The organism is Xanthomonas sp. CFBP 8445 (genome assembly GCF_025666235.1).
Taxonomy (GTDB): Bacteria; Pseudomonadota; Gammaproteobacteria; order Xanthomonadales; family Xanthomonadaceae; genus Xanthomonas_A; species Xanthomonas_A indica.
This window is the reverse complement of sequence record NZ_CP102594.1, coordinates 4074713-4130881: the sequence shown is the minus strand read 5'-3', so window position 1 is coordinate 4130881 and position 56169 is coordinate 4074713. Positions and strand designations below refer to the sequence as shown.

Sequence of the window (56169 nt, the reverse complement as noted above, 5' to 3'; positions counted from 1 at the left end):
GTGTAGCTGCTGAACTGGTCGTTGAAGTGAGCGGACATCATGCAACTCCATTGGAATGCCGACTGCTGTTGCAGTGCAACATACGCCCATTCTGCTGCGATGCAACAAAATTTTCTTAAGCCGCTCAGGATCCGTTCAAACTGCTTTTATGATCAATGGCTTGGCGCAATGCCGCCAGCCCTTGCCGGACTCCTCCGCGAGCCTGGAAAGCGCCTGATGCGCGCGACGACGCAACGCAAGGCGGGCGGCATCGAAACCCCTCAGCCGGCGCGGTGCCGCCCTTGCGATTCCCGAATCCCCATTCCCCAATCCCGGCCTTGCTCAGCCCGGCCCGCGATAGCGGCAGCCGGACGTGCAGGTCTCGTGCACCACCACCTCGCTCAGCAGCGGCAGCGCCGGCTTGAGCCGTTCCCAGATCCATACCGCCAGGCGTTCGCTGGTGGGGTTGTCCAGCCCGTCGATGTCGTTGAGGTAATGGTGGTCGAGCTGGTCGTAGAGCGGGCGGAACGCCGCCTTGATGTCGCCGAAATCCATGACCCAGCCGCTCTCGGCGCCGGGTTCGCCGCTGACGTGCAGTTCGATGCGGAACGAGTGTCCGTGCAGGCGCGCGCACTTGTGGCCGGGCGGCACGTTGGGCAGGCGGTGCGCGGCTTCGAGGGTGAAGACTTTGAAGATATCCATGGGAGGCATTCTACGGTCGGGGTGGAGCGGCATGGCACGGTGCTGGGCGCGCAACGACGGCGGTGGCGCCACGCTGCAGGGCGGGCGATCTGCGTGCTGCCGGGTAGGGCGGGACAAAAAAGGCCGCCCCGAAGGGCGGCCTGGGTGCGTGCGGAGGGCGCGGCCGCGGCGGGCTCAGCGCGGCGCGGCCGGGCGGTTGCCGCCGCCATTGCCGTGACGGCGACCCTGACCCTGGCCCTGGCGGCGGGCACCGTCGGCGTGGTGGCCGCCGGGCTTCTTGCTGCCGGCGTGGGCATGCGCGTGCGCCGGCGCATCGCCGTGGCCGCGGCGGGCGTGACTGCCGCGGCGCGGCGGACGCTGGCCGCCCGGACGCTCGTCCGGCGGATTGTTGTTGCCCCAGCGGATCGGCGTGGCCGGCTCGAAGCCCGGCACGTCGCGGATGTCCATGTCGCGCTTGAGCAGGCGTGCGATCGCGCGCAGCAGCTTGGCCTCGTCCTGCGCCACCAGCGACACCGCCTCGCCCTGCGCGCCGTTGCGGCCGGTGCGGCCGATGCGGTGCACGTAGTCCTCGGCGACCATCGGCAGGTCGTAGTTGATGACCTTGGGCAACTGGTCGATGTCGATGCCGCGTGCGGCGATGTCGGTGGCCACCAGCACGGTGATGCGGCCGGCCTTGAAGTCGCCGAGTGCGCGCAGACGCTGGCCCTGGCTCTTGTTGCCGTGGATCGCCGCCGCCTTGATCCCGGACTTGTCCAGGAAGGTGGTCAGCTTGTCGGCGCCGTGCTTGGTGCGGGCGAACACCAGGGTCTGCTTGCGCGAGTCGGCGGCCAGCAGGTGCAGCAGCAACTCGCGCTTGCGCGCGCCGTCCACCGGATGCACGCGGTGGGCGATGGTGTCGGCCACGGTGTTGCTCGGGGTCGCCTGGATTTCCTGCGGGTCGTGCATGAACTCGCGGGCCAGCTGCTTGATGCCTTCCTCGAAGGTGGCCGAGAACAGCAGGGTCTGGCGGTTCTGCCGCGGCAGCTTGGCGAGGATGCGCTTGATCGACGGCAGGAAGCCCATGTCGAGCATGCGGTCGGCCTCGTCCAGCACCAGGATCTCGATGCCGGACAGGTCCACGCTGCGGCGCTCGAGGTGATCGAGCAGGCGGCCCGGGCAGGCGATCAGCAGGTCCACGCCGCGGCGCAGCGCGTCGAGCTGGTTGCCCATGCCCACGCCGCCGTAGATGGTGGCGCTGGGGATGCGCAGGTACTTGCTGTAGCCGCGCAGGCTGTCATGGACCTGGGTGGCCAGTTCGCGGGTCGGGGCCAGCACCAGCGCACGCGGCTTGCGCGGGCCGGCGCCCACGGTCTGCGGCGAGGTGCCCAGGTGCTGCAGCAGCGGCAGGCCGAACGCGGCGGTCTTGCCGGTACCGGTCTGCGCACCGGCCATCAGGTCGTGGCCCTGCAGGGCCACCGGGATGGCCTGCGCCTGGATCGGGGTGGGGGTTTCGTAGCCCTGCTCGGCCAGCGCGCGCAGCAGGAAGGGCGCAAGGCCCAGGGATTCGAACGACATGAAAATGCTCCGGATAACGCGCCGACGCCGGGACGGACCCGGCGCGCAGGCACAAGTAGGTGAGGCTCGGAGCGTTCCCGTGAACCGCGCTGCGAGAGGGTGGATCAACCCGCAACGCGAGGCTGGGGTTCGTCGGCACCACGAAAGGCGTCGGGCGGGGCGGGCGAGTCGGATCGTTGCGATCCTGGCCTCGCCGGCGGTCCCTGAGGGAAACGGACGGCCGCATGCAGACCGGTGCAGTGTACCTGAATTGGCGCGCTGCACAAAATGCGTGTCCGTTTCAGTTGAAACCAAGCCGCTGTCTGGCCGTACAATCGCCGGCTCAGCCCCCAGCACTGGACGGACATGAAGCTAGGTTCCCTGAAGGAAGGCGGTCGCGACGGCACCCTGATCGTCGTGTCCCGCGATCTGACCCGCGCGGTGCGCGCCACCGGCATCGCGCCGACCCTGCAGCGCGCGCTGGAGGACTGGAGCAACCTCGCCCCGCGCCTGAACGCCCTGTCCGAGTCGCTCAACGACGGCAGTGCCGACGGCCAGTTCGACCTGGACATGGCGGCGCTGGCCGCGCCGCTGCCACGCGCCTACGAATTCCTCGACGGCAGCGCCTACCTGCCGCACGTGGAGCGCGTGCGCCGCGCGCGCGGCGCCGAGGTGCCGGAGAGTTTCTACACCGACCCGCTGATGTACCAGGCGGTCAGCGCCGGTTTCTACGGCCCGCGCGATGCGGTCAAGGTGGTCAGCGAGGACTACGGCATCGACCTGGAGGCCGAGATCGTGGTGGTCACCGACGACGTGCCGATGGCGGTGACGCCGGCGCAGGCCGCCGCGCACATCCAGTTGATCGGCCTGGTCAACGACGTATCGCTGCGCAACCTGATTCCGCCGGAACTGGCCAAGGGCTTCGGCTTCGTGCAGTCCAAGCCGCGCTCGGCGCTGTCGCCGGTGTTCGTCACCCCCGACGAGCTGGGCGAGGCCTGGCGCGACAACAAGGTGCACCTGCCGCTGCTGACCCACATCAACGGCGCCTGGTTCGGCGCGCCGGAAGCCGGCGAGGACATGCAGTTCGATTTCGCGCAGCTGGTCGCGCACGCGGCCAAGACCCGGCCGCTGGCCGCCGGCGCGGTGGTCGGCTCGGGCACCATCGCCAACCAGGACACCGCGCGCGGCGCCTCCTGCTTCGCCGAACAGCGCACCGTGGAGACCCTGCGCGACGGCAAGCCGAGCACGCCGTACATGTCCTTCGGCGACGTGGTGCGGATCGAGATGCTGGACCGTGACGGAGTGAGCATCTTCGGCGCGATCGAGCAGCGCATCGAGCAGGCGCCGCTGCCCTGACCCGGCCGGCGGCGGTGCCGGGGCGACCGGCGGCGCCGCGGCCCAGGTGTCCACCGGTATCGTTGTCGATTGCGCAGACGGAGGCGGGCATGGACGAGGCACTGCAGCTTTACACCTACTGGCGCTCCAGTGCCGCGTACCGGGTGCGCATCGGGCTGGAGCTCAAGCGCCTGGCCTATCAGTCGCTGCCGGTGCATCTGGTGCGCGATGGCGGGCAGCAGCATTTGCCGGAATATGCACGCTTGAACCCGCAGGAGCTGGTGCCGACCCTGTGTCATGACGGTCAGCCGATCCGCCAGTCGCTGGCGATCCTGGAGTACCTGGACGAGCGCTGGCCGGAGCCGCCGCTGCTGCCGGACGCGCCGATCGATCGCGCCCGCGTGCGTGGCCTGGCGCAACTGATCGCCTGCGACATCCATCCGCTCAACAACCTGCGCGTGGCGCAGTTCTTCGAGAGCGCCTGGAACGTACCGCAGCCCGAGCGCGAGGAGTGGATGCGGCACTGGATGCAGGTCGGCTTCGATGCGCTGGAGCAACTGCTGGCCGAATCGCCGGACACCGGCAGTTTCTGCCATGGCGAGCAGCCCGGGCTGGCCGACTGCTGCCTGGTGCCGCAGATGTACAACGCGCGCCGCTTCGGCGTGGACCTGCAGGTCTACCCGACCCTGGAGCGGATCGAGCGCGCCTGCCTGGCGCTGCCGGCCTTCGACGCGGCGCGCCCGGAAAACCAGCCCGACGCCCAGTAAGCCGGGAATATCGTCGTAGAGCGGCTTCAGCCGCGACCGGCGTGCCGGTAGTGCCCGGTCGGCCGACGCTGCCGCCATCCCTGCCGCATCGGTGAGCATGAGGATGTGGGAAGGACTGCAGTGCCGGACGCTTCGGCCTCCACGCGTCGCGACTGAAGTCGCTCCCACAGGGGCTTGCGGCGAACGCGCCGAGTGAACTGTGGGAGGAGCCTCAGTCCCGACGCGCAGTTGCGTGGAAGCGGTGTTTGCCCCGGGAAGGACGACCCGCGGCGACCGCTGGTGGACCCCGGTCCGCCGTTGCCGCCGTCGCTGCGGGACCAGCGCGACCAGGCGTCTGCGAACGCCCGGTCGCGGCTGAAGCCGCTCCTACGAAGTCGCTTCCATAAGCGCTTTCGGTGAACTCCCTGGGTGCACTGTGGGAGGGACTTCAGTCCCGACGCGCAGTTGCGTGGAGGTGGCGTTTGCCCCGGGAAGGGCGACCGCGCGGTGACCGCTGGTGGACCCTGGTCCGCCGTTGCCGCCGTCGCTGCGGGACCAGCGCGACCAGGCGTCTGCGAATGCCCGGTCGCGGCTGAAGCCGCTCCTACGAAGTCGCTTCCATAAGCGCCTTCGGTGAACTCCCTGGGTGCACTGTGGGAGGGACTTCAGTCCCGACGCGCAGTTGCGGGAAGCGGTGTTTGCCCCGGGAAGGACGACCCTGCGGCGACCGCTGGTGGACCCCGGTCCGCCGTTGCCGCCGTCGCTGCGGGACCAGCGCGACCAGGCGTCTGCGAGCGCCCGATCGCGGCTGAAGCCGCTCCTGCGAGGAAGCGGCGACGCCTCAGACGAAGCCGTGGGTGATGCGCGGCGCGGCGCTGGGGCCGCTGTCGTAGTCGGCGTAGGGATCGTGCTCGCCGCTGCCGCCTTCGGACAGGCGGAACTTCAGGGCCAGGCCGTCGCGCGAGTCGGCTGCGCGCAACGCTTCCTCCTGCTCGATCTGGCCTTGCTTGACCATGCGGAACAGGCACTGGTCGAAGGTCTCCATGCCTTCCTCCAGCGATTCCTCCATCGCCTGCTTGATCTCGTGGACCTGGCCGCGGCGCAGCAGGTCGCGGATCATCGGCGTGTTCAACAACACTTCCGAGGCCGGCCGGCGGCGGCCGGTGCTGTCCTTGACCAGGCGCTGCGAGATCACCGCGCGCAGGTTCAGCGACAGGTTCATCAGCACGTTCTTGTGCGCGCTCTCGGGGAAGAAGTTGAGGATGCGCTCGATGGTCTGGTCGGCGTTGTTGGAGTGCAGTGTGGCCAGGCACAGGTGCCCGGTCTCGGCGAAGGCGATGGCCGCCTCCATGGTCTCCGCGTCCAGGATCTCGCCGATCAGGATCACGTCCGGCGCCTCGCGCATCGCGTTCTTCAGCGCGTTGTGGAAGGCGTGGGTGTCCAGGCCGACCTCGCGCTGGTTGACGATGGACATCTTGTGCTTGTGCAGGTATTCGATCGGGTCCTCGATGGTGAGGATGTGCCCGGTGGTGGTGCTGTTGCGGTAGTCGATCATCGACGCCAGCGAGGTGGACTTGCCCGAGCCGGTCGAGCCGACCACCAGGACCAGCCCGCGCGGGGTCATGATCACGTCCTTGAGCACCTGCGGCAGGTGCAGCTCCTCGATGCTGGGGATCTTGCTGCGGATCGCGCGGATCACCATGCCGACCTCGCCGCGCTGCTTGAACACGTTGACGCGGAAGCGTCCGGCGTCCTGCAGGGCGATGGCCATGTTCAACTCCAGCTCCCGCTCGAACTGCGGCACCTGGCCTTCGTCCATCAGCGAGTAGGCGATCTTCTTGACCATGCCCGGCGGCAGGCCGGTGGCGCCGAGCGGGTACAGCTTGCCTTCGATCTTGATATAGACCGGTGCCCCTGTGGTCAGGAACATGTCCGAGGCGTTCTTTTCGGTCATCAGCTTCAGGAAATAGCCGATATCCATGCGCAATGGTTCCCCAACGATCCGCAATCGCCCGTTGCAAGCGCGCCACAGGCTTCCGACAATGGCCGTGATCGACGTCTCCGTCCACGGCCCCCCTAGATGAAAACTAGCTTCGCACACTTCCGTTGTCAGCAGTATGTGATGGCCTGCGCATTGGCGTTGTTCGCCGCGCCGGCCGCGTTCGCCCAGGTGGCCTCGCCGGAACTGCTGTCCGCGCAGCAGGCGGTGCAGCGCGCGATCCAGGCCGATGCCGATCAGTACGCGCCGGACCTGCTGGCCAGCGCCCGCCAGGGCCTGGAGCAGGCGCAGCAGGCCGCGCTCGACCGCCGCCAGCGCAAGACCGCGCCGCAGCTGGCGCTGCGCGTGGCCGCCGATGCCGACCTGGCTCGCGCCCGCAGCGAGGAGGCCGTGGCCAATGCGCAGCTGAAACAGCGCCAGGCCGAGGTGGCCCAACTGCAGCAGACCCTGGGCACTGGGGAGGGCCGTCCATGAGCCGCGCCCTGCACGGAATGCGCCGCCTGGCCCTGCTGGCCTTGCTGCTGGCGCCGCTGGGCGCGATGGCGGCCGACGACCCGGAACTGGCCGTGCTCAACCAGCGCCTGGTGGCGCTGCAGGCCGATCCGCTCAACGCCGATGTCGCCGCCTACGAGCGTCTGCAGGCGCAGCAGGCGGTGGCCAACTTCGCCAACGCCAAGCGCAAGGAACGCGACGACGCGCGCTACCTGGCCGAGCGCCGGGTCGAGATCGCCGAAACCATGGCCCGCGCCGAAATCGCCCGGCGCCAGGTCGACCAGTTGGAGAAGACCCGCAGCGATCTGTTGATCGAGGCCAGCCGCCGCGAGGCCGCGCGGGCCCGTCAGGAGGCCGAGCGCCTGCGCGTGCAGGCGCAGATCCAGGCCGAGGAGGCCGAGAGCCTGCGCCAGGCGGCCGAGGCCGAGCAGGCTGCGCGCGCGGACGCCGATGCGGCGCTGGCCAGCGTCGCCGGGCAGCAGACCGCCAAGCTCAGCGCCGCGCAGCAGAAGTCGGCCAAGCTGGCGCGCGAGGAGGCCGAACTGGTCGCCGGCACCAAGCTACCGGTCTCGCGCTTCGAGACGCGCGGGGAGGTCTTCACCTTCTCCGGCGCGGCCTTCGACGCCGGCAAGGCGGCGCTGTCGGGCGATGCCACGAACCAGGCCAAGGCCCTGTCCCAGTACCTGCAGATCAGCAAGGGCAAGGTGCGGATCGAGGCCTACGACACCGACGCCGGGGTGGCGCAGAAGCGCGCCGATGCCCTGCGCGCGGCTCTGGTCAGTGGCGGCGTGCCCGCCAACCGGGTGCAGGCGGTCGGCAAGAAGGGGGCGTCGACCAAGGCCCGTTCGGCCGAGGTTGTGATCGCGCCCTAAGCCTGTCGTGCCCTTTGCATCGGCGTTTAACGGGGTTTTTCCCTGGGCCTGAGCGCCGAGCAACTGAATGCGGCAAAGCGGGCTTGCTTCTCTTGTCCGCGGCGGTAGGGAAGCGTAGGGTCGGTGTTCCAGGTGGCACTCCCGCCGCCTGGTGCCAACGGAGGAGTCCGAGCCGATGACGCAGTGGCGCGCACCGCAGTCCGACGTCGCAGGAACCGTGGTTCCAGGCGTTGCGGCGGTGCAGCCGGTGGCTCGCGCGCTTCCGCTCCCAGGCAACGCCCCGTGCCGCAGCGGCCGGGGCGTTCTTGTTTCTAGCTGAAGGAGGCTATTCCTATGTTCGAAGGGCAATCGCAGACCGAAATCGACGCGTTGATCAAGTCCGATCCGGAGTTCAAGCAGCTCTACCAGCGCCACAAGACCTTGGACAAGAAGTGCATGGACGCCGAGCTCGGCGTGCTGCCGATCGACGATGTCACCCTGGCGCAGATGAAGCGCGAAAAGCTCGCCGCCAAGGAAAAGCTGCTGCGCCTTTACGAGCAGAAGCCGCACTGACCGTACTATTCCCCCTTGTCGCGGGCGGTGGCTGGCCTCCTCGTCGGCTTGCCACCGTCCGCGTCATCCCCTCGAAAGGCCGCGATTGCGGCTTTTTTCGTCCGTGCCGCGCGCATTCTCTGACTTTCCACCCCCGAGCGCGGATAATGCCCGGTCCAGCCGCTGCCGCGGCGCGACGCATTCGGACCCGATGGCCATTCACTCCTCCGTCCTCGACCTGATCGGCGACACCCCCATCGTCAAGGCCAGCAAGCTCGACACCGGGGTGTGCGAGCTGTACCTGAAGCTGGAGAGCGCCAATCCTGGCGGCTCGATCAAGGATCGCATCGGCCTGTCGATGATCGAGGCGGCCGAGCGCCGCGGCGACCTCAAGCCCGGCGCGGTGCTGGTCGAGGGCACCGCCGGCAACACCGGCATCGGCCTGGCCCTGGTCGCCCAGCAGAAGGGCTACAAGCTGATCCTGGTGGTGCCGGACAAGATGAGCCGGGAGAAGATCTTCAACCTCAAGGCAATGGGCGCCGAGGTGGTGCTGACCCGCTCCGACGTGGCCAAGGGCCACCCCGAGTACTACCAGGACCTGGCCGCGCGCATCGCCGCCGAGACCCCGGGCGCCTACTTCATCAATCAGTTCGGCAACCCCGACAACCCGGCCGCACACGAGTTCGGCACCGGCCCGGAGATCCTGCGGCAGATGGACGGCCGGCTGGACGCGATCGTGTTCGGCTGCGGCAGTTCCGGCACCATGACCGGCCTGTCGCGCGCCTTCGCCGCCGCGTCGCCGCATACCGAGCTGGTGCTGGCCGACCCGGTCGGCTCGATCCTGACCGAGTACATCGAGCAGGGCACGGTCAGCGAGAAGTCCGGCAGCTGGCTGGTGGAAGGCATCGGCGAGGACTTCCTGCCGGCCATCTCCGACTTCAGCCGGGTCAAGAAGGCCTATTCGATCAGCGACGCCGAGAGCTTCCACACCGCGCGCGAACTGCTGGCCAAGGAGGGCATCCTCGGCGGCTCCTCCACCGGCACCCTGCTGGCCGCGGCGCTGAAGTACTGCCGTGCTCAGACCGAGCCCAAGCGGGTACTGGTGTTCGTTTGCGACACCGGCAACAAGTACCTGTCAAAGATGTACAACGACTACTGGATGCTGGACAACGGCTTCCTGGAGCGCCCGCAGCATGGCGACCTGCGCGACCTGATCCTGCGCCCGTACAGCCAGCGCGACACCGTGGTGGTCGGCCCCAAGGACCTGCTGACCACCGCCTACCAGCGCATGAAGCTGTACGACGTGTCGCAGCTGCCGGTGATGGAAGGCGATCAACTGGTCGGTATCGTCGACGAAAGCGACGTCTTGTTGCACGTATATGGCGACGAAGCACGGTTCCGCGACCCCGTGGCCACGGCCATGGTCAGCAAGCTCGACCGGCTGGACGTCAAATCGCCGATCGAGGCCCTGCTGCCGGTGTTCGATCGCGGCCAGGTCGCCATCGTGATGAACGAGGGCGCCTTCCTCGGCCTGATCACCCGCATCGACCTGCTCAACTACCTGCGCCGCCGGGTGCAGTAATCCCTGTGGTCTGGACGGTTCCGCGCTGCATGGGGCCGTTCAGACCGCGCTGCTAGAATCACGCCCCTTTTCCGGTAACCCCACATGACGGACAACACGTCGAACCCCCATGGCGACGGCCCTGCGCTGGCGCTGGCGACCCTGGCCATCCATGGCGGACAGCACCCGGACCCGTCCACCGGCGCGGTGATGCCGCCGATCTACGCGACCTCCACCTACGCCCAGTCCAGTCCCGGCGAGCACCAGGGCTTCGAGTATTCGCGCACCCACAATCCGACCCGCTTCGCCTACGAGCGCTGCGTGGCGGCCCTGGAAGGCGGCAGCCGCGGCTTTGCCTTCGCCTCCGGCATGGCCGCCACCGCCACGGTGATCGAACTGCTGGACAGCGGCAGCCACGTCATCGCGATGGACGACCTGTACGGCGGCAGCTACCGCCTGTTCGAGCGCGTGCGCAAGCGCACCGCCGCGCTGGAATTCGGCTTCGTCGACCTGACCGACCCGGCCGCGTTCGAGGCGGCGATCCGCCCGACCACTAGGATGGTGTGGATCGAAACCCCGACCAATCCGATGCTGAAGATCGTGGACATCGCCGCGATCGCCGCGATCGCGCGCAAGCACGGCCTGCTGGTGGTGGTCGACAACACCTTCGCCTCGCCGCTGCTGCAGCGGCCGCTGGCGCTGGGCGCGGACATCGTGGTGCATTCGGCGACCAAGTACCTCAACGGCCACTCGGACATGGTCGGCGGCATGGCCGTGGTCGGCGACAACGCCGAACTGGCCGAGCAACTGGCCTTCCTGCAGAACTCGGTGGGCGGGGTGCAGGGCCCGTTCGACAGCTTCCTCGCCCTGCGCGGCCTGAAGACCCTGCCGCTGCGCATGCGCGCGCACTGCGACAACGCCCTGGCGCTGGCGCAGTGGCTTGAGACGCACCCGGCGGTGGAGAAGGTGATCTACCCGGGCCTGCCCTCGCACCCGCAGCACGCCCTGGCCGGCCGGCAGATGGCCGGCTACGGCGGCATCGTCTCGATCGTGCTCAAGGGCGGTTTCGACGCGGCCAAGCGCTTCTGCGAGCGCACCCGCCTGTTCACCCTGGCCGAGTCCCTGGGCGGCGTGGAGAGCCTGGTCAACCACCCCGCGGTGATGACCCACGCCTCGGTGCCGGTCGCGCGGCGCGAGCAACTCGGCATCAGCGATGCGCTGGTGCGGCTGAGCGTGGGTGTGGAGGATGTTGAGGATCTGCGTGGGGATTTGGAGCGGGCGTTAGCCTAGGCCCCGCATAACGCCCCGGCATTGCTTGCCGGGGCGCCATCGGCGACGTGTAAGAAGCGCTTCTGACAAAAGAAGCGCATCTTTGTCAGCGCCTGAGACTGCGATAAATGCGTGCGGCAAAGCGCGCCGCCGCCGCCGCACCCGGAATCGTCAACAGACGATCGATGAGACGCCCCAAGTGGCGCCCGGCGCGCTGGCCGGAGGTCGCCATGGCTGCGTTCGAGCTTGCCATCTCCGCCGCGAGCGCCGCGGAACGCTTGAGGGCATCAACCCGCCGCAGTACGGAGGCGACCTGCGAGCCGGTGGTCTGATTCATCGCCAGCGTCAGCGCCGCGTGTACTTCCAGCGCCGAGCGACGCCAGCCATCGACTTCACCGGCACGAGATTCATCGCTCCAGACCGGCATGGACTGCTGCAGTTTTTGCAGTAATTCCTGCGTCGTCTCATAACGGTGGATATTGGCCGAAGCGGTGATGTGGTCGGCCAGTTCTCGGTTTAGCCCGGTGTCGCGCACCATCACCGGGCGGTGGTGCGCCAGTGCGTGCAGCACCGGGAAGCCAAATCCTTCGTAATGGCTCGGGAAGACGACGACCTTCGCGTCCCGGTAGAACGATTGGAATGTCTCTTCGTCGATCTCGCCCGCCTTGATGGACTGCACGTTGGCGGGGAGTTCGATGCCGTCCGGGTAGCCGATCGCGATGATCTTGTGGTCGGGCAGTCCGCTCGCCAGCGCATCGGTTGTCGCGCGTACAAACTTGTGCGCGTAATGATTGCCGATGACGAGGATATGCGAGCCTTCCGAGTCGCTTGGCTGGTAGCTGGCGTAATCGGCCGGATCCAGCGAGTGCAGGGATACCCGCTGCAACGTCGAGGCGCCGATGGTGTAGCGCGTACGGATCCGGTCGAGCGTGAACTGCGAGTTGGTGAAGAGCACACTCATGTTTTCGAGCGCGAAACGCCAGATGCCTTCATCGAACTCCAGCAGAAGATATCCGCAGTCGCTGGAAATGGTATCGAGCATGAAGATGCCCACCACCGGCGCGGTCTCGAACAGGTGCAGCAGAGTGCCGGTCTGATAGGGCTGGCCGATGCGTACTACCGCGGCTACCTTGTCGTTCTGATCGTTCGGTTCGAAGCGCACGATTCCGGGGAGGCGATCCAGGCCGTGGAAGTTCCAGGCCTTTTTGCTGATGTAGACGCCGATTCGGGTGTCCTGCGGCCAGGACCGCTGCGCAGCAGATAGCAGTTTGATGCCGGATTCGAACGTGCCGTTGTGGAATGGCCCAAACGACGAAAAATCAAAGGCGATGGTGCGCCGCTCGTCCACTGGCTCCAGGGCTTCGAGCAGCTTTTCGGCGCGGTACTCTGGCGAGGTGAAGTAGCGATAGATGAGCGAGTCGTACTCCGGGTAGCGCTTGCGCAGGATGCTGGCGTTGACCTGTTCGCGTTCGGAGCGTTGCTGGCTGGTTGTCGAGAACGATTGCTCGCCCTGATGCCAGACGAAGGCATGGTTGGCGAGGGCCGCGCGATAGCCTGCGCGGTTGGCGCGCATGATGAGGTCGTTCTCCTCGTTGTAGCCCTTGCCGTACACCGTGTCGAAGTGGCCGAACTCGGCAAGCACGGTGCCGCGGATCCATAGTGCAAAGCCCACTGCGGTCGGGATGAACGAAAAACGAGGCAAGCGGCGCGCGATGGGAAGGAACAGGCTGCGCGCCTGTTCGGCGGAGACGTCCACATGTTCGATCGAGTGCGGAAGCGTGGCCAGCGTCGCGTTATTGCTGCGCGGACAGACGAAGCCGATCATCGGATCGAGCGTAGACACCGCCAGTATTTCGGAAATCGCACCGGTGGTGACCTCCGTATCCGAATTGAGCAGCAAGACGTCGGCGCCTTCCTCGATCGCCAGATCGAAGGCGCGGTTACACGTGCCGATAAAGCCCAGATTGGCTTCATTGGCAAGCGTGCGCACGTCGACCCCTGGAACACCCTCGGCGACGGCTTCAGCCAGCGCGACACGCAGTCCTTCGTGATCTGGGCTGTCGTTGTAGAGCCAGACGGAGGCATGCGCCTGCACGAGTTCGTTGGCTACGCTGCGCAGGCCACGCATGAACGGGGCGACCAACTGTTCGTTGCAGTAGAAAGGCGCGACGACGTGTAGAGGTCGGACGGCTGGCGCAGCAGGCTGTGGCGCTTCGGCGCGGCGGCGACGAACCGTCATGACTTCAGGTGCGTCTGGCAGTATTTCGGGCAGGTACTGTGGCTTCTCCAGCAGCAGCGCGACGATGTCCTCAAGGGCGCCGATGGGGCGCATGTCTTCCGTGAGCAAGCTCTCTTGCTTGCCTTCGCTTGGAATCAGGAGCAGGCCGCACTCCGCGTTTGCACCATGGAAGTTATCCGGGCACTGGTTGAAGTTGTCCGGATTGAACGCCGGGTAGACCACGCCATAGGCGGTATATCCGAGCTCCGCAACGGCGGCCATGGTGTTCGCCGCGCCGTCAACGGAATTGAACTCGGCAAAGATTACCGGCCTGCAGCGCTGCAGTGTCTTCTTGGCACCGATAAGAACCTTCGCTTCCATGCCTTCAACGTCGACTTTCAGCAGGTCCAGCCTCGGCAATGCAAGTGAGTCGAGGGTGACGATGCGAACGTCGTACCCTTGGCCCGCATCGATCAGGCTTAGTCCGCCTTTGTTCTGTGTTCCATCTAAGGCGTCATCGAGCGAAATCGTGCCTGGATAATCCGAGACGCCGACGTTGTGTGCGGTGATCTGGCCCGCCAGGCCATTTTGCTCAATATTGCGCTGAAGAATGGAAAACGCGTCGCGCCTGGGTTCGAACGCGTGCACGTGGCCGATACCGCCGACGGCGCGCGCGAACGCAATTGCATGGGTGCCGATGAAGGAGCCCACGTCGGCCACAACGCTTCCCGATGAGACGAAGCGGCGGAGCAGTTCGAGCTCGTTCTCTGCCCATTCCCCGTACCAGCGCAGCGAGTCCGCGATGACGGTGTCACCAGGAAGTGTTTCAAAAACGCCGTGGCGTCCAGAGATGATGGTCATGAGTGATGGAAGGTACGGAACGATACCGCCAGCGGCTGGGCGCCGGAGATGCCGTGGACAAGTTGGGAGTTGAGGGCGGTCAAGAGAATTGCATCGTGCAGCCAATGGTGCTGCACATGGTCATCGCCCGGCCCCTCGGCGAGTGCGAGATCCAGGCTGTACTCGCCTCGGATCAAGCGGGGTAGTTGCAGCTGGAACGTCACCGTGAAGGTGTTCCCCTGTTCGACCGCAATGGCTTCTTCCCGGAGATAGCTATCTGAGCTGTCGGCGACGAGATACTGGCCCTTGCGATCCTTCAGCATGAAGCCGATGGCGGGATAGTTGAGTGGTTTGAGCGCGCGTGCCGTGATGGTGAGTCTTACATCATCCTGCGATGTGAATTCGGAGACTGGATTGCCGTCGACGTCGGTGAATGCCGCATTTTCGATGCGCGCGCCACCAGCGCCGAAGCTGTCAACGTCGGGGCGGAATGCGCCAGCATGAAACTTGGTGGGTTCGACGTTGTCGACGTCGTACGAGCCTTGCCGGAGTGCATTGTTAGGCGTGGCCAGCGCTGTCTCCTGGCGGTCAGCGTACAAGTCGCGCAGGTACAGCGCCGAGATCTCGCGTGCCGAACCGATGTCGCATTGGTAGTGGTCATCCTGTCGGCGCAGCAGTACGGCAGAGGCGCAGAGGGTGGTCACCGCGCCCATGTCGTGGCTGACGAACAGCAGAGTCCCGCCACCCCGTTGGAAGCTTGCGAGGAAACGCATGCACTTTTGCTGGAAATAGGCATCGCCGACGCTCAGCGCCTCGTCGATGATCAGGATGTCTGCATCAACATGGGCGATGACCGCGAAGGCCAGGCGGACGTACATGCCGCTGGAATAGGTCTTTACCGGTTGCTCCATGAAGTCGCCAATGTCGGCGAAGCTTGCGATATCGGCAAATCGCCTGCTTACTTCCTCCCGCTCTACCCCATACAGCGATGCCGCTAGATAGACATTCTCGCGGCCAGAAAACTCGGGGTTAAACCCGGCGCCCAGTTCCAGAAGCGCGGCGACGCGGCCGTTGACGGTGATGTCGCCCTCGGTGGGTGTCAACGTACCGCAGATCATCTGCAAAAGTGTGGATTTGCCGGCACCGTTGCGGCCGATGATGCCAACGGTTTCGCCGCGGTGAATGGTGAAGCCAACCTCGCGAAGCGCCCAGAACTCGCGATAGTACCGGCGACGTCCACGCCACAGCATCTGCATCAGGCGATGCGCAGGCTTCTCATAGACATTGAAGCATTTGCCCAGGTCGCGCACCTGAATTGCGATGTCAGAGCACATCTGCGAACCCCTTGCGGGTGCGTTGAAAGAACGCGTAGCCAAAGAAGAAGGTAGCGATGGATACCACTAGACATAGCGAGTAGACAACCGGATCCAGGCCCTTGCCCCACATCAGCACATCGCGAATTTGCGAAACAATCGGCGCAAGGGGATTGATGTAGAGCACCGGACGAAACGAGGCTGGAATGGCATCAATGGGATAAAAAATGGGAGTCAGAAACATTACTGCGGTAGTGATGATCGCAGTGATCTGCGCCGTATCGCGGAGGAATACGCCCAGCGCGGATAGAAGCCAGGCGATGCCGGTCATGAAGAGGATCATCGGGAGCATGACCACCGGGGCGAGCAACGCGGTCACCGGTGGCAGTCCCGTGGAGATCAGATAGAACGCCATCCAGACCAGCAGGTTGACCACGAGGCTGAACATCGCAGTCAACACACTTACCCAGGGCAGTACTTCCAGCGGGAAGACCACCTTCTTTACGTAGTTGGCATTGCTGACGATCAGCGCTGGCGCTCGGTTGAAGACTTCCGAGAATAGGTTGAATACCAGAAGGCCGCTGAACAACACCAGGGCGAATTCCGTTCGCGAGCCGCTGCCGCCTGGCCAGCGTGCCTTGAACACCTCGCTGAAGACGAACGTATAGACCGCCAGCATGAAAATCGGCTGCACCAACGCCCAGGCCAAGCCGAGCAGAGAGCCGCGGTAGCGGGCTGCGATCTCACGCTTGGCCAAGGCAACGACGAGCCGTCGATTGACGATCAGTGACCGGATCAAATGGCCGGGAGAGCTAGGGTAGGCTTCCATACAGGAGGTGGTTGGATTGACCGGGTAGTTTACTGTGGGTGGGCATTGCACGCATGGAGCGCGTCCATGTGTCACATGGACTTGGAGCGGGCAAAAGTGAAGTGCTTATGCCCCAGGTAGGCAGTGAAGATAGGCACTGCCACGCCGACCAGGTGGGCGCTCAGTGGAATGTCGAGCGGCCAGTTGAGCGCCGGCAGCAGCCAGCGTTTGAGCAAGATGCTGATTGCCAGAGTCTGCAGCAGGCTGATGGCGTTGATCGCGATGAACCACGCGGCCTGTTGGCTAATCGGGCGATCGGAACCCTTGAACACCAGAATCCGATTCAGGAGAAATGCGGTGAGCATGCCGAGCGCATAGGCCAGGCAAACCGACGCTTCGAACGGCGCGACCATGCTGAAAAGAATCCGGCTGCCTACATTCACGGCGGCCGCGGTGCCGCCGCAGATGACGAACAGAAGGAACTGACGGCTCATGCGGGCGTCACCGTATGGTTGGTCCGAGGTCGCGCGATCGCAAACGTCAGCAGCATCAGCACTAGGACCAAGGTGGCATACAACAAGCGCCCAGCACGTTCCTCGGCCCACAAACGCAGCAAGCTCAGGCGACCGATCTGGAAAGGAGGCGTGACCGCAACCCACGTGTGCGTATCGGAGTCGACGATTTGAAGCTTGTAGTCATCGGCCGGAAGCCGTTCCAGGCGCGTTTGCCACCGCTCACCCGGAGCGCCATTACGCGTCAGGTCCACCGTATGGTCGCGTCCGACCAGGCGCACGTCGACCGAGGGCTTGCCGGCGCCGCTTTGGCGGTACGCAATCCAGCCGCCATCAGTTGTCACGCTCGCGCTGCTGCAGTCGGCAAGGTTGGCGTCGCCTTTACCAGGCGTGTACGTACCCACTGCGTAAGGCATGGCGGGCAATGATGTATATGCGCCAGGGCTGCTGACAGCATTGCAGTCGGCAAACTTAAATGGCAGCGGGCGACGGATTTCCATTGGCATCATGCCCGCCGCATCGTCCGCGGAGAGCACCCTGGCAATGCGCTCGGCGTCGGGGTATGGAAAACGCCCGGGTGCAGTGCGCAAGGCGTCCAGGTTCCCGTCGCGCAGGTAGTCGGCCAGAATTCGCTCCTGGCTGGCGCCCGCTCTGGAGCGCTCCTCCATGCTGGCCTTGGCCGTGAGCAGGTTGGGATAGAGTCCTAGCGCAGTCCATCCGATGAATGCGACAGGCGCCAAGGTGCGCGCCCATGACGGCCACCGGTTGTCTTGACGGAAGCTGGCGTACAGGACTAACCATAAGTTATTGATGACGCCAATCATCAGTAGGTCGGTGTAGCGCGAGGTCACACCGTTCTGTACTTCGCCTCCGCGCGAATATGCCATCGCTGCCGCCTGCACCAGCACCCAACCAGCAATGGCGAATGAGAAGCGCTCGCCCCGCGGCGCAGCGCCCCGCGCCAACATCCGATTCACCATCAGCATGATTAGCGTTGCCGACGGCAGCCACAGCACGGCCACGCTTATCCAATTCGGAGACAGCGGCCATGCCAACGTGTTCTTCAATGCGTGCAGGAACTGCTCGACGGAGTGCGAGTTGAGGCTGTCGCCCTGGGGCGGCTTCGGCATCATCAGCAACCCCGCCGCAGCGATGGCCAGCATCAATAGCAGCGCGATCATTCCCTGGCGCCGATCCACGTCCGCCGCCGATAACCGTTGAATGAGCAGCCCGGCGGCCGCTGCTGCCGCGAATACGCCCGAGGCCATGGTGAACAAGGCCAATCCTGCGCAAATCACCATCGCCAACACACGATTGCGTCCCAGTGCATCAGCCGAGGCCAGCCAAGCGGTGACCACCGAAAGCAATGCAAGAATGAAGAACTGGTTCTGGAAACCTGCGATCAGGTTTTCCCAATCCAATGGTGACGCTGCCAGCGCAAACACTCCTATTGCCAAAAGAGGGCGGGCCGCAGCAGGGAGGGTGCGCATGCCGATCCAGGCCATCGTTCCGATGGCTGCTGCGTGAGGCAGTACGTTCAGCAGCATTTCCACCTTGGCATCGAACTGATTGCTGTTGGCGGTGAACAGCCCGAGCGAAATCAGCCGGGTGAACAAGATGCGGTGCTCGTTGTGCGCGGCGAAGAAGTGGCCAAGGCCGAGCTCCCCGCGCAGGAACGGCAGTAACAGGTTGTCGAACTCCGCGTCCCATTGATCCCAGAACGGGCTGCTGCTGCCGTAGGTCAGCACCAGGTAGGCCCGCACGGCCATCATAGGTATCAGCAGCACCGTCAGAAGGAAGATTGGGTTCAGGGGATGAGACCATCTTGCCAGCTGCGCGCACGCTGCCTTCATCCGCGCGTTCATCCGCGTAGAACCTCGCCGACCAGCGCCAGCGCCGTATTGATGCTCTCGTTGATCGAGCGATCTTCCGGGTAGTAGTAAGCCGTATCCGCCATATAGAACCCTTGCAGCGGCGTCTTCATCGGCGGCAGCATGTCCTGGAACCCCGGCGGGCAGATGGTCTGCGCGTACTCATAGCGATGGCAATGGGTCGCGCGGATCCACTCCGGCTTGAAGTCCGGATTGATCATCGGCAAGTAGCTGATGACTTCGTCGATCAGCTGCTGGTTGCTCCACTGCCACTTCGGATGGGTCTTGGGCATGTAGTACGGCGCATACACGATGTGCTCGCCGGGGCCCTTGCCGGGATTGAGGTTGCTGTACTCGATCAGGCCGGGGATGGCGATGCGGTCGTCGCTGATGTTCATCCAGAAGTTCTCGCTGACCGGCTTGGACAGCTTCAGGATTACGCAGGCGACCGGGATGTTTTCAATGGCGGCAACCTGATCGGCGAAGGTCTTGGGCAGGCCGGGCACCATGCCGGGCACGTACTGGATCGGTGCCGTCGACATCACGCCGTCGTAGGCATGATGGCCGTCGCGGGTGCGGATGCCGGTGACCTTGCCATCGACCGAGGCGACTTCCTCGATCGGCTGCGACAGCAGGATGCGCCCGCCCAGCCGGGTCACTTCCGCGGCCATGCGTTCCAGCAGCACGGCCGAGCCGCCCTCCAGATAGCCCATGCTTTCGTTGAAAAGATTGCGCCGCGACAGTGCCACGCGCTTGATGCGGGTGCCGATCCACGAGGCGGACAGGTCGTTCTGGTACTCGAAGAACTTCAGTGCGAAGGCCTTCTCCCACATCACCTTGTAGGCCTTGGGGCCGATCCAGCGGGTGATCCAGTCGCGCGCGTTCTCCTTGTCCAGCGCGGTCCAGTCGCTGATGCCCTTGGTGTGCATGACGTGCAGGGCGTAGCGGATCTTGTCGACCAGCCCCAGGTGCGGGAAGCCGAGCAGGGCGAACGGCGTTCCCCACTTGTGCAGCTTGCCCTGGTAGTAGTACCCCATCTTGGTGTCCGTCCAGTGCAGACGGTCGGACAGCTTCAGGTCCTCGAGCAGCTTGAACAGCGGGAAATCGGTCTTGCAGATGAAGTGATAGTAGCGCTCGATGCGCAGTCCGTCGAAATCGAAGTCCGCGGACATGCCGCCGATGCGGTCGTCGCGTTCGTAGACGTCGACCTGGTGGCCCTTCTTCAACAGTTCCATGGCAGCCATCAGGCCCATGGGGCCGCTGCCGACGATCGCGAATGTGCTCATAGTGTCTAAGTCTCGTATAACGGTTCAGCGCTTGAGCACGATGTGGCTGTAGCGCGGGTCGGTGTAGCTTTCGCGGATCGCGTCTTCGAACGGCGTCTGGCGTACGCCGAACACCGCTTCCGTATCGACGCCCTTGAAGTCGTCGCCGGCGCTCAGCGCCTTCAGTTGGTCGGCGGTGAACGGCGGCTTGGCGCTGAAGAGCGAATACACACGCAGCAGGAAGGCGAAGAAGCCGATCGGGATATGCACGATCAGGGTGTGCAGTTTCTTGACCCGCTTGATCGTCTTGATGATGTCGACATAGTCCACGCGGGTGTCGCCGACGATGTCGTAGACATCGCCGTCGGGTTCGCGCTCGATGCACTTGGCGATGCAGCGGCAGAAGTCGCGCTCGTACAACGGCTGGCGCATGAACCTGCCATCGCCCGGGATCGGAAATACCGGGGTCTTGGCCATGAAACGCGACAGCCAGCCCAGGTGCTTGGGATCGAACCACCCAAACATCAGGGTCGGGCGCAGGACGCAGTGGCGCAGGCCGCTGGCGACCACCATCTCTTCCTGTGCGCGCTTGGTGTTGGTGTAGTCGTCCTTGGCCACCGAGTTCACCACCGAGGAGCTGATGTGCACCATGTAAGGCACCTCTGCTGCGCGGCAGGCGTCGAGTACGTGTGCGGTCGCGGTCAGGTTGTTGCGGGTGAACAGATCGGTGGTCTTGCCGGTGATCTGTGCGTGCAACTGAGCGACGCAGGCCGCGCCCTCGAATTCGCGCGCCCAGTCGCCGGGCTCGGCCAGATCCGCCTGCACAACGCGAACGGCCGGGTGCAGTTCGCGCAGGATCTGCAGGTTGTGCGCATGCTTGTCGATCGCCACCAGTTGGGTATAGCCCTGCTGCTCCAGTTCGACGATCAGGTTCTGCCCGACCAGGCCTGCGGCGCCGGTGATGACGATCTTGTCGGTCTTCTGTGCCATGAATGAACTCAATTGCTCGGTAATAGAAAAGCTTTAGCTGAAAAGACGTGCGTCAGAGAATCGCATTTCAAGCGGCTGGCGTTCGGTGGATCGATCCGAGGGCCACAATGGATGCACGCGAACGTCCTGTGAGTCACTGATTTGCGACCAAGTCGGCTGCGGGGCGCGACTGCGTAGACTCCATGGACCTGAATACTGAAAAAACAAATGCGCAGCATGTGAGTATGCTTCCAAGCAGGTAAGCAGGTTGCAGGCCGGGAAGGAAGTTCCTATTGAACGCATAAACCGAGAGCGAAACGGTGGCGTTTGCAGCGCATATTGCGTAGAAAAGCGGCGGGCTGGTTCGCCAAGCAGCCGCTAGTACGACGATGTGCAGCATCAGCACCGAAGCATACGCGCCAATGTGCACGGTGGTCGTGCCGCCGTCGAATATGCTCACTATCCAGAAGATTAGTGAGAGGGCGGTTGCCGCCGATGCCTGCAGCAAGCCCTTGACTGCTGGATCGGCCTGGCGACGCTGGCGCATATACAGAAAAACGAGGCAGGGTATTAATAGCAACGGAGAGGTAAACCACATGGAGTGGAATAGATGAAAGAAGTCGTCGCTAATAAATTGCGAGATGGTGGACGGGTCGTGTTGTGCGACGATCCATAGAGCATGGGCTAGTCCAGAAAAAGTGCCTTTGACAACGGTCGCGACGTTTTCCATGCGCGTCGACAACCATGTTGCAAATGTAATTTGCGAGTAAGCGCTGGTGATGGCATGCAGCGCACTTTCGCTGCTCACCGGGATTTTTCCAGCAAAATGCCATTTTATCAGTCGATCTCCGGGGGGGTCGACAAGGCGCTGATATGCAATCCAGGGCATGTAGATGACAGATGCCAGGACTCCGGCCTTGATGAGCGTTGCCAAGCTCTGGCGCCGATACCAGGCCAGGTGTAGAGCGGATGCCCCGACCAAGAAAAACAACGCGCCGCCATGGGAGAGCAAGGCCATCGCAGCCCCTAGCCCCGCTTGACCCCAGCGTCGCTGATCGAGATCGGCTGGAAACATGGAAATATAATAAATGAGGCAAAATGTCGCGGCCAAAAGCTTTGGCCAAACGTAGAGCGTGTTAAGTAGCATCAGCGCGGATATTCCGATGATGCATAGCGAAATCGCCTGGGCGCGTTTGTCCATGAAGCGCGCGAGCAAGGCCCATATTGGCAGTAGCACCAATGCCTGGGCCCAGCTGGATATGCCCTGGTAGATAAGATCTTTGTTATGGAGTGGAAGTTTGGACGCCAGTAAGTAAAGGCCTACTTGCAGTGGCGGCCGATCACTGCTGAGCCAGTCGCCCACCATTGGTACAACCAATGTTCCGTGTTTGAGCATGTCGCCGAACAGCAACGGGAGCCAGGCATCAAGTTCCAGGCGAGGTGGCCAGCGATTAGCGGCATCGCCACCTGGGTGCCCATCCCAGTGAAAAGGAAACAAGCCAATCCACAGGACGAAGCACATCAGCATCAGGACGGGCAGCAAGGCATTCTGCATGCCTGCGACTTCCCGCAGAGACGTATGACGCTGCCGTCCGGCGATCAGCGCGAGTGGGAATGGGGCGATCAAGATCAGGAGGGAGAGAATGCTGCCTAATTTGGCTGACAGGACGTAGCCGAAGAAGATCAAAAGCCAGGCACATCCGCCGACAAGTAGGCCTTGCAGGATACGTTCACGCGCGTGTTGCCCAACGTTTGGCACGCATAACGACACGGCGATCAGCCAGAAATTTCCAAATAGCGCCGCTACCAGTATGGGCAGCATGCCTTTGACGGAGGCAATCGTGGGGGAGGATGTGGAAGCTCCGATTCCCGCCCAGCCGAAACTGGCCTTGGATTGATCCTCTAGGCGTAAGCGGTAATCCGCTTTAGAAATCTCTGCAGGTATCTCCAGTACGAAGCGCTGCCATCTGTCGCCGGGTTGCTGTAGAACCGGGATTATGGCCGCTTGTCCGTTGCTGGCAATGGCATAGAGTGTGATATTGGCTGTGCCGGGATAACCCGCCAACATCACTTGAACGTTGCGAGTGCCTTTGGGGTAGGGGTGTGATTCTGCCGTTCCAATCCAGCCGTCACCACCCTCGCAGTAGGTGATGCGCCCATTCACATTTGGGGCAGAAGCCAGGAACGGAGAACTGGCTGGTGCACAGCCACCGTCAATGCTTAATGCGGGATCTTGATAGGCATTGCATCCGCTCAGAAGTAGAAGGCAGACGAGCAATGCCGCTCCCACTACACGTCGGTAAAGCTCGACGGCGTCCATGTTCAGGTCTGCCTTGGTGAACGCGACGGTCATGTCAGAGCTTGATCCTGCGGAAAACGAATTCGGGAATGGATTTGATGACGAACATGATCGCCCACCAGAAACCGGGCAGGTAGGCGACCGCGCGGCGGCCGTCGACGGCGCGCAGGATGCCCTTGGCGATCTGGTCGGGCTTGGCCCATAGCGCGCCCTTCTTGAAGGCGGCGGTCATCGGCGTATCGACGAAGCCCGGCTTGATCGTGAGCACGTTGATGCCCTCCGGGCGCAGGCGCTGGCCGAGGCCGCTCAGGTAGGCGCTGACCGCGGCCTTGGCGCTGCCGTACAGGTAGTTGCTGGCGCGGCCACGGTCGCCGGCCACCGACGAGATCACCGCCAGCGTCGCGCCTGCACGCAGGCGCGGCACCAGCGCGGCGCACAGCGCGATCGTCGAGGTACCGTTGGTGGCGAACTCGCGCATCGACAGGTCGACCGAGGCATCGCACGCGGCCTGGTCGGGCAGCGTGCCGTGGGCGATCAGCACCACGTCGACGCCGCCCAGCGCGGCCCAGGCGGCATCGAAGGCCGCCGCATGGCCGGCGCTGTCGTTGACGTCGAGCACGCCGCAACTGGCCTTACCGCCGCGCGCCGACAGGTCCGACGCGATCGCGTCCAGGCGCGCGGCCTGGCGGCCGAGCAGATGGAGGGCCGCGCCGCGCGCGGCGTAGCGCCGGGCGGTGGCCTCGGCGATGGCCGAGGTGGCGCCGATGATGAGGACGCGTTGCATGTTCACTCCGTGACCCGGCGCCAGAAGCCGGAAGAAAAGCGGGGATCGAGATAGCGGCTGAAGTCCTGCCAGCGGGCATAGGCGCGCTGGAACGAGGCGGCGGACATGCGCGCGTCCTTGGCAGGGTACAGAGCGCCGTCGGCGGCGTCGACGATGCGGTCCAGCCGTTCCAGCAGGCGCAGCACGTCGGCGCCGTCGTTGGGGAAGTCCAGCGCCAGCGTGGTGCCCGGGCGCGGGAAGGACAGCATGCCGCGCGCAGGAAGGTCGCCGAATTCCTTCAGTACCGCCAGGAAGGAGCCGCTGCCGCTGCGGGCGATTTCCGCCAGCAGCGCGTCCACGCCGTCGCGCGCGGTGGCCGGCGGCAGCACGCACTGGTACTGCAGGAAGCCGCGTGGGCCGTACATGCGGTTCCAGTGGCGGATGCCGTCCAGCGGATAGAAGAACGGCAGCACGTGGCTCAGCCGGCGCTTGCTGCGCGCGGGCTGACGCCAGTAGTACAGCGCGTTGAACGGCCGCAGCGAGAGCTTGTTGACCAGCGAGACCGGCGGGGTCAGCGGCATCGCCAGGCCCTTGCCGGGCGAGGCCGGGCGTTCCTCGGGCAGACCGGCGCAGTGATCGGCGCGGGTGAAATGGCCGCGGCCGCGGGCGCGGCCGCTGGCCAGGCAGTCGATCCAGGCGACGCTGTATTCATGGCTGTCGGCCGAGGCGGCGGACAGCGCGAAGAATTCGTCGAGCGAGCCGAAGCGGATGTTCTCCGTCTCCAGCGCCGGGCCCGGCACGCGGCGCAACTGGATCTCCGCCCAAGTGATCAGCCCGGTCAGGCCGAGTCCACCGACGGTGGCCGCGAACCAGCCCTCGGCATCGTCGTGCAGCGTGCACAGGCGGCGGCTGCCGTCGCTGCGCAGCAGTTCGAAGGCGAGCACGTGGTGGCCGAAATTGCCGGTGCGGTGATGGTTCTTGCCGTGCACGTCGTTGGCGATGGCGCCGGCCACGGTGACGTAGCGGGTGCCCGGCGTCACCGGCAGGAACCAGCCTTGCGGCAGCGCCAGATCGATGATCTCGGCCAGGGTGACCCCCGCCTCGCAGCGCAGGCGGCCGGAGGCCGGGTCGAAGCCGATGAAGCGGTCCAGGCCGCGCGCGCACAGCAGGGTGCCGTCCGGATTGAGGCAGCTGTCGCCGTAGCTGCGGCCATTGCCCCGCGGAAGCGCATTGCCGGCGAAGGCCGGCAGCGCAGCCGCCCGGTCGGCGATCGGCAGCAGCGTTTGCGTCGCCCGTGGGTAGCGCCCCCAGGACTGCCCGGCGTCGGCCATCAGATGGCGCTCAGCGCGAACAGCCCGCACAACACGACGACGACCTGGCTGACCCGGTCGGTGGCGGCGAACACGATCGGGTCGTCGTGCATGTCGCCGCGGTGCGCCACGATCCAGACCCGGCTGACCCAGTACAGCAGCACCGGGCAGATCAGCCACAGCAGCTTCGGATGCCGATACAACTCCACGCTTGCCGGGCTGTTGATGTACAGCGCCATGACCATGACCGCGATGTACCCGGCCGCCGCGCCCATCGATTGCAGCAGCACAAGGTCTTCCACCGAATAGGCGCGTCCGCTGGCCTTTTTCTTGCCACTGCCCAGCATTGCGTGCAACTCGGTGTAGCGCTTGAGCAGCGCCAGCGAGAGGAAAATGAACATCGAGAACGCGAGCAGCCAGAACGACAGCTCCAGGTCGATGGCCACCGCGCCGCCGATGATGCGCACGGTGTACAGCGCCGCCAGCAGCACCACGTCGATCATCACGATGCGCTTGAGCCGCAGCGAATAGGCCAGCGTCATCACGTAATAGGCCAGCAGCACCAGAGTGAACTGCAGGTTGCAGGCCAGCGACAGCGCCAGTCCGGCGACGGTCAAGGCGGGCGCGGCGAACAGCCCCTGCAGCAGCGGCAGCCGGCCGGCGGCGAACGGCCGCTTGCGCTTGCGCGGATGCTGGCGGTCGGGCGTGAGGTCGAGCAGGTCGTTGAGCACGTAGACGCCGGAAGCGCAGAGTCCGAACGCGACCATGGCGATCACCGACTGCAGCACCGACGCGCCGTCCAGGAAGCGATGCGCGGTCAGCAGCGGCACGAACACCAGCAGGTTCTTCAGCCACTGGTGCAGGCGCAGCGCCTTGAGCCAGGCGCCCGCACGCGGCGGCGCCGGCCAGTGCCCGTGGACGGTGGTGCGCTGTGCGGCAGCGGCGCGCAGCCCGTTACCGTTGTTGACCACCCAGGCGCCACCGGCCTTGTCCCACACGTGCAGGTCCACGCGGCCATTGCCGGCGTAGTCGAAATTGCCTTCGCCGAACCGCTGCACCAACACGTCGGCCTTGTTGCGGCCGGACAGGTTGCGCTGGCCGTCGCTGGCGATGACCTCTTCGAACAGGCCCAGGTGCGCGGCGATCGGCGCGACCAGCAGTTGGTCGGAGGCGGTACATAGCACGCGCGGGCGCTGCGGCGTGGTGCGCAGCAACTCCAGGACGTGCTCGTTGTAGGGCAGGGTCTCGGCCGGAAGCGTGACCCGGGCAGCCAGTTCGCGCTTCAGCGCGGCCTTGCCGCGCAGCAGCCACAGCGGCAGCAGGAACACGTACAGCGGGTTGCGTGCCAGCAGGGCCAGCAGGGACTCGTAGAGGATGTCCGAGTTCAGCAGGGTGCCGTCCAGATCCACGCAAAGCGCGCGCCCTGAAGCAGCCGGGCGATCGGCGGGAAAGCTGGGGGGAGCGGACATTCTGCGGCCTGGTGATGCATAGCGGGGCCGCGATTATACCCGTGACACGCCCTTGCCCCGCTCAGTCGGGCTGGCGCCGTTGCAGGAATTCGGTCGCGCCCATCGCCAGGGCGCCCACGGCGACCGCGTACCAGAGCGTCACCAGTCGCGCGGCCACCGCCACCGCGATCGCATCGGCGGTGGCGACGCCCAGCCGGTCCAGCATCAGCACGATCGCCAGCTCGGTGGTGCCGACCCCGCCGGGCACGAAGGACAGCGCGCCGATCAGCATCGCCAGGGGGTAGATGCCGAACGCGACCAGCGGGTCCAGGTGCAGGCCCAGGCCGTGGCACAAGCCGACGAAGACCGCTGAAGTCAGGCCCCAGGCGCCCGCGCCCGCGATCAGGCTGCGCACCATCTGCGCGGTTCCGAGGCAGGCACGCAGCTCCGTGGCAGCGAACACGGCGAACTGCGCCGTCCTTCGAAGCCAGCGGCCGGGCAGGCGCCGGCCCACGCCCTCCAGCCACGCCAGCAGGGCCGGCCAGGCGGCGGCCCCGAACAGCAGGGCGACGAAGCCCAACACCACCGCGGCGAGGGTGCCCAGGGTGGGGAAGACCGGCGCGGCCAACAGTGACAGCGCCAGGATCACCAGCAGGTCGGAGGCGCGCTCGAACACGAACACCGCCAGCGTCCGCCCGGCCGGTACGCCCATGCGGGCGAAATAGCGGATGCGCAGCAATTCCCCGGCCTTGCCCGGGGTGGCGGTCAAGGCGAAGCCGGCCAGGTAGGCGGCCCAGCCCAGCCAGAACGGCACCGCATGGCCTTGTCGTTGCAGCAGCCAGCGCCAGCGCCAGAAGCGGAACAGGTAGCTGGCCGAGACCGGCAGCACCGCGAGCGCCAGCAACGGCCAGACCGCGCCGAGCCTGGCGAACGTGCCGTTGCCGCGGTCCACCCACCACAGGGCGGCCAGGTAGCCGCCGCACAGCAGCACGACGAACACCGCCAGATGATCCGCACGGTGGCGAGGCGCGGGCACGCCGTCGGCGCCGTGCGGCATCATCCCCAGGTCCCCCTGACCGCTCAGCCCAGCGCCTTTTCCAGCTCCGGCAGCACCGTGAACAGGTCGCCGACCAGGCCGATGTCGGCGATCTCGAAGATCGGCGATTCCGGGTCCTTGTTGATCGCGACGATGGTGCCGGCGTCCTTGATGCCGGTCAGGTGCTGGATGGCGCCGGAAATGCCGATCGCCACGTACAGCTCCGGCGCGATGATCTTGCCGGTCTGGCCGACCTGCAGTTCGTTTGGCACGTAGCCGGCGTCGACCGCCGCGCGCGAGGCGCCGACCGCCGCATCGAGCTTGTCGGCGAGCTGGTAGACGACCTGGAAGTTCTCCGCCGAGCCGACGCCGCGGCCGCCGGAGACCACGCGCTTGGCGCTCTGCAGGTCGGGGCGGTCAGACTTGCCGGCGGCCAGGCCGACGAAGCGGGTGTGGCTCGGCAGCGACGCGTCCACGCTGGCCGCTTCGACCGCCGCGCTGCCGCCTTGCGCCGCTTCCGGCCAGGAGGCGCTGCGCACGGTGGCGACCACGATCTGGTCGGCCGGGGCCTGCACGCTGATGATGGCGTTGCCGGCGTAGATCGGGCGCTTGAACGCGTATTCGCCGTCCACCGCCATCAGGTCGGAGATCTGGTTGACGCCGAGCAGGGCCGCCACCACCGGCATCAGGTCCTTGCCGAAGGTGGTGGAGGGGCCGAACACGTGGCTGTAGCCCTTCGCCAGCGCGGCGATCTGCGGGCCCAGCACCTGCGCGATGGCGTGTTCGTTGGCGGGGTTGGCGACGGTGAGGACGCGGGCGACGCCGGCGATCTGCGCGGCCTGGGCGGCCACCGCGGCCGGGTCGGCGGCCAGCACGACGATGTCGATGGCGTCCGGTGAAATCGCTTGCGCGGCGCTGACGCACTTGGCCGTGGCGGCGTTGAGCTGCCCGTTGAGATGTTCGGCGACGACGAGGATCTTGGCCATTACAGCAACCCCTTCTGCTTGAGTGCGGCCACCAGTTCGGCGGCATCCTTGACCATCACGCCGCGGCTGCGCTTGGCCGGCGGGGCGTAGTGGGTGGTGGTGAGGCTGTCGTTGGCCTCCACGCCCAGGTCGGCGAAGGCCAGCGTCTGCAGCGGCTTGCTCTTGGCCTTCATGATGTCCGGCAGCTTGATGAAGCGCGGCTCGTTCAGGCGCAGGTCGGTGGTGACCACCGCCGGCAGGTCCACTTCCAGGGTCTCCAGGCCGGCGTCGACCTCGCGGGTCACCGTCGCCTTGCCGTCGGCCACCACCAGCTTGCCGGCGAAGGTCGCCTGCGGCCGGCCCCACAGCGTGGCCAGCATCTGCCCGGTCTGGTTGGCGTCGTCGTCGATCGCCTGCTTGCCCAGGATCACCAGGTCCGGCTGCTCCTGCTCGACCAGCTTGAGCAGGGTGCGCGCCGCGGTCAGCGGCTGGATCGCCGCGTCGGCGACCACGTGGATGGCACGGTTGGCGCCCATCGCCAGGCCGTTGCGCAGGTGCGCGGCGGCGTCGGCCGGGGCGATGGTGGCGACTACCACCTCGCTGGCGATGCCGGCGTCGCGCAGACGCAGCGCCTCTTCCAGGGCGATTTCGTCGAACGGGTTGGCGGAGAGCTTGACGCCCTCGGTGATCACGCCGGAGCCGTCCGGCTTGACCTGGATGCGGACGTTGTAGTCCACCACGCGCTTGTAGGCGACGAGGATTTTCATCGTGTACGAGATCCTTCAGCAGTGCGGGAAGGCCCGGCCGCGGCGGCTGGCACGGGGCAGTCGGAGGATTCTAACCGGGCGCGGAGAACCATGCGAGGGCGTATGGTCTGGTTTGGTGCACTTCATCGGAGGCATCGGACGACGATCTGTTCATACAAAGCGTATATCCTGCGAGGTTTGCATAAGGCGCGCTTTCGGCGCGAAATCGGGAGAAATACAGTGGCGACTTGGCTCGTGACCGGCGGTGCCGGTTTCATCGGCGGCAATTTCGTGCTCGAGGCAGTGGCGCGCGGCGTACGCGTGATCAACCTGGACGCGCTGACCTATGCCGGAAACCTGAACACGCTGGCGTCGCTGGAGGGCAATCCCGACCACGTGTTCGTGCACGGGGATATCGGCGACCGCGACCTGGTGGGCCGCCTGCTCACCGAGCACCAGCCCGACGCGGTGGTCAATTTCGCTGCCGAGAGCCACGTGGACCGCTCGATCGACGGTCCTGGCGCCTTCATCCAGACCAATGTGGTCGGCACCCTCGGCCTGCTGGAGTCGGTGCGCGATCACTGGAAGGCGCTGCCGGAGGGCCGGCGCGATGCGTTCCGTTTTCTGCACGTGTCCACCGACGAGGTCTATGGCACGCTCGGCGAGACCGGCAAGTTCAGCGAAACCACGCCGTATGCGCCGAACTCGCCGTACTCGGCGTCCAAGGCCGCATCCGATCACCTGGTGCGCGCGTTCCACCACACCTACGGCCTGCCGGTGCTGACCACCAATTGCTCCAACAACTACGGCCCGTACCACTTCCCGGAGAAGCTGATCCCGCTGGTGATCGCCAAGGCGCTGGCCGGCGAGCCGCTGCCGGTGTACGGCGACGGCAAGCAGGTGCGCGATTGGCTGTTCGTCGGCGATCACTGCGAGGCGATCCGCACCGTGCTGGCCAAGGGCAAGGTCGGCGAGACCTACAACGTCGGCGGCAATTCGGAAAAGCAGAACATCGAAGTGGTGCAGGCGATCTGCGCGCTGCTGGACGCGCGGCGTCCGCGCGAAGACGGCAAGCCGCGCGCCAGCCAGATCACCTACGTCGCCGACCGGCCCGGGCACGACCGCCGCTACGCGATCGACGCGTCCAAGCTGAAGAACGAACTGGGCTGGGAGCCGCACTACACCTTCGAACAGGGCATCGCGCTCACCGTGGACTGGTACCTGAGCCATCAGGACTGGGTGCAGGGTGTGCTCGACGGCAGCTACCGGCTGGAACGGATCGGCACCGCGGCATAACCCGCGTCCCTCGCATGCGTCCGCACCTCCACGTGCGGGCGTTCCATAGGAAAGACCTCATGACACAACGCAAGGGCATCATTCTCGCTGGCGGCTCCGGCACGCGGCTGTATCCGATCACCAAGGGCGTCAGCAAGCAGCTGCTGCCGGTGTACGACAAGCCGATGATCTACTACCCGCTCAGCGTTTTGATGCTGGCCGGGATTCGCGAGGTGCTGATCATCAACACCCCGCACGAGCAGGCGCTGTTCCAGGCGCTGCTGGGCGATGGCGCGCAGTGGGGCATGGACATCCACTACGCGGTGCAGCCGAGTCCGGACGGCCTGGCTCAGGCCTACCTGATCGGTCGCGACTTCATCGCTGGCAAACCGAGCTGCCTGGTGCTGGGCGACAACATCTTCCACGGCCATGGCCTGACCGAGACCCTGCGTCGCGCCGATGCGCGGCAACAGGGCGCCACCGTGTTCGGCTACTGGGTCAACGATCCAGAGCGCTACGGCGTGGCCGAGTTCGACGCCTCCGGCAAAGTCATCGATATCGAGGAAAAGCCGGTCAAGCCGCGCTCCAACTACGCGGTCACCGGCCTGTATTTCTACGATGGCCAGGCCAGCGACCATGCGGCGGAGCTGAAGCCCTCGTCGCGCGGCGAACTGGAGATCACCGATCTCAATCGCCGTTACCTGGAAGCCGGCGCGCTCCATCTGGAAGCGCTGGGCCGCGGCTATGCGTGGCTGGACACCGGCACCCACCAGTCGCTGCACGAGGCCTCCAACTTCATCGAGACCATCCAATCGCGGCAGGGCCTGCAGGTGTGCTGCCCGGAAGAGATCGCCTTCGGGAATGGGTGGATCGATGCGGCGCAGCTGGAGAAACTTGCCGCTCCGCTGCGCAAGAACGCTTACGGCAACTACCTGCATGAACTGGCTGTACGAGGAACCGTTCCGTGAAAGTGATTGAAACCAATCTGCCCGGCTGCGTGGTGATCGAGCCGGCGGTATTCGGCGACGCGCGTGGCTATTTCTTCGAGACCTGGAATGCCGAGCGTTTCGGCGAGCACGGGCTGCCGACCAAGTTCGTGCAGAGCAACGTCTCCACCTCGGCCAAGGGCGTGCTGCGTGGCCTGCATTACCAGTGGCCGCGGCCGCAGGGCAAGCTGGTCAGCGTGCTGGAGGGCGAGGTATACGACGTCGCCGTCGACATCCGCCACGGCTCGCCGCACTTCGGCCGCTGGGCCGCGGTGGTGCTGAGCGCGGAGAACAAGAAGCAGTTCTGGATCCCGGAAGGCTTCGCGCACGGGTTTGCCGTGCTGTCGGAGCGGGCGGTGTTCAGCTATCTGTGCACCGACGTGTACGTCAAGGAGGCCGACGCCGGCGTGCGCTGGGACGATGCCGCGATCGGCGTGGACTGGCCGATCTCCGAGCCGGTGCTGTCGGGCAAGGACGCAGTTGCGCCGTTCCTGGCCGATATCCCGGTCGAGCGCCTGCCGGTCTACCAGCCATGAGCGTGCTGGTCTTCGGCGGCAACGGCCAGGTCGGGCAGGAACTGCTGCGGGCGCTGGCGGGCCAGGGACCGGTGCTGGCCACCACCCGCAGCGGCCAGTTGCCCGACGGCAGCGCCTGCGAGCGCGCCGACTTCGACCAGCCGCAGACGCTGGGCGCGCTGCTGGACCGGCTGCGGCCGACGGCGGTGGTCAACGCCGCGGCCTACACCGCGGTCGATCGCGCCGAGCAGGACGCCGAGGCGGCGCACCGCGCCAATGCCGAGTCGCCGGCGGCGATCGCCGCCTGGTGCGCGGCGCACGGCGTACCGCTGGTGCATTACTCCACCGATTACGTGTTCGATGGCCAGGGCACGCAGCCCTATCCCGAGGACGCGCCGACCGCGCCGCTGGGCGTGTACGGTGCCACCAAGCTGGCCGGCGAGGAGGCGATCCGCGCATCCGCTGCGCAGCACCTGATCTTCCGCACCGCCTGGGTCTACGCCGCGCACGGGCATAACTTCCTGCGCACCATGCTGCGGGTGGGCACCGACCGCGACGAACTCAAGGTGGTCGCCGACCAGGTCGGCACGCCGACGCCGGCGGCGCTGATCGCCGATGTCACCGCACGCGTGCTGGCCCAGCGCGCGACGCTGCCGTCCGGCACCTGGCATCTGACCGCGGCCGGCGAGACCACCTGGCACGGCTTCGCCGAGGCGATCTTCGCCGAGGCGGTGGCGGTGGGCCTGTTGCCGCGCGCGCCGCGGGTGTTGCCGATCACCACCGCGGAGTATCCGACGCCGGCCAAGCGCCCGGCGTATTCGCGCCTGGACGTGTCGCGCCTGCAGCGCGATTTCGCGCTGGAACTGCCGCAGTGGCGCGATGGCCTGCGCCAGGTGATCGGCGAACTCGCTGCGGCAACGCCGACCGCCTGATCCGCCGTACGCGGCAGAACGCCACGCAGCAAAAAAAGAGCCGGGCAGTGCCCGGCTCTTTGTTTCCGCGGCGGACGCCGAACTCAGGTGCGCCCGTAGGTGTCCTCGAAGCGCACGATGTCGTCCTCGCCCAGATAACTGCCCGACTGCACTTCGATCAGCTCCAGCGGCAGCTTGCCCGGGTTCTTCAGGCGATGCGTCACGCCGAGCGGGATGTAGGTGCTCTGGTTCTCGGTGAGCAGCAGCACTTCCTCGCCACGCGTGACCTCGGCGGTGCCGCTGACCACGATCCAGTGCTCGGCACGGTGGTGATGCATCTGCAGGCTCAGCGTGGCGCCGGGCTTGACCGTGATGCGCTTGACCTGGAAACGCTGGCCGTTGTCGATCGAATCGTAGGCGCCCCACGGTCGATATACCTTGCGGTGCCAGGTGGCCTCGGAACGGCCGTTGGCCTTGATCCTGCCGACGATGTCCTTCACTTCCTGGATGCGTTCGCGGTGACCGACCAGCACCGCGTCGTCGGTTTCCACCACCACCACGTCCTGCAGGCCCACCATCGCGATCAGGCGCGAGCCGTAGGCGTAGGTGTCGCGGCAATCGATCTCGATCACGTCGCCGTGGTGCGCGTTGCCGTTGGCGTCCTGCGGCGACACGTCCAGCAGCGCCGACCACGAACCGACGTCGCTCCACTTCGCATCCAGCGGCACCACCACCGCGTCGGCGGTCTTCTCCATCACCGCGTAGTCGATGGAATCGGAGGGGCTGGCGGCGAACGCCTCCTTGTCCAGACGGGTGAAGTCGGCATCGCGCTTGGCCGATTGCCAGGCCTTGGTGCAGGCATCGGCGATGGCGGGCTGGAACTTGCGCAGCTCCTCCAGGTAGCGCGAGGCGCGGAACAGGAACATGCCGCTGTTCCAGTAGTACTCGCCAGAGGCCAGGTAGCTTTTCGCGGTCGCCAGGTCGGGCTTTTCGACGAAGCGCTCGACCGCGCGCGCGCCGTCGCCGGCCGCCGCCTTGATGTAGCCGTAGCCGGTTTCCGGTGCGGTCGGCTTGATCCCGAATGTCACCAGCTTGCCTTGCTCGGCCGCAACGGCGGCCACGCGCACCGCGGCCTGGAAGGCGGCTTCGTCGCCGATCACGTGATCGGAGGGCAGGACCAGCAACAACGGATCGGCGCCATCGCGGGAAGCCTCCAGCGCCGCCACGGCGATCGCCGGCGCGGTGTTGCGACCCTTGGGTTCGAGCAGGATGGCGTGCGGCTTTACGTCGATCTGCTGCAACTGCTCGGCCGCGACGAAGCGGTGTTCTTCGTTGGCGACCACGATGGGTGCGTGCGCGGCGACCGGTGCCGCGCGCTGCCAGGTGGCCTGCAGCATGCTTTGCTCGCCAACGAGCGGCAGGAACTGCTTCGGATAGGACTCGCGCGAGAGCGGCCACAGACGGGTGCCGGAACCGCCGGACAGGATGATCGGGAGGACGTCGCTCATGAACGGAAGGACTCCATGAATGCGTGGAAGGGGAGGGGAAAAGCGCGAGACGCCATCATGCCTGCAGCAACTGGGAAATCTCCTGCGTCCGCTGTTCCAGCAGGGCCGCATCGCCGCGGGTTTCCACGTTCAGGCGCAGCAGCGGTTCGGTGTTGGAACTGCGCAGGTTGAAACGCCAGTCGGCGAATTCGGCGCTGACGCCGTCGGTGTAGTCCAGCGCCGGCGCGTGCGAAGCGAAGTGCTCCATCACCCGCGCCACCGCCGCCTTGGCGTCGGCGACCTTGAAGTTGATCTCGCCGCTGCACGGGAACTTGCGCATGCGCGCTTCGACCAGGTCCGCCAGCGAGCGGCCGGACTGCGACACCAACTCGGCGATCAGCAGCCACGGGATCATGCCCGAGTCGGCATAGGCGAACTCGCGGAAATAGTGGTGCGCGCTCATCTCGCCGCCGTACACGGCGTTCTCGCTGCGCATCTTCTCCTTGATGAAGGCGTGGCCGCTCTTGCACAGCACCGGGATGCCGCCGGCCTCCTCGACCTGTTCGATCGTGTTCCAGGTCAGGCGCGGGTCGTGCACCACCTTGCCACCCGGCTGCTTGGCCAGGATCGCCTGCGCCAGCAGGCCCACCAGGTAGTAGCCCTCGATGAAGCGGCCATCGGCATCGAAGAAGAAGCAGCGATCGAAATCGCCATCCCAGGCGATGCCGAAGTCGGCGCCGTGCTGCTTGACCGCGTTGGCGGTGGCGGCGCGGTTCTCCGGCAGCAGCGGGTTGGGAATGCCGTTGGGGAAGTGGCCGTCCGGCTCGTGGAAGACGCGCACGAACTCGAACGGCAGGTGCGGTGCGAGCAGGTCGATGATGGCGCCGGCGCCGCCGTTGCCGGCGTTGACCACCAGCTTCAGCGGCTTGAGCGTGGCGCGGTCCACGTAGCTGAGCAGGTGCTCGATGTAGGCGCTCTTGTCCGGACGGTGATGCTCGGCGGCGGTCGGGTCAGCGGCCGGCGCGGTATCGGCGGCGACGGTGTCGCGGATCGCGAACAGGCCGGTATCGGAGCTGATCGGGCGCGCGTTCTCGCGCACCAGCTTCATGCCGTTGTAGTCCATCGGGTTGTGGCTGGCGGTGACCATCACGCCGCCGGCCGCCTGCAGGTGGTCGGTCTGGAAATACACTTCTTCGGTGCCGCACAGGCCGATGTCGATGACCTCGCGGCCGCTGGCGCGCAGGCCCGCCGACAGCGCCGCCTGCAGCGCCGGGCTGGCCAGGCGCACGTCGTGGCCGACCACCACCGGGCCGCTGCCCAACTGCCCCGCCAGCGCCACGCCGATGCGGCGCGCCAAGTCCTCGTTCAGTTCGTCGGGAACGCGGCCGCGGATGTCGTAGGCCTTGAATGCGGGAAGCGACATGGAAGAGGGTCCTAGTTGGGGGAAACCCGAGTGTAACGTTACGGCGCTTAATCGGTCGTTGCGGCGGTGCGGCGGGGGTCGCAGTCCCCGAGCGGCTAAACTAGCTGTCTACATTCCAATGCGGAGCTGGCGAATGGGCGACACCTCTACCCCTGCGGGCGGGCGGCGCGGCAAGCTTTTCCCCGATGCGGCCACGGCGCTGGCCGACGTGGTGGCGGACGGCCAGACCCTGGCGGTCGGCGGGTTCGGCCTGTGCGGCATCCCCGAGGCCTTGATCGCCGCCTTGCGCGACAGCGGCGTCGGCGGCCTCACCGTGATTTCCAACAATGCCGGTGTCGATGGCTTCGGCCTGGGCCAGCTGCTGGCGACGCGGCAGATCCGCAAGATGATTTCGTCCTATGTCGGCGAGAACAAGGAGTTCGAACGCCAGTACCTGGCCGGCGAACTGGAACTGGAATTCAACCCGCAGGGCACCCTGGCCGAACGCCTGCGCGCTGGTGGCGCCGGCATTCCCGCGTTCTTCACCGCCACCGGCTACGGCACGGTGGTGGCCGAGGGCAAGGAGACCCGCGAATTCGACGGCAAGCACTACGTGCTGGAGACCGCGTTGCGCGCCGACGTGGCCCTGGTCAAGGCATGGAAGGCCGATGCCGCGGGCAACCTGGTGTTCCGCAAGACCGCGCGCAACTTCAATCCGGCCTGTGCGATGGCGGGCAAGCTCTGCATCGCCGAGGTCGAGCAGGTGGTGGAGACCGGCAGCCTGGATCCGGACCAGGTGCACCTGCCGGGCATCTACGTCGACCGCATCGTGTACAACCCGCATCCCGAAAAACGCATCGAACAGCGCACCCTGCGCCAGAAGGACGCCTGACATGGCCTGGACCCGCGACGACATGGCGCAGCGCGCCGCCCGCGAACTCACCGACGGCGCCTACGTGAACCTGGGCATCGGCCTGCCGACCCTGGTCGCCAACCACATTCCCGAAGGCGTGGACGTGTGGCTGCAGTCCGAGAACGGCCTGCTCGGCATCGGCCCGTTCCCGAGCGAGGACGAGGTCGACGCCGACCTGATCAACGCCGGCAAGCAGACCGTCACCGCCCGCGCCGGCGCCAGCTACTTCGGCAGCCACGACTCCTTCGCGATGATCCGTGGCGGCCACATCGACCTGGCCATCCTCGGCGCGATGCAGGTCAGCGCGCAGGGCGACCTGGCCAACTGGATGGTGCCCGGCAAGATGGTCAAGGGCATGGGCGGAGCGATGGACCTGGTGGCCGGGGTCAAGCGCGTGGTCGTGCTGATGGAACACGTGGCCAAGGACGGCAGCCACAAGATCCTGCCCGCCTGCGACCTCCCGCTGACCGGCGTCGGCGTGGTCGACCGCATCATCACCGACCTGGCCGTATTCGACGTCACCGACAGCGGCCTGGTGCTGGTGGAAACCGCCGAGGGCGTGGACGAGGCCGAGCTGGTCGCCAAGACCGGCGTGCCGTTCCGGCGTGGCTGACGTCGCGCGCTCAGATGGTCACAGATACTCTGCCTCGGCCGGTGAATGCGTCATGGACCGCCAAGCCTCGCGCCCATTCGCCTGCCTGCCAGCGCCCCTCGCCCAGGCAGCGCAAGGGGGCCTGGATCAATTGGCGGTCGAACTCTAGCTGCCAGGTCTCATCTTCGCCAACCGCACAAAGGTCGGCGACAAAATTCAGTGCGCCCTGCTGCACTTTGGCGATCGTGGCAAGGCGTGCAGGATCCGCTTCGTCGTTGACGTAAATGGGTTCCACTTTGTCCCTGCGCAATTCGAAATGCGAGAACTGCCCAGTCGGCGCAGTCAGGAAAGTTTCGAGCAGCAGGTCGTGCCGCAGGATCGGCGAGGTTTCCGAGCCGGTCCTGCGTGCATCGAAGTAGCGCGCCTCTGCCCAGCCGGTCGGCTCGATCTGGGTGATGCCGTCGTTCACTGCGAAATAGCCGCCGCCCAGCGGGCTGCCGGTCAACTTGCCCAATTGCGCCTGAATGGTGCCCGCGTATCCGAGATCGGCGACCATGACTGGTCCATCGCCCACTATCGTGTGCCAGTAATGCAGATAGCTTTCTCGTTCCGCAGCGGCCACATCGAGCAGCGCCGGCATCGCCGGTGCCAGTTTCTGCGCGATCATTGCGCGCATCTCCGGCAGCATCACCGCGCTGCGTACCTCTGTGGCGCCCAATTGCGCGGCGATTGCGGCGGTCGCCGGTTCGCCGAGGCGTGCCTGCAACAGGCCGTACAAGCTCCCAGCGTAGGTATTACCCAGCAATGCATCGAGATCGGCCGCCTCGCGCAGTGTCGGCACGCCGGTGCCGCGGCGCGACGCCAGGAGGTAGCTACTGCGCAGTGCGTTTAATTGTGGGCAGGCCGCCTGCAACAGGGCAAACGCCTTCTGCAACAAATATCCCTCTCGGCTCAAGTGCAAGATCTGGCCGATGCCACGCTCTACCGCCAAACGCGCAAGCCATGATACGTAGTCCGCGATCAGCGGGCCGAGCACTAGGTAGCCGAGCGATTCTGGGGCATCCAGGCGTAGCCGCTCGCCGAATTGCGAAGGTTGGGTGTCGGCGAGTTGCGCCAAATGGCGGCTTAGCAAGCCAAGCCACAATTGGTCCTGCCAGGCGCTGTCTCTGCCTGCGGCAGGCCGCAGCGGACGCAGCGCCGGGACGACGTCGAGCAGTGCCGATGGTCGCAGGACATGCACAGGCGTGAGATAGCCATGCATCTGCGGACGCTGAATGTCCGCTTGTTCGTTATCCCCGACATGCAGCCAGTGCCGTTCGGCCACATCTTCGCGAGCCGGCAACCGCACCCATGCCTGGCCGTCATCCTTGCGCCAGCCGGTTTCGCAAGACACGTACCAAGCTTGTGGCAGCGCACGCACGGCGTCAGGCAAGACACGCTGCAGGTCGGCACTGCTCAGGTACATATCGGACACGGCGACCAGACGGCGGCCGGTGGTCGCGAGCTCCTGGGCAGCGGCAAGCAGCACTGGACGTGGTTGCAACAGGCGCGCCTCAGTCGCCAGTTCGAGCTGTTGCATGTCTTGTAGGGGAAGATCTTTCGCCTCCGGCAATTCGGCCATGGCGGCGTAGATCGTCTCTAGGTCGACGTCGCGCCCTACTGCGGTGCGCGCGCGGGCCTCTGCACGTTCGCGCAGCGCGGCGAAGTCAGCGATGCCAAGCTTTCTTGCGGCCAGATGAGCAAGATAGCCGCGTGCGCCGGTAGGGTTCAGAAACGGGCGCGTCACCAATGTGTCGAACACATCCAGTGAGACGATGCTTGCATCGATCGCTGAAAGTGTCAGACGTGTCGCCAGTGGCATCTGAAAGGCGTGCGCCCAGTTGCGGCTTCCTTCCGTGCTCAGGGCCAGCCTTCCATCCGGCGGCAGGATGCCTGCCAGGAAGCCTTGCTGGCGTAGCACCTGCACGAACATTCTCTCAAGCGCGTGCTGCAGCGTGCCGTCGATCTGGCCGCGCTCTTCAGGGAAATCCTGCAAGCCAAGCCCTAGTGCGTAGATGGGGCGCAATGCCTGGACGCGCGCCCAGAACATCGAGCCGGCCGGGAAGTCGATATATGCGTCGGCATTGATGTCCACGCCCAACCGCTGCCCTAGTTCGCGGCAGGCCTGCAGATTACTGAGCCAGGTATGCGCCCAGAGTGGCACGCCGCTGAAGCTCTCCGGATAGACCATGCCCAACGCCGGCTCGGCGTCGAACATGCCTAGAATCCAGCTGACGCGCGGTGCGGAACCGAACAAGGAGGTAGTCAGGTAGTTGCGCCAGTCCTGACGTTCGCCGCCGGTGTACAGCGACTTTTTTGTATGCCAATGCGCCAAGATATCCAGGGACACGACTTCTTCCCTGAATGTGACGACCAGCGGTGCAATGTCGCGGCCTCGATTGGGAACCTTGCGCACGTGCAGTGCCTGCAGGTTAGGCAGCGACGACAGGGTCGCCTTGGCAGTGGCGTGTGCCGCGTCGTCGACGACCGATACCATCAGCACATACGGGACTGGCATTGCTGTCATTGCCTGGATCAATTCATCCAGCAGATCCGGGTAGAAGACGTGGGCCATCACGCCAACGCGTAGCCGCACTCGCTCGATGGGGGTAGGTTCGGGGAACACCACGTCCGATGGCGGCGGCGCTGACATCGGCGTGTGCCCGGCCTGTCGCAGCCGCTGCAAAAAACCATGAGGACCGAGCGCGTGCAGCACCTGCCAGCTTCGTCTGGCCACGGCCACTAGGCCGCCCCAGCCGCCACCGTGGCGTTCGACTGTTGCGCGGGTGGCCGTGATCACCCTGCGCCAGCGGTGGCTCATTGCAAAGCCACCGCGCGGTTCGGGTTCGACACAGACCGCCTGTCGGGAGTGCGCTGGGCGCTCACAGGTTCTGGTAATTCGGCCCGGAGCCGCCTTCCGGTGTCACCCAGTCGATGATCGCGTAGGGGTCCTTGATGTCGCAGGTCTTGCAGTGCACGCAGTTGGCGGCATTGATCTGCAGGCGCTTGCCGGCCGCGTCGTCGACGATCTCGTACACCGCCGCCGGACAGAAGCGCGTGCAGGGGTTGCCGTATTCCTCGGTGCAGCGGGTCACGCAGATCTGCGGATCGAGCACGTGCAGGTGCACCGGCTGATCCTCGTCGTGCTCGGTGGCGGCGAAGTACACGCCCTGCAGGCGGTCGCGCGGGGCCAGCTCGCGCTGCACGTAGTCGCGCTTGGGCTGCTCATGCTCGCCCAGCCGATCCAGGCTCTTCCAGTCGGCGCCGACCTTCAGCGTCCACGGCGAGGCGCCCTTGACCAGGGTCTCCCACGCGCCGTTGAGCAGGCCGAACCACAGGCCCTTCTTGAAGCCGGGCTTGATGTTGCGCACCTGGCGCAACTCGGCCATCACCTCCGAACCGCGCAGGCGCGCGTCGAAGCCGGCCGGGTCGAGCGCGGCGCCGGCGGCGAGGTGTTCGGCGGCGAGCATGCCGCTGCGGATCGCCTGATGCGTGCCCTTGATCTTGGGCACGTTGAGCAGGCCGGCGGTGTCGCCGATCAGCAGCGCGCCGGGCATCTCCACCTTGGGCAGCGACTGCCAGCCGCCGCTGGCGATGGCGCGGGCGCCGGCCGAGAGGATGCTGCCGCCTTCCAGCAGCGACTTCATCATCGGGTGGTTCTTCCACTGCTGGAAGGCTTCCCACGGCCGGTACTCGGGATCGCGATAGTCCAGGCCGCTGACGTAGCCCAGCGCCACTTGGTTGTTCTCCAGGTGGTACAGGAAGCTGCCGCCATAGGTCTTGCTGTCGGCCGGCCAGCCCAGGGTGTGCACGATCTTGCCGGGGCTGACGCGGCTCTCGGGCAACTGCCACAACTCCTTGATGCCGATCGAGAACGCCTGCGGATCGTGGCCGGCGTCGAGCGCGAAGCGCGCGATCAGGCGCTTGGTCAGATGCCCGCGCGCGCCCTCGGCCAGCACCGTGACCTTGGCGCGGATGTCGATGCCGGCGGTGTAGCCGGGCTTGTGAGATCCGTCCTTGGCCACGCCCATGTCGCCGATGCGCACGCCCAGCACCGTGCCGTCCTCGGCGTGCAGGGTCTCGGCGGCGGCGAAGCCGGGGTAGATCTCCACGCCCAGCGCTTCGGCCTGCGGCGCCAGCCAGGCACACATGGCGCCGAGGCTGACGATGAAGTTGCCGTGGTTGCGCATGCCCGGCGGCACCATGGGGAACTTGTGCCCGCCGTCCTTGCTCAGGTACCAGAACTCGTCCTCGGCCGCGGGAACGCAGATCGGCGGCGGATTGTCGCGCCAGCCCGGCAGCAGCGCATCCAGCGGCGCCGGTTCGATCACCGCGCCGGATAGGATGTGCGCGCCGATGGTGCTGGCCTTCTCGATCACGCAGACCGAGATGTCGGGGTTGAGCTGCTTGAGCCGGATCGCGAACGCCAACCCGGCCGGGCCCGCGCCGACGGTGACGACGTCGTACTCCATGACGTCGCGCTCCACTGGCTCCGGCGCATTGGCGCCGCCCTCGGTTCCCGTCATCTGCTCCGCTCCCGTTGGCTCGTTCTGGCTGCCTGCATTTTCAGGGTTTGCGCGTGAAGGGGCAAATTCCGCACGCTGGCGTATGGTGGCGGCCGGCATGCTAGCGTGGCGCGATGGAACTGGACCTGCCCGGCGCCGATGTGCGCTGGTACCCCGAATGGCTGGACCCGGCGACGGCGGCGGCGCTGTGCGCGCAGTTGCTGCGCGAGGTGCCGTGGGAGGTGCACCGGATCCGCCTGTTCGGCAAGCTGATCGATTCGCCGCGGCTGAGCTGCTGGATCGGCGATGCCGACGCCAGCTATCGCTATTCCGGCACCCGCTTCGCGCCGCATCCGTGGCCGGCGGCGCTGCGGCCGCTGCGCGCACGGATGGAGGCCGAGACCGGGGTGGCCTTCAACAGCGTGCTCGCCAACCGCTACCGCGACGGCCGTGATGCCATGGGCTGGCACAGCGACGACGAGCGCGAACTCGGCCCGGCCCCGGTGATCGCCTCGCTGAGCCTGGGCGCCACCCGCCGCTTCGTGCTGCGCCATCGCCAGCAGGCGGCGCTGCGCCAGATGCTGGAACTGACTTCCGGCGGGCTGCTGCTGATGGCGGGCGAGACCCAGCGCCTGTACCGGCACGCCCTGCCGCGCACCGCCAGGCCGGTCGGCGAGCGGATCAACCTGACGTTTCGGCGTATAGCTACGATGGAGGGTTAGTGTTTAGATAGGAGGGTACTTTTCAAATGCATGGCTTAAAGAACACCAATCTTGACCGCCCCATGGGGCGGTCAAGACCTTTAAGCCTGTTAGAGGAAGACGTATCCGATCACGCCATCCATTGCTTTGTTCGGCACGTTCTCACAAACCGAGCTCAATGTGTCGAAATGATCTGCGCGCGTGGGGGTATAACCCCGCATGCAGCGATAGAGGGGAACCGTGCCTGGGATCTGTGTGTCAGCAACATATCCCAGAATGGGCATAAACGTTGCCAGATTCTTCCCCTCGCAATTCGGATCGGGTGAGGTGAAAAAATCATGGCCGCCAGCAATGAAGCAGTTATAAAGCGCGTGGCCACCAGAAAATGGCGTGTAGGAAATAAATCCTAAGCTGCCTTCATAGCGCCAGCCAATTTGATCCCAATTTTGGGGCATGCTCCTGCCTGACCAATGATTTCGGTCCTTCGAATTGTAATAGCGATAAAGTTCAACGAGTTGGACTCCGTCCGGCACGGCCATCGTGCTTGCGCCTGTTCCGAGTTGCGCCGTTGCCGGGATGTCCGGCATCTGCACCAGGCTCTGTGCTGCGGTAGCCGACGCGAATGACCCCGCCGTGCTCAAAATAAGGCAGCTCATTAATACCTTGATCTTCATTAAATATCCTTTTATATCCATGCGAACTCATGTCCGCGACTGGATTCTATCACCCCTACTCAATTCAATGAGCCGACTGGTTCGCGTTCTGTTTGGCTGTTGCGTCCAATTTCTAATGTGAAATCGTCGCATGTTCTGTTGATGCAATTAGCAGAAGAGCGCGCATCTTGCGCACCATTAGTTTTGTACTGGCGAACGAACAGTTATGGGGGCTGGAGCCAGCGCGGTCGCCGCGTCGGCCTGGCCCTGCTGCAGGGTCCAGCCGACCACGTCGTGGCCGAGTTGCGACATGGCCTGGCCGAAGGCGTCGACCACCTGCGCTTCGGCGGTACCGGCGGCGGGCTGGGTCACCAGGAAGGTGCGCGAGGCGACCACGCGCTGGTCGGCGCTGTACAGCAGCTTGGCATTGAGTTCGATGGTGGCCGAGGGCACCGCGCGCCCGGCGTAGTCCGCTTCGAAGCGGCGCAGGTCCAGCAGCAGCTTGTAGTCGGCGCGGATGCCGGTGCCGAGCCGGGCCACGCCGGGAATGCGCCCGGAATCCTCGAACGCGCGCAGCAGCATGTCCTCGAGCATGTCGGTGGCCGGCTGCGCCCAGCTGACACCGCCGTACACCTGCAATTCGTCCGGCGTCGGCCGCACCGCGATGCGCGAACTGTCGACGACGCGCGCGGCACTGGGCTTGGTCAGTGCCAGTTGCCAGCGCACCTGCGGCCAGGCCGGGTCCGCGGTCACCCGCACGTCCGGCGCGTAGATCGTCACCGGCTCCTTGTTGCCGCCGGTCAGCGAACAGCCGGCCAGCAGTAGGGCCGGCACGGCGAGCAGGAGGAAGGCGCGCATCGGCTTCATTTGGGTTTGAACTCCTTCGGGGCGTCGCGGCCGAGCAGGTAGCGCGCGGGGTTGTTGTCCAGGCGGTCGCTGACCCGGCGCAGGTCGCGGATCAGGCCGCGCAATTCGGTCAGGGTCGGGCCGAGCTGGCCGAGGCCGTCGTTGGCGAAGCTGTTGATCGCCGAGCGGTTCTCGCCAAGGATCTTGTCGGCATTGCCTGCGGCCGAATCCAGCTTGCTCAGCGTGTCCTCCAGCTTGTCCAGGATCGGCGGCAGCTGCTGCACCAGGTTCTGGTCCAGGCGCTGGATGGTGCCGTTGGTGGTCTTGAGCGTGGTGTCCAGGTTGCGCGCGGCGTCGCGCGCGCTGACGATCAGCGACTGCATGCCCTGGTCGCGGTCGGCCAGGCCGCCGCTGATCGTCTCCAGGTTGTGCAGGGTGGCGGTGATGCTGGCGACGTTGCGGTCGCTGAGGACCTCGTCCAGGCGCTCGACGATGCGGTTGGCGGTATCGGTGATGTTCTGCAGCGCCGAGGGCGTGGTCTGGATGATCGGCGCGTCGCTGTTGTCGATCGAGGTCAGCGTCGGCGCTTCCGGCGTGCCGCCGGAGAGCTGGATGATCGACGGGCCGGTCAGGCTGGTGATGCCCAGCTTGGCACGGGTGTCGCTCTTGATCGGCGTGGTCGAGTTGACCCGGATCCGCGCCACCACCTGGCGCGGGTCGTTCGGCGCCAGGGTCAGCTCGGTGATCGACCCCACCGCGATGCCGTTGTACTGCACCGGGCTGCCGACCGACAGGCCGGTCACCGCCTCGCGGAACACCACGCGGTACTCCTGCCAGGTGCGGTCGGAGGAATACTTGGCGGCCCAGAGTCCGAACAGCAGCAGCGCGATTCCCACCACGATGGTGAAGGCGCCGATCAGCACGTAATTGGCTTTGGTTTCCATGGGCTCAGGGGGTCTCGGTCCAGGCGGTCTTGGCATCGCGTGCGGCGCGGGCGCGCGGGCCGTGGAAATACTCTTGGATCCACGGATGGTCCACTTGCTCGATCTCGGCCAGCGGCGCGTTGGCGATGACCTTGCGGTCGGCCAGCACCGCCACGCGGTCGCAGATAGCGTACAAGGTGTCCAGATCGTGGGTGATGAGGAACACGGTCAGGCCCAGCGCTTCCTGCAGGGTGCGGATCAGCCGGTCGAAGGCGGCCGCGCCGATCGGGTCCAGGCCGGCGGTGGGTTCGTCCAGGAACAGCAGTGGCGGGTCCAGCGCCAGCGCGCGCGCCAGCCCGGCGCGCTTGCGCATGCCGCCGGACAGCTGCGAGGGCAGCTTGTTCAATGCATCGGCGGGCAGGCCGGCCAGCTTCACCTTGAGCAGCGCCAGTTCGTAATGCCAGCTGTCGGGCAGTTCACCGAAATGCTCCTTCAGCGGCACCTGCACGTTCTCGCCGACGGTCAGCGAAGAGAACAGCGCGCCGTCCTGGAACAGCACGCCGGTGTTGCGCTCCACGTGCAGGCGATCGGCGCGGCGCCCGGAATCGGTATCCACGCCGAGCACCTGGATCTTGCCGGCATCGGGGTCGCGCAGGCCGAGGATGGTGCGCATCAGCACCGACTTGCCGGTACCCGAGCCGCCGACCACGCCGAGGATCTCGCCGCGGCGCACGTCCAGGTCCAGGTCCTCGTGCACGGTCTGGCTGCCGAAGCGATTGACTAGGCCGCGCACCGAGATGGCGAATTCTTGCTCGGGATTCGGGAGTGGCGATTCGGGATTGGTCAAGGCAACAGCTCCCGCTCGGGCGCGCAGCGCCCGGCTTCAACCAATCCCCAATCCCGAATTCCGAATCCCGGCTCCATCACCACCCCATGTTCATGAACCACAGCGCGGCGATCGCGTCGATGATGATCACCAGCGAGATCGTCTGCACCACGCTGGAGGTGGTGCGCTCGCCGACGGACTGGGCGGTGCCTTCCACGCGCAGCCCTTCCAGGCAGCCGATCAGGCCGATCACGATGGCGAAGATCGGCGCCTTGGACAGGCCCACCAGCATGTGCCGGATCTGGATGGTGTCGTGCATGCGCGCCAGGTACATCTGCGGCGGGATGCCCAGGTCGAAGGCGCCGACGGTGACGCCACCGGCCAGGCCGGCGATCATCGCCACGAAGGTCAGCAGCGGCAGCATCAGCAGCAGCGCCACCAGCCGCGGGATCACCAGCAGGTCCATCGGATCCAGGCCCAGGGTCTGGATCGCGTCGACCTCTTCGCGCGCCTTCATCGCGCCGATCTGCGCGGTGAAGGCGCTGGCGGTGCGCCCGGCCAGCACGATCGCGGTCAGCAGCACCGCGAACTCGCGCAGGAAGGCGATGCTGACCAGCTCCACCACATAGATCTCGGCGCCGAAGTCGCGCAGGATGGTGGAGCCGAGGAAGGCGATCACCGCGCCGACCAGGTAGGACAGCAGCGCCACCAGTGGTACCGCGTCCAGGCCGACCTGCTCCATGTGGTGCACGGTGGCGGTCAGGCGGAACCGGCGCGGCGCGTGCAGCAGCCGCAGCAACTTGACCAGGGTCTCGCCAAGGAAGCCGACCAGGGCGACGATTTCCTTGCCGTTGCGGTGTACCGCGTAGCCCAGGCGCTCCAGCGCCGCGGCGAAGCCGTAGTCGCGCTTGCGCTTGGGGCGGTCGTCGGCCACGTCCTCGATGGTGGAGACCAGCGCGCGGTGATCCTGGCGGAAATCCAGCGCCTCGTGGGCGATGCCGTTGCGGGTGGCGTAGCGCATCAACTGCAGCACTCCGGCCGAATCCAGCTGGGCGATGCCGCTGGCGTCGATGCCGGTGGTGCCGGCCGGCATGCCGCGCAGCGCTTCCGAGGAGGCCAGGGCGGTGGCCAGGGTCCAACTGCCGGTCAGCCGCACCCGCGAGGGGTCTCGGTCGTCCTGGCTGAGTTTGGGCGGTTGCGGTTCGATCATGGGGGCGTCCGGTGCGCGAGCATACCTGTTTCGCCCGTGTTGCAGATGTGGTGATCGCGACGGGGTGGCCGGGCGCGGCGTTCGCGCCATACTAGCCGACATGCCCGCCGCTCCCACCGTCAGCCCCTCCGCCAACGCGACCTACGCGCAGCGCATCGCCTTCGTCTCCGACATCGCCGGGCGACTGCACACCTACGGCACCACCGCGCAGCGGCTGGAGGCGGCGGTGGTGGCGCTGGCGCAGCAACTGGACCTGGACTGCGAGCCCTGGTCCAACCCGACCGGGCTGATCCTCAGCTTCAGCGACCCGACCAAGGCGATCGGCTCCAGCGACATCACCCGCGTGGTGCGGCTGGCGCCGGGCGACAACGACCTGCACAAGCTCAGCGTCGCTGACCGCATCGCCGACGACGTGGCCAGCGGGCGCATGAGCGTGGCCCAGGGCCACACGGCGCTGCGCCAGTTGGACCAGCCGCCGGGGCCGCGCTGGATCGCGATGCAGGTGCTCGGCTTCGGTCTGGCCGCGGCCGGCGTGGCCGGGCTGTGGCGCCTGCCGTGGCTGGACATCGCCACCGCCACCGCGATCGGCCTGCTGATCGGCGTGCTCACCCAGCTCACCGACAAGCGCCCGGCGACCAAGGAAGCCAACGACGCGCTGGCGGCGCTGCTGGCCGGTTTCGTCGCGACCCTGGTGGCCAGTTTCGTGGCGCCGCTGAATCTCAATACGGTGATCATCGCCTCGCTGGTGGTGCTGCTGCCGGGTATGGCGCTGACCAATGCAGTCAACGAACTGACCAGCCAGCACTGGGTCTCGGGCACGGCACGCTTCGCCGGTGCGGTCACCACCATCGTCAAGCTGACCGTCGGCGCGGTGATCGCGGTGACCCTGGCGCAACTGCTCGGCCTGGAGCCGATGGTGCGCGCGTCGCGGCCGCAACACGGCTGGGTGGAATGGGCCTCGCTGCTGGTGGCCGCCTACGCGTTCGCGCTGCTGTTCAAGGCCAGCGGTCGCGATTATCCGTTCGTGATGGCCGCTTCGGTGGCCGGCTATACGATCGCGCGCTTCGCCGGCGACGCCTGGGGCAGCCCGGTCGGCATCTTCCTGTCGGCGATGGTGCTGACCGCGGCGGGCAATCTGTTCGGGCGCATCGTGCAGCGGCCAGGGGCGCTGGTGCGGCTGCCGGGCATCATCATGCTGGTGCCCGGCAGCGCCAGCCTGCGCGGGTTGTTGACCCTGGTCCAGCAGCAGGACGTGCTCGGCGGACAATCGGCGCTGCTGACGGTGACCAATATCGTGATGGCGCTGGTCGCCGGCCTGTTGTTCGGCAACCTGCTGGTGCCGGCGCGCAAGAATCTTTGAATCCGGTAATAAAAAACGCCGGCAGGCGCCGGCGTTTTTCGTTGGTATTCCCGTTACCGGATCAGGCCTTCGGCGCGGCGCTCTTGCTGGCCTTCTTGGCGACGCGCTTGACCGCCTTCCTGGCGGTTTTCTTGGCCGGTGCGGCGGACTTGGCAGCGCCGCCGGCGATCAGGAAATCCTCGACCTTCTTGCCCTTGGCGACCAGATCGGCCAGCCAGCGCGGCTGCTTGCCACGGCCGGTCCAGGTTTCGGCGGCATTGGCGGGATTGCGGTATTTCGGCGGCACCTTGCCCAGTTTGCGGCCCGGCTTCGGGCCCGGCTTGCCGGCCTTGCGGCCGCGTGCGGCGGGAGCGCCGCCGAAGACTTCCTCGATGCTGTAGCCGTGGCTCTTGGCCAGACGGGTCAACTGGGTGCGGACCTTGGCGATGGGAGTGCGCTTGGCGACGATGGACTGCTGCTTCTTGGCGGTCTTGATGAGGGCGCCCAATTGCTTGGCCGACAGGCCGCTGAGATCGATGGTCATCTTTACTCCGGAAAATGGGTGGTGGCCTTTCGCCATTCCCTGGCAGCGCAGAATCATAATGATGCCGAATCGGCTTGACAAATATCCGGCTTATTCGCGTCCGGGTATCTGCGAACGCAATCCCCTGGAATATGTCCTTATGGATTCATGCCGGACGTATTCAATTGCGGCGATACCCTGTCGGTGTCGCCCATGCGGCGTGATGGCGGCGTAAAGAAAAAGGGCCGGGATATCTCCCGGCCCTTTCGTCATGCCTCCAATCGGGCCAGCAAGGTGGCGCGATCCAGGTGTTCGGCATCGCCGCCGCTGCGCGCGCGATATTCGAAGGTGCCGGCGGCCAAGCCCCGTTCCGAGACCACCACCCGGTGCGGAACGCCGATCAGTTCGATATCGGCGAACATCGCCCCGGGGCGCAGGCCGCGGTCGTCCAGCACCGCATCCAGCCCGGCCTGCTGCAGTTCCGCCAGCAACGCCTCGCCGGCGGCGTCCACCGCCGGGTCGCGCTTGGGATTGATCACGCACACCGCCACCGTCCACGGCGCCATCGGCTGCGGCCAGCGAATGCCGGCGTCGTCGTGGTTCTGTTCGATCGCCGCGGCGACGATGCGGGAAATGCCGATGCCGTAGCAGCCCATCGCCAGCGTCACGGTCTTGCCGTTCTCGTCCACCACGGTCGCATCCAGTGCCTGCGCATACTGGCGGCCGAGCTGGAACACATGGCCGACCTCGATGCCGCGGGCCAGGCGGATCTCGCCGCCGTCGTGGGCGCGTTCGCCCTCGACCACGTTGCGCAGGTCGGCGACGGCGTCCGGTTCCGGCAGGTCGCGGCCCCAGTTGACCCCGGCCAGGTGGAAGCCGGGTTCGTTGGCGCCGACCACGAAGTCGGCCAGCGCCGCCACGTCGCGGTCGGCGACCACGCGGATCGGCTGGCGCGGGCCCAGCGGGCCGAGGAAGCCCGGTTCGCTGCCCAGGTGCGTGCGGATCTCGGCCTCGTTGGCCATGCGGTAACCGGCCAGGCCGGCGACCTTGCCCAGCTTGATCTCGTTGACCGTGTGATCGCCGCGCACCAGCGCCAGCACGAAGGTCTCGCCGGCCATCACCGCCACCGACTTGACCGTGCGCTGCAGCGGGATGCCGAGCAACTCGGCCACCGCCTCGCAGGTCTTCTGGGTGGGCGTGGCGACCTTGCGCAGTGCCTCGCCCGGCGCCGCGCGCGGCGCCGGCGCCGCGGCGATCGCGGCCTCGACGTTGGCCGCGTAGTCCGAGCCGGTGGAGAACGCCAGCGAATCCTCGCCGGAGGCGGCCAGCACGTGGAATTCCTGCGAGGCGTCGCCGCCGATGTCGCCGGAATCGGCCTGCACCGCGCGGAACTGCAGCCCCAGGCGGGTGAAGATGCGGGTGTAGGCCGCCTTCATGTTCTCGTACTCGCGCGCCAGGTCCTCGTCGCTGAGGTGGAACGAGTAGGCGTCCTTCATCAGGAACTCGCGCGCACGCATCACCCCGAAGCGCGGGCGGATCTCGTCGCGGAACTTGGTCTGGATCTGGTAGAAGTTGACCGGTAGCTGCTTGTAGCTGCTCAGCTCCTGCCGCGCGAAATCGGCGGCGGCCTCTTCGGCGGTCGGGCTGTAGCAGTAGTCCTGTTCCTTGCGGTCCTGCATGCGCAGCATCAGCCCGCCGAACTTGCTCCAGCGCCCGGTGGCGTCCCACAGTTCGCGCGGCTGGATGGTCGGGAACAGCACTTCCACCGCGCCGGCGCGGTTCATTTCCTCGCGCACCACCGTTTCCACCTTGCGCAGCACGCGCAGGCCCAGCGGCGACCAGGTGTACAGGCCGGAGGCGAGCTTGCGGATCATGCCCGCGCGCAGCATCAGCTGGTGGCTGACCAGTTCGGCGTCGGCCGGGGTTTCCTTGGTGGTGTGCAGGTGGAACTGGGAAAGGCGCATCGAGGGGCTTCGCAGACGGCGGGTCGCCCATTTTGCCAGTCATTGCCGGCGCTGCGGGCATCGCCCGCGGCCGGCCCGGCGTGTTCGGGGGTGCGTTCGGGTTACTTGGCGGGTGCGGCCGCCGGGGTGCAGTAGGCCTTGATCGCGGCCTCGGCCAGGGCCTTCTGCGAGGCGCGCTGGGATTCGTCCAGTTCCCCGTCCGGCTTGCCGTCGCCATCGCTGTCGGTGGTGATCTTGCCGGGCTTGTTGAGGATGTCCAGGTTCTTGCGCGCGGTCAGGCACTGGCCGTTCTCGGCCGGGGCCGCCGCGGGCGTCTCGGCCGGGGCGTCGCCGCGGGTGTCGACCTTGCGGACCTGGTACTTGCCGCCGGCGGGCGGGGTCTCGGCATAGTGGGTGACGCCCTGCGCGTCCTTCCATTGGTACAGGGTGGTGGCGCCGACCATGCCGCTGACGGCGAGCAGGGGCAGGCAGCAAAGCCGGGGCAGGACGCGCATCTCGGTCTCCAGGGCGCGGCGGGAGCGCCGATTGCAGCACCCGCCGACGGGCCTGGCAAGTCGATTAGACTGACGGGATGGACCCATCCCGACCGCCCCCCCGTTCGCGCACCATCTACCTGCTGCCGAACCTGTTCACCACCGCCGGCCTGTTCTCCGGTTTCTACGCCATCATCGCCGCCGCCAACGGCCAGTTCGTGCACGCCAGCGTGGCGGTGTTCGTGGCCGCGGTGATGGACGGGCTGGACGGGCGCGTGGCGCGGCTGACCGGCACCAGCAGCGAATTCGGCGTGCAGTACGACTCGCTGGCCGACCTGGTCAGCTTCGGCATGGCGCCGGCGCTGGTGATGTACCACTGGTCGCTGTCGGCGCTGAAGTTCGACGGCAGCATGCTGGGCCGGGTCGGCTGGTCTGCGGCGTTCCTGTACGCGGCCTGCGCCGCGCTGCGCCTGGCTCGCTTCAATACCCAGGTCGGCACGGTCGACAAGCGCTGGTTCGTGGGCCTGGCCAGCCCGGCCGCGGCGGGCCTGATGATGGCCTTCGTCTGGTCCTTCGCCGACGGCTCGCTGGGCTGGGACGGCGAACAGCTGCGCTATGTGGCCCTGGGCCTGACCGTGACCGCGGCGCTGCTGATGGTCAGCCGCATCCGTTTCTGGAGCTTCAAGGGCAGCGGCGAGAAGGGCCCGCGTACCGACCGGGTGCCGTTCCTGATGCTGGTGCTGGCGCCGATCGTGCTGGCGGTGCTGGTCATCGACCTGGCGCGGGCGCTGCTGGCGATCGGCGTGCTGTACGCGCTGTCCGGGCCGTGCCTGTGGCTGTGGCGGCGCTGGCGCAGGGTGCCGGACGCGGCATGAGCGAGCACGCGTCCGGACATGCGCCGTTGTGGTCGGCCGAGCAGGTCGGCTGGCTGCAGGCGCTCGGCCACACCGTCTACGTGGACGCCGCGGCCGTGGTCGAGCCCGAGCCCGTCCCGTCGCCGGCGATCGAGCCGGCGGCGCCGGTGCAGCGGTCGGCAGCGGGATCGGCGCCGCCGCGGGGAGGCTACGCCGATGCGCCGGCCACCGAGGCGCCGGAGCGACGTCGCGCCTCCGCGCCGCCGGCGCCGACGGTGCAGCCGGACGCGGTGCGAGCGGCGCCCGCGGCAGGGGCGCGCCGGGTCGGGCTGCGCCTGCCCGACCGCCTGCAGATCGCCCTGCTGCGGGCCTCCGGCCTCAATCCCAACGATCCGGCCACGCAGGCGCTGATGGCGACCTGGCCGCTGGACGAACTGCGCGGCAATGCCGCGGCCAAGCGCGCGCTGTGGCCGCAGCTGCGCGCGCTGCGCAAGCGGGTGCCGCGATGAGCGCGCTCGGCTCGGCATCGGCGCCGACGGCCACGCTGCGTGCCTTGCGCGAGGCCGATCTGGATGCGGTGATGGAGATCGAGCGCCGCGCCTATCCGTTCCCCTGGACCCGCGGCATCTTCCGCGACTGCCTGCAGGCCGGCTATCCGGGCTGGGTGCTGGTGGAGGAGGGCACGATCGTCGGCTACGGGGTGATCAGCGTCGCCGCCGACGAGGCGCACATCCTCAACGTCTGCGTGGCGCCGGAGCGGCAGTCGCGCGGCTACGGCCGGCTGCTGCTGCGCGCGCTGATCAAGTACGGCGTCGACCTCGGCGCGCGCCGGGTGTTCCTGGAAGTGCGCCCGTCCAATCCCAACGCGATCGCCCTGTACCACAGCGAAGGCTTCAACGAGATCGGCCGGCGCCCGCGCTACTACCCGGCCGCGAACGGTCGCGAGGACGCGCTGGTGATGGCGATCGAGCTGTTCTTCGACGGCATGTCCTGAGATCCCTGCGCGTCCGCCGCGGGCGACGTGCGGTCCTTCGTGCGCTGCTGTCGCTTGTGTGCGGACAGCGTCGGCGCACGCGGCCGATGAAGGGATGGTGGATGGTGCTGGCCTGTGCCCGGGCGGCGCAACGGCACTGCGCCGCGCGCGCGACACCACATGATCTGAGCGATCCCGCTGCAGGCGGTCGGCGGTGGTGCCGGCAGCGCGTTCGCTACGGTGATCGCGCCTGCGTGCCGCGCGTCGCTGGGCAAGGCCCGGCGTGCGCCCAATTACCTTGGCGGTTTTTCCGGTGTTTTTGCGTGGTTGCAGGCGAGCCGCGGAATGTCGCCTGCTGTCGGTGGGACAGCGTTGTTGTCCCGCAGCGATGGCGTCGCGACGCACTGTCGCGCGCGGGCGATTCGTTCGATGCGGCTCACATATCGTGCGGTTGGATCGTGCGTTTCTCCATCGTCTCTTTACACGCGCTACGCGCTCCCTACAGTGCGCGCCTCTTCGGCGCCTGCCTCCCACGAAGGCATGACCCGCAGTTGTCCGAGGAGACAGCGATCGCGCAGGCGTCGCCGTGCATGCCGCTGTGGCGGAGCGCGCGCACCTGCGTCCAAACCACGCATGCTCACGAGGTTTCCAGGATGACCACGCAGTCCCGCATCGCTCCATCGCCGCGCTCGCCGCTGCGCACGTTCGGCCTAGCCCTGTGCCTGGCCGGCATCGCCGGCGCCGCCCAGGCCGACGCCAGCCTGGAGGTCGCCAGCACCGGCTGGGCCACGCAGAACGGCGGCACCAAGGGCGGTTCCAAGGCCGCCGCGGCCGACGTCTACAGCGTCAGCAACGCGGCGCAGCTGAAGGCCGCGCTGAAGGCCAGCGCCGGCAGCAACGGCCGCATCATCAAGGTCAACGGCATCATCGACATCAGCGAAGGCACGCCGTACAGCACCACCGCGGACATGAAGAGCCGCGCACGCCTGGACATCCCGACCAAGACCACGCTGATCGGCGTGGGCAGCAATGCCGAGATCCGCGAGGGCTACTTCTACGTCAAGGCCAACGACGTGATCGTGCGCAACCTGACCATCGAGAATCCGTGGGATCCGCAGCCGGTGTGGGATCCGGACGACGGCAGCGCCGGCAACTGGAATTCCGAGTACGACGGCATGACCATCGAGGGCGCCAGCAACGTGTGGGTGGACCATGTGACCTTCACCGACGGCCGCCGCACCGACGACCAGAACGGCACCGCCAACGGCCGGCCCAAGCAGCACCACGACGGCGCGCTGGACATCAAGAAGGGCGCCAACTACGTCACTGTGTCCTACTCGGCGTTCAAGTCGCACGAGAAGAACAACCTGATCGGCTCCAGCGACAGCGCCTCCAGCACCGACAGCGGCAAGCTCAAGGTGACCATCCACAACACCCTGTTCGAGAACATCTCCGCGCGCGCGCCGCGGGTGCGCTTCGGCCAGGTGCACCTGTACAACAACTACCACGTGGGCAGCACCAGCCACGCGGTGTATCCGTTCTCCTACGCGCACGGCGTCGGCAAGGAGTCGAAGATCTTCTCCGAGAACAACGTCTTCGACATCGGCGGCGTGAGCAGCTGCGACAAGATCGCGGCCGACTACGGCGGCAGCGTCTACCGCGATTTCGGCTCGCTGCTCAACGGCAAGGCGCTGACCTGCTCCTGGAACAACAGCATCGGCTGGACCCCGCCGTACACCTACTCGCTGCTGCCGGCGAACAAGGTGGCCGCCGACGTCAAGGCCAAGGCCGGCGCCGGCAAGCTCTGAGGGATCGCAGCGCCGCCGCCTGAAGGCCGGGCGGCGGTGTGGCAATTTCGGCAGCGCGTCGCAGGAGCGGCTTCAGCCGCGACCGGGCGTTCCCATGAAAACCAGGTCGCGGCTGAAGCCGCTCCTGCGGTGGCGTGGTCGCGCTGCTCCTACAGCTTGGCGCGCTGGGCGCGCAGGCCGTCGAGCTGCGCGCTCCAGTCGGCCAGGCGCTGGCGTTCCTGCTCGACCACCGCGGCCGGCACCTTGTCGGTGAACTTGCCCAGCTTGGCCTCGCTCTTGTCCTTCTCGGACGCGACGCGGGCGATCTCCTTGTCCAGGCGCAGGCGTTCGGCATCCAGGTCGACCAGCCCTTCCAGCGGCACCAGCAGCTTCAGCTCGCCGACGATGGCGGTGGCCGCGGCCGGCGACGGCGCGCCGTCATCCAGCCACTGGATGGCCTCGAGCTTGAGCAGGAAGCGCAACTGCGCGGCGAAACGCCCGACCCGCGCGCGGTCTTCGGCCTGGCCGCCCTGCAGCAGCAGCGGCACCTGCCGCGACGGCGCCACCTGCAGTTCGCTGCGCACGCGGCGCAGCGCCGACACCATCGCCTTCAGCCATTCCACGTCGGCCGCGGCGCCGGCGTAGGCGGCCACGTCCATCGTCGCAGCGTCCGGGTACGACTGCAGCGAGATGGTCGGCGCGTCGATGCCCAGGCGCGGCGCCACCTGCTGCCACAGTTCCTCGGTGACGAACGGGGTCAGCGGGTGCAGCAGGCGCAGCAGGGTTTCCAGCACGTGCAGCAGGGTGTGGCGGGTGCTGTCGGCGGCGGCCGCGTCGTCGCCGCTCAGTGCCGGCTTGGCCAGTTCCAGGAACCAGTCGCAGAACTCGTTCCAGGCGAACTCGTACAGGCATTGCGCGAGCAGGTCGAAGCGGTACGCGGCGAACTGCGCCTGCGCCTCGGCAGTGACCGCCTGCAACCGCAGCAGGATCCACTTCTCGGCATCGGTGACCGGCTCTTGCGACTCCCGAATCCCCACTCCCGAATCCCCGCCCGGCGTGTTCATGAGCACGAAGCGGCTGGCATTCCACA

General features: G+C 66.5%; 50 protein-coding genes (2 of these 50 only partly in view). 19 read left to right on the top strand and 31 right to left on the bottom strand.

Annotation, left to right across the window (positions count from 1 at the left end):
* The 3 genes from NUG21_RS17720 to NUG21_RS17710 form a co-directional block, all read right to left on the bottom strand.
* Positions 1-38: the beginning of a phasin family protein gene (locus NUG21_RS17720; protein ID WP_263391551.1), read on the bottom strand. 340 nt of this gene lie to the left of the window's left edge; 38 of the gene's 378 nt are visible here — the first part of the coding sequence; the start codon lies at positions 36-38; its stop codon lies beyond the left edge, outside the window.
* Positions 39-321: 283 nt separating this feature from the next.
* Entirely contained in the window at positions 322-681 is a 360-nt protein-coding gene (gene queD, locus NUG21_RS17715; protein WP_019796881.1) for a 6-carboxytetrahydropterin synthase QueD, read from the bottom strand.
* A 174-nt stretch (positions 682-855) separates the two neighbouring features.
* On the bottom strand, positions 856-2235 hold the full coding sequence (locus tag NUG21_RS17710; RefSeq protein ID WP_263391550.1) for a DEAD/DEAH box helicase: 1380 nt from the start codon (positions 2233-2235) through the stop codon (positions 856-858).
* Positions 2236-2580: 345 nt separating this feature from the next.
* On the opposite strand from NUG21_RS17710, the gene NUG21_RS17705 reads away from it, so the two are divergent.
* Both NUG21_RS17705 and maiA read left to right on the top strand, forming a co-directional pair.
* A complete protein-coding gene (locus NUG21_RS17705; protein ID WP_160948159.1) occupies positions 2581-3570 on the top strand; it encodes a fumarylacetoacetate hydrolase family protein in 990 nt (329 codons plus the stop codon).
* A gap of 89 nt (positions 3571-3659) precedes the next feature.
* Positions 3660-4316 (top strand): maleylacetoacetate isomerase, encoded by a 657-nt coding sequence (maiA, locus tag NUG21_RS17700; RefSeq protein WP_263391549.1) that lies wholly within the window; start codon positions 3660-3662, stop codon positions 4314-4316.
* Positions 4317-5136: 820 nt separating this feature from the next.
* On the opposite strand, the gene NUG21_RS17695 is transcribed toward maiA, so the two are convergent.
* The gene (locus tag NUG21_RS17695) at positions 5137-6276 is read right to left on the bottom strand and encodes a PilT/PilU family type 4a pilus ATPase (protein ID WP_160948157.1); all 1140 of its coding nucleotides are present in this window, start codon (positions 6274-6276) and stop codon (positions 5137-5139) included.
* 99 nt (positions 6277-6375) lie between these two features.
* Between NUG21_RS17695 and NUG21_RS17690 the strand changes: the two genes are divergently transcribed.
* The 5 genes from NUG21_RS17690 (at position 6376) to NUG21_RS17670 (ending at position 11040) form a co-directional block, all read left to right on the top strand.
* Complete coding sequence (locus tag NUG21_RS17690) at positions 6376-6768, top strand: DUF4398 domain-containing protein (protein WP_048491628.1); 393 nt, start codon at positions 6376-6378, stop codon at positions 6766-6768.
* Between the two features lie 17 nt (positions 6769-6785).
* Complete coding sequence (locus tag NUG21_RS17685; protein ID WP_263393117.1) at positions 6786-7658, top strand: OmpA family protein; 873 nt, start codon at positions 6786-6788, stop codon at positions 7656-7658.
* 333 nt (positions 7659-7991) lie between these two features.
* Positions 7992-8210 carry an HP1242/YdcH family protein gene (locus tag NUG21_RS17680; RefSeq protein ID WP_019797073.1) on the top strand — a complete coding sequence of 73 codons (219 nt, stop codon included), beginning with the start codon at positions 7992-7994 and terminating at the stop codon, positions 8208-8210.
* A gap of 190 nt (positions 8211-8400) precedes the next feature.
* Complete coding sequence (locus NUG21_RS17675; RefSeq protein WP_010340227.1) at positions 8401-9771, top strand: pyridoxal-phosphate dependent enzyme; 1371 nt, start codon at positions 8401-8403, stop codon at positions 9769-9771.
* Between the two features lie 84 nt (positions 9772-9855).
* Positions 9856-11040, top strand: coding sequence for a cystathionine gamma-synthase (locus NUG21_RS17670; RefSeq protein WP_263391548.1), 1185 nt, complete (start codon positions 9856-9858; stop codon positions 11038-11040).
* A gap of 85 nt (positions 11041-11125) precedes the next feature.
* Here the strand turns inward: NUG21_RS17670 and NUG21_RS17665 are convergent, their stop codons facing one another.
* From NUG21_RS17665 to NUG21_RS17600, 14 genes are all read right to left on the bottom strand, one after another.
* On the bottom strand, positions 11126-14098 hold the full coding sequence (locus NUG21_RS17665; RefSeq protein ID WP_263391547.1) for an FkbM family methyltransferase: 2973 nt from the start codon (positions 14096-14098) through the stop codon (positions 11126-11128).
* Entirely contained in the window at positions 14095-15411 is a 1317-nt protein-coding gene (locus tag NUG21_RS17660; protein WP_263391546.1) for an ABC transporter ATP-binding protein, read from the bottom strand. Before NUG21_RS17660 ends, NUG21_RS17665 begins: the two co-directional genes overlap by 4 nt.
* Positions 15401-16219, bottom strand: coding sequence for an ABC transporter permease (locus NUG21_RS17655; protein WP_019795933.1), 819 nt, complete (start codon positions 16217-16219; stop codon positions 15401-15403). Before NUG21_RS17655 ends, NUG21_RS17660 begins: the two co-directional genes overlap by 11 nt.
* A gap of 71 nt (positions 16220-16290) precedes the next feature.
* Positions 16291-16692, bottom strand: coding sequence for a GtrA family protein (locus NUG21_RS17650; RefSeq protein WP_019795934.1), 402 nt, complete (start codon positions 16690-16692; stop codon positions 16291-16293).
* Entirely contained in the window at positions 16689-18575 is a 1887-nt protein-coding gene (locus NUG21_RS17645; RefSeq protein WP_263391545.1) for a hypothetical protein, read from the bottom strand. Before NUG21_RS17645 ends, NUG21_RS17650 begins: the two co-directional genes overlap by 4 nt.
* Positions 18572-19867, bottom strand: a complete 1296-nt coding sequence (locus NUG21_RS17640; protein ID WP_263391544.1) for an NAD(P)/FAD-dependent oxidoreductase — start codon at positions 19865-19867, stop codon at positions 18572-18574. The genes NUG21_RS17645 and NUG21_RS17640 overlap by 4 nt, the downstream gene beginning before the upstream one ends.
* 24 nt (positions 19868-19891) lie before the next feature.
* Positions 19892-20836, bottom strand: coding sequence for an NAD-dependent epimerase/dehydratase family protein (locus NUG21_RS17635; protein ID WP_263391543.1), 945 nt, complete (start codon positions 20834-20836; stop codon positions 19892-19894).
* 133 nt (positions 20837-20969) lie between these two features.
* Positions 20970-23168, bottom strand: a complete 2199-nt coding sequence (locus NUG21_RS17630) for a glycosyltransferase family protein (RefSeq protein WP_263391542.1) — start codon at positions 23166-23168, stop codon at positions 20970-20972.
* Position 23169: 1 nt separating this feature from the next.
* On the bottom strand, positions 23170-23898 hold the full coding sequence (locus tag NUG21_RS17625; protein ID WP_263391541.1) for an SDR family oxidoreductase: 729 nt from the start codon (positions 23896-23898) through the stop codon (positions 23170-23172).
* Between the two features lie 2 nt (positions 23899-23900).
* Positions 23901-25208, bottom strand: a complete 1308-nt coding sequence (locus NUG21_RS17620) for an FAD-binding oxidoreductase (protein WP_263391540.1) — start codon at positions 25206-25208, stop codon at positions 23901-23903.
* Positions 25208-26596 (bottom strand): UbiA family prenyltransferase, encoded by a 1389-nt coding sequence (locus tag NUG21_RS17615; RefSeq protein WP_263393116.1) that lies wholly within the window; start codon positions 26594-26596, stop codon positions 25208-25210. Before NUG21_RS17615 ends, NUG21_RS17620 begins: the two co-directional genes overlap by 1 nt.
* A gap of 121 nt (positions 26597-26717) precedes the next feature.
* Positions 26718-27695: a lysylphosphatidylglycerol synthase transmembrane domain-containing protein gene (locus NUG21_RS17610; RefSeq protein ID WP_263391539.1), complete on the bottom strand. Its 978-nt coding sequence runs from the start codon at positions 27693-27695 to the stop codon at positions 26718-26720.
* Between the two features lie 20 nt (positions 27696-27715).
* Complete coding sequence (locus NUG21_RS17605) at positions 27716-28657, bottom strand: electron transfer flavoprotein subunit alpha/FixB family protein (protein ID WP_263391538.1); 942 nt, start codon at positions 28655-28657, stop codon at positions 27716-27718.
* Positions 28657-29403 (bottom strand): electron transfer flavoprotein subunit beta/FixA family protein, encoded by a 747-nt coding sequence (locus tag NUG21_RS17600; protein WP_017917125.1) that lies wholly within the window; start codon positions 29401-29403, stop codon positions 28657-28659. The genes NUG21_RS17605 and NUG21_RS17600 overlap by 1 nt, the downstream gene beginning before the upstream one ends.
* A gap of 219 nt (positions 29404-29622) precedes the next feature.
* Here NUG21_RS17600 and rfbB point away from each other — a divergent pair, with 219 nt between their 5' ends.
* Genes rfbB through rfbD form a run of 4 tightly spaced genes read left to right on the top strand, consistent with a single transcriptional unit; the run spans position 29623 to position 33090 of the window.
* Positions 29623-30678, top strand: coding sequence for a dTDP-glucose 4,6-dehydratase (rfbB, locus tag NUG21_RS17595; protein WP_263391537.1), 1056 nt, complete (start codon positions 29623-29625; stop codon positions 30676-30678).
* A 59-nt stretch (positions 30679-30737) separates the two neighbouring features.
* The gene (gene rfbA / locus NUG21_RS17590) at positions 30738-31625 is read left to right on the top strand and encodes a glucose-1-phosphate thymidylyltransferase RfbA (RefSeq protein WP_263391536.1); all 888 of its coding nucleotides are present in this window, start codon (positions 30738-30740) and stop codon (positions 31623-31625) included.
* Entirely contained in the window at positions 31622-32179 is a 558-nt protein-coding gene (gene rfbC, locus NUG21_RS17585) for a dTDP-4-dehydrorhamnose 3,5-epimerase (protein WP_019797144.1), read from the top strand. Before rfbA ends, rfbC begins: the two co-directional genes overlap by 4 nt.
* A complete protein-coding gene (gene rfbD, locus NUG21_RS17580) occupies positions 32176-33090 on the top strand; it encodes a dTDP-4-dehydrorhamnose reductase (protein ID WP_263391535.1) in 915 nt (304 codons plus the stop codon). The genes rfbC and rfbD overlap by 4 nt, the downstream gene beginning before the upstream one ends.
* 83 nt (positions 33091-33173) lie before the next feature.
* Here the strand turns inward: rfbD and NUG21_RS17575 are convergent, their stop codons facing one another.
* The gene (locus NUG21_RS17575; protein WP_263391534.1) at positions 33174-34577 is read right to left on the bottom strand and encodes a mannose-1-phosphate guanylyltransferase/mannose-6-phosphate isomerase; all 1404 of its coding nucleotides are present in this window, start codon (positions 34575-34577) and stop codon (positions 33174-33176) included.
* Positions 34578-34632: 55 nt separating this feature from the next.
* Complete coding sequence (locus tag NUG21_RS17570) at positions 34633-35979, bottom strand: phosphohexomutase domain-containing protein (protein WP_263391533.1); 1347 nt, start codon at positions 35977-35979, stop codon at positions 34633-34635.
* A gap of 133 nt (positions 35980-36112) precedes the next feature.
* Between NUG21_RS17570 and NUG21_RS17565 the strand changes: the two genes are divergently transcribed.
* Positions 36113-36850 carry a CoA transferase subunit A gene (locus NUG21_RS17565; protein WP_263391532.1) on the top strand — a complete coding sequence of 246 codons (738 nt, stop codon included), beginning with the start codon at positions 36113-36115 and terminating at the stop codon, positions 36848-36850.
* A 1-nt stretch (position 36851) separates the two neighbouring features.
* Entirely contained in the window at positions 36852-37484 is a 633-nt protein-coding gene (locus NUG21_RS17560) for a CoA transferase subunit B (protein WP_263391531.1), read from the top strand.
* Positions 37485-37494: 10 nt separating this feature from the next.
* On the opposite strand, the gene NUG21_RS17555 is transcribed toward NUG21_RS17560, so the two are convergent.
* Together NUG21_RS17555 and NUG21_RS17550 are read right to left on the bottom strand one after the other, a co-directional pair.
* Positions 37495-40323 carry a rhamnan synthesis F family protein gene (locus NUG21_RS17555; RefSeq protein ID WP_263391530.1) on the bottom strand — a complete coding sequence of 943 codons (2829 nt, stop codon included), beginning with the start codon at positions 40321-40323 and terminating at the stop codon, positions 37495-37497.
* 61 nt (positions 40324-40384) lie between these two features.
* Complete coding sequence (locus NUG21_RS17550; protein ID WP_263391529.1) at positions 40385-42028, bottom strand: electron transfer flavoprotein-ubiquinone oxidoreductase; 1644 nt, start codon at positions 42026-42028, stop codon at positions 40385-40387.
* A gap of 113 nt (positions 42029-42141) precedes the next feature.
* Here NUG21_RS17550 and NUG21_RS17545 point away from each other — a divergent pair, with 113 nt between their 5' ends.
* On the top strand, positions 42142-42729 hold the full coding sequence (locus NUG21_RS17545; protein WP_263391528.1) for an alpha-ketoglutarate-dependent dioxygenase AlkB family protein: 588 nt from the start codon (positions 42142-42144) through the stop codon (positions 42727-42729).
* Between the two features lie 89 nt (positions 42730-42818).
* Here NUG21_RS17545 and NUG21_RS17540 read toward each other — a convergent pair whose 3' ends face one another.
* From NUG21_RS17540 to NUG21_RS17520, 5 genes are all read right to left on the bottom strand, one after another.
* Positions 42819-43382, bottom strand: coding sequence for a phage holin family protein (locus NUG21_RS17540; protein WP_263391527.1), 564 nt, complete (start codon positions 43380-43382; stop codon positions 42819-42821).
* 177 nt (positions 43383-43559) lie between these two features.
* Complete coding sequence (locus NUG21_RS17535; RefSeq protein ID WP_263391526.1) at positions 43560-44228, bottom strand: ABC-type transport auxiliary lipoprotein family protein; 669 nt, start codon at positions 44226-44228, stop codon at positions 43560-43562.
* Positions 44225-45151, bottom strand: coding sequence for an MlaD family protein (locus NUG21_RS17530; RefSeq protein ID WP_019797240.1), 927 nt, complete (start codon positions 45149-45151; stop codon positions 44225-44227). The genes NUG21_RS17535 and NUG21_RS17530 overlap by 4 nt, the downstream gene beginning before the upstream one ends.
* Positions 45152-45155: 4 nt before the next feature.
* A complete protein-coding gene (locus tag NUG21_RS17525; protein WP_242081817.1) occupies positions 45156-45977 on the bottom strand; it encodes an ABC transporter ATP-binding protein in 822 nt (273 codons plus the stop codon).
* Between the two features lie 76 nt (positions 45978-46053).
* The gene (locus NUG21_RS17520; protein WP_160948131.1) at positions 46054-47166 is read right to left on the bottom strand and encodes an ABC transporter permease; all 1113 of its coding nucleotides are present in this window, start codon (positions 47164-47166) and stop codon (positions 46054-46056) included.
* 100 nt (positions 47167-47266) lie between these two features.
* Between NUG21_RS17520 and NUG21_RS17515 the strand changes: the two genes are divergently transcribed.
* Positions 47267-48526: a threonine/serine exporter family protein gene (locus tag NUG21_RS17515; protein ID WP_242081815.1), complete on the top strand. Its 1260-nt coding sequence runs from the start codon at positions 47267-47269 to the stop codon at positions 48524-48526.
* Positions 48527-48587: 61 nt separating this feature from the next.
* Here the strand turns inward: NUG21_RS17515 and NUG21_RS17510 are convergent, their stop codons facing one another.
* The 3 genes from NUG21_RS17510 to NUG21_RS17500 all read right to left on the bottom strand — a co-directional run bounded on the left by NUG21_RS17510 (position 48588) and on the right by NUG21_RS17500 (position 51486).
* On the bottom strand, positions 48588-49049 hold the full coding sequence (locus NUG21_RS17510) for an H-NS histone family protein (RefSeq protein WP_019796932.1): 462 nt from the start codon (positions 49047-49049) through the stop codon (positions 48588-48590).
* Between the two features lie 248 nt (positions 49050-49297).
* Positions 49298-50992 carry a proline--tRNA ligase gene (locus tag NUG21_RS17505; RefSeq protein ID WP_263391525.1) on the bottom strand — a complete coding sequence of 565 codons (1695 nt, stop codon included), beginning with the start codon at positions 50990-50992 and terminating at the stop codon, positions 49298-49300.
* Between the two features lie 101 nt (positions 50993-51093).
* Positions 51094-51486 (bottom strand): DUF4124 domain-containing protein, encoded by a 393-nt coding sequence (locus tag NUG21_RS17500; protein ID WP_019796929.1) that lies wholly within the window; start codon positions 51484-51486, stop codon positions 51094-51096.
* Between the two features lie 77 nt (positions 51487-51563).
* Here NUG21_RS17500 and pssA point away from each other — a divergent pair, with 77 nt between their 5' ends.
* The 4 genes from pssA to NUG21_RS17480 all read left to right on the top strand — a co-directional run bounded on the left by pssA (position 51564) and on the right by NUG21_RS17480 (position 55100).
* Positions 51564-52340 carry a CDP-diacylglycerol--serine O-phosphatidyltransferase gene (gene pssA / locus NUG21_RS17495; RefSeq protein WP_019796930.1) on the top strand — a complete coding sequence of 259 codons (777 nt, stop codon included), beginning with the start codon at positions 51564-51566 and terminating at the stop codon, positions 52338-52340.
* Positions 52337-52828, top strand: a complete 492-nt coding sequence (locus tag NUG21_RS17490) for an alanine acetyltransferase (RefSeq protein ID WP_242081813.1) — start codon at positions 52337-52339, stop codon at positions 52826-52828. Before pssA ends, NUG21_RS17490 begins: the two co-directional genes overlap by 4 nt.
* Positions 52825-53313: a ribosomal protein S18-alanine N-acetyltransferase gene (gene rimI, locus NUG21_RS17485; protein ID WP_017907927.1), complete on the top strand. Its 489-nt coding sequence runs from the start codon at positions 52825-52827 to the stop codon at positions 53311-53313. Before NUG21_RS17490 ends, rimI begins: the two co-directional genes overlap by 4 nt.
* A gap of 632 nt (positions 53314-53945) precedes the next feature.
* Complete coding sequence (locus tag NUG21_RS17480) at positions 53946-55100, top strand: pectate lyase family protein (RefSeq protein ID WP_263391524.1); 1155 nt, start codon at positions 53946-53948, stop codon at positions 55098-55100.
* 149 nt (positions 55101-55249) lie between these two features.
* On the opposite strand, the gene NUG21_RS17475 is transcribed toward NUG21_RS17480, so the two are convergent.
* Positions 55250-56169 carry the final stretch of a valine--tRNA ligase gene (locus NUG21_RS17475; protein ID WP_263391523.1) on the bottom strand. The gene runs 1921 nt beyond the window's last position, so only the last 920 of its 2841 coding nucleotides appear in the window; its start codon lies beyond the right edge, outside the window — the gene reads right to left on this strand; its stop codon occupies positions 55250-55252.

What these genes read in the sequence shown, in the direction of transcription:
- NUG21_RS17630 (WP_263391542.1), bottom strand. Translation starts at nt 23,168, where the DNA reads ATGACCGTCGCGTTCACCAAGGCAGACCTGAACATGGACGCCGTCGAG.
- NUG21_RS17710 (WP_263391550.1), bottom strand. Translation starts at nt 2,235, where the DNA reads ATGTCGTTCGAATCCCTGGGCCTTGCGCCCTTCCTGCTGCGCGCGCTG.
- NUG21_RS17545 (WP_263391528.1), top strand. Translation starts at nt 42,142, where the DNA reads ATGGAACTGGACCTGCCCGGCGCCGATGTGCGCTGGTACCCCGAATGG.
- NUG21_RS17605 (WP_263391538.1), bottom strand. Translation starts at nt 28,657, where the DNA reads ATGGCCAAGATCCTCGTCGTCGCCGAACATCTCAACGGGCAGCTCAAC.
- NUG21_RS17690 (WP_048491628.1), top strand. Translation starts at nt 6,376, where the DNA reads ATGAAAACTAGCTTCGCACACTTCCGTTGTCAGCAGTATGTGATGGCC.
- NUG21_RS17610 (WP_263391539.1), bottom strand. Translation starts at nt 27,695, where the DNA reads ATGATGCCGCACGGCGCCGACGGCGTGCCCGCGCCTCGCCACCGTGCG.
- NUG21_RS17705 (WP_160948159.1), top strand. Translation starts at nt 2,581, where the DNA reads ATGAAGCTAGGTTCCCTGAAGGAAGGCGGTCGCGACGGCACCCTGATC.
- maiA (WP_263391549.1), top strand. Translation starts at nt 3,660, where the DNA reads ATGGACGAGGCACTGCAGCTTTACACCTACTGGCGCTCCAGTGCCGCG.
- NUG21_RS17650 (WP_019795934.1), bottom strand. Translation starts at nt 16,692, where the DNA reads ATGAGCCGTCAGTTCCTTCTGTTCGTCATCTGCGGCGGCACCGCGGCC.
- rfbA (WP_263391536.1), top strand. Translation starts at nt 30,738, where the DNA reads ATGACACAACGCAAGGGCATCATTCTCGCTGGCGGCTCCGGCACGCGG.
- NUG21_RS17520 (WP_160948131.1), bottom strand. Translation starts at nt 47,166, where the DNA reads ATGATCGAACCGCAACCGCCCAAACTCAGCCAGGACGACCGAGACCCC.
- rimI (WP_017907927.1), top strand. Translation starts at nt 52,825, where the DNA reads ATGAGCGCGCTCGGCTCGGCATCGGCGCCGACGGCCACGCTGCGTGCC.
- NUG21_RS17530 (WP_019797240.1), bottom strand. Translation starts at nt 45,151, where the DNA reads ATGGAAACCAAAGCCAATTACGTGCTGATCGGCGCCTTCACCATCGTG.
- NUG21_RS17505 (WP_263391525.1), bottom strand. Translation starts at nt 50,992, where the DNA reads ATGCGCCTTTCCCAGTTCCACCTGCACACCACCAAGGAAACCCCGGCC.
- NUG21_RS17660 (WP_263391546.1), bottom strand. Translation starts at nt 15,411, where the DNA reads ATGTGCTCTGACATCGCAATTCAGGTGCGCGACCTGGGCAAATGCTTC.
- NUG21_RS17490 (WP_242081813.1), top strand. Translation starts at nt 52,337, where the DNA reads ATGAGCGAGCACGCGTCCGGACATGCGCCGTTGTGGTCGGCCGAGCAG.
- NUG21_RS17515 (WP_242081815.1), top strand. Translation starts at nt 47,267, where the DNA reads ATGCCCGCCGCTCCCACCGTCAGCCCCTCCGCCAACGCGACCTACGCG.
- NUG21_RS17575 (WP_263391534.1), bottom strand. Translation starts at nt 34,577, where the DNA reads ATGAGCGACGTCCTCCCGATCATCCTGTCCGGCGGTTCCGGCACCCGT.
- NUG21_RS17645 (WP_263391545.1), bottom strand. Translation starts at nt 18,575, where the DNA reads ATGAACGCGCGGATGAAGGCAGCGTGCGCGCAGCTGGCAAGATGGTCT.
- NUG21_RS17680 (WP_019797073.1), top strand. Translation starts at nt 7,992, where the DNA reads ATGTTCGAAGGGCAATCGCAGACCGAAATCGACGCGTTGATCAAGTCC.
- NUG21_RS17510 (WP_019796932.1), bottom strand. Translation starts at nt 49,049, where the DNA reads ATGACCATCGATCTCAGCGGCCTGTCGGCCAAGCAATTGGGCGCCCTC.
- NUG21_RS17540 (WP_263391527.1), bottom strand. Translation starts at nt 43,382, where the DNA reads ATGAAGATCAAGGTATTAATGAGCTGCCTTATTTTGAGCACGGCGGGG.
- NUG21_RS17480 (WP_263391524.1), top strand. Translation starts at nt 53,946, where the DNA reads ATGACCACGCAGTCCCGCATCGCTCCATCGCCGCGCTCGCCGCTGCGC.
- NUG21_RS17675 (WP_010340227.1), top strand. Translation starts at nt 8,401, where the DNA reads ATGGCCATTCACTCCTCCGTCCTCGACCTGATCGGCGACACCCCCATC.
- NUG21_RS17550 (WP_263391529.1), bottom strand. Translation starts at nt 42,028, where the DNA reads ATGACGGGAACCGAGGGCGGCGCCAATGCGCCGGAGCCAGTGGAGCGC.
- NUG21_RS17600 (WP_017917125.1), bottom strand. Translation starts at nt 29,403, where the DNA reads ATGAAAATCCTCGTCGCCTACAAGCGCGTGGTGGACTACAACGTCCGC.
- queD (WP_019796881.1), bottom strand. Translation starts at nt 681, where the DNA reads ATGGATATCTTCAAAGTCTTCACCCTCGAAGCCGCGCACCGCCTGCCC.
- NUG21_RS17695 (WP_160948157.1), bottom strand. Translation starts at nt 6,276, where the DNA reads ATGGATATCGGCTATTTCCTGAAGCTGATGACCGAAAAGAACGCCTCG.
- NUG21_RS17655 (WP_019795933.1), bottom strand. Translation starts at nt 16,219, where the DNA reads ATGGAAGCCTACCCTAGCTCTCCCGGCCATTTGATCCGGTCACTGATC.
- NUG21_RS17565 (WP_263391532.1), top strand. Translation starts at nt 36,113, where the DNA reads ATGGGCGACACCTCTACCCCTGCGGGCGGGCGGCGCGGCAAGCTTTTC.
- NUG21_RS17555 (WP_263391530.1), bottom strand. Translation starts at nt 40,323, where the DNA reads ATGAGCCACCGCTGGCGCAGGGTGATCACGGCCACCCGCGCAACAGTC.
- NUG21_RS17640 (WP_263391544.1), bottom strand. Translation starts at nt 19,867, where the DNA reads ATGAGCACATTCGCGATCGTCGGCAGCGGCCCCATGGGCCTGATGGCT.
- NUG21_RS17500 (WP_019796929.1), bottom strand. Translation starts at nt 51,486, where the DNA reads ATGCGCGTCCTGCCCCGGCTTTGCTGCCTGCCCCTGCTCGCCGTCAGC.
- NUG21_RS17570 (WP_263391533.1), bottom strand. Translation starts at nt 35,979, where the DNA reads ATGTCGCTTCCCGCATTCAAGGCCTACGACATCCGCGGCCGCGTTCCC.
- NUG21_RS17620 (WP_263391540.1), bottom strand. Translation starts at nt 25,208, where the DNA reads ATGGCCGACGCCGGGCAGTCCTGGGGGCGCTACCCACGGGCGACGCAA.
- NUG21_RS17685 (WP_263393117.1), top strand. Translation starts at nt 6,786, where the DNA reads ATGCGCCGCCTGGCCCTGCTGGCCTTGCTGCTGGCGCCGCTGGGCGCG.
- NUG21_RS17665 (WP_263391547.1), bottom strand. Translation starts at nt 14,098, where the DNA reads ATGACCATCATCTCTGGACGCCACGGCGTTTTTGAAACACTTCCTGGT.
- NUG21_RS17635 (WP_263391543.1), bottom strand. Translation starts at nt 20,836, where the DNA reads ATGGCACAGAAGACCGACAAGATCGTCATCACCGGCGCCGCAGGCCTG.
- rfbD (WP_263391535.1), top strand. Translation starts at nt 32,176, where the DNA reads ATGAGCGTGCTGGTCTTCGGCGGCAACGGCCAGGTCGGGCAGGAACTG.
- pssA (WP_019796930.1), top strand. Translation starts at nt 51,564, where the DNA reads ATGGACCCATCCCGACCGCCCCCCCGTTCGCGCACCATCTACCTGCTG.
- NUG21_RS17560 (WP_263391531.1), top strand. Translation starts at nt 36,852, where the DNA reads ATGGCCTGGACCCGCGACGACATGGCGCAGCGCGCCGCCCGCGAACTC.
- NUG21_RS17625 (WP_263391541.1), bottom strand. Translation starts at nt 23,898, where the DNA reads ATGCAACGCGTCCTCATCATCGGCGCCACCTCGGCCATCGCCGAGGCC.
- NUG21_RS17670 (WP_263391548.1), top strand. Translation starts at nt 9,856, where the DNA reads ATGACGGACAACACGTCGAACCCCCATGGCGACGGCCCTGCGCTGGCG.
- NUG21_RS17535 (WP_263391526.1), bottom strand. Translation starts at nt 44,228, where the DNA reads ATGAAGCCGATGCGCGCCTTCCTCCTGCTCGCCGTGCCGGCCCTACTG.